The organism is Mesorhizobium sp. M0601, from assembly GCF_040320845.1.
GTDB lineage: Bacteria > Pseudomonadota > Alphaproteobacteria > Rhizobiales > Rhizobiaceae > Mesorhizobium.
In genome coordinates this window covers 1-56408 of record NZ_JAMYQK010000041.1, presented here as the reverse complement: position 1 = coordinate 56408, position 56408 = coordinate 1, and the positions used below count along the sequence as shown (strand labels likewise).

55 protein-coding genes and 1 pseudogene are annotated in these 56408 nt (G+C 63.1%); 33 read left to right on the top strand and 23 right to left on the bottom strand.

From position 1 onward, the window contains the following. Nucleotides 1-1305 (top strand): hypothetical protein (locus tag NKI41_RS27160; RefSeq protein WP_352685880.1); only part of this gene is annotated, 1305 nt, incomplete at its 5' end. 287 nt (nucleotides 1306-1592) lie between these two features. On the opposite strand, the gene NKI41_RS27155 is transcribed toward NKI41_RS27160, so the two are convergent. The 7 genes from NKI41_RS27155 to NKI41_RS27125 form a co-directional block, all read right to left on the bottom strand. Next, complete coding sequence (locus NKI41_RS27155) at nucleotides 1593-1823, bottom strand: hypothetical protein (RefSeq protein ID WP_352685879.1); 231 nt, start codon at nucleotides 1821-1823, stop codon at nucleotides 1593-1595. 187 nt (nucleotides 1824-2010) lie between these two features. Next, complete coding sequence (gene gnd / locus NKI41_RS27150) at nucleotides 2011-3435, bottom strand: NADP-dependent phosphogluconate dehydrogenase (protein ID WP_352685877.1); 1425 nt, start codon at nucleotides 3433-3435, stop codon at nucleotides 2011-2013. A 140-nt stretch (nucleotides 3436-3575) separates the two neighbouring features. Beyond that, nucleotides 3576-5201 carry a copper resistance CopC/CopD family protein gene (locus tag NKI41_RS27145; protein ID WP_352685875.1) on the bottom strand — a complete coding sequence of 542 codons (1626 nt, stop codon included), beginning with the start codon at nucleotides 5199-5201 and terminating at the stop codon, nucleotides 3576-3578. A gap of 56 nt (nucleotides 5202-5257) precedes the next feature. Next, on the bottom strand, nucleotides 5258-5776 hold the full coding sequence (locus NKI41_RS27140) for a YcnI family copper-binding membrane protein (RefSeq protein WP_352685873.1): 519 nt from the start codon (nucleotides 5774-5776) through the stop codon (nucleotides 5258-5260). Between the two features lie 25 nt (nucleotides 5777-5801). Next, the gene (locus NKI41_RS27135; protein WP_352539441.1) at nucleotides 5802-6338 is read right to left on the bottom strand and encodes a copper chaperone PCu(A)C; all 537 of its coding nucleotides are present in this window, start codon (nucleotides 6336-6338) and stop codon (nucleotides 5802-5804) included. A gap of 99 nt (nucleotides 6339-6437) precedes the next feature. Continuing rightward, on the bottom strand, nucleotides 6438-6794 hold the full coding sequence (locus NKI41_RS27130; protein ID WP_352685872.1) for a DUF2946 family protein: 357 nt from the start codon (nucleotides 6792-6794) through the stop codon (nucleotides 6438-6440). 119 nt (nucleotides 6795-6913) lie between these two features. Next, nucleotides 6914-7816, bottom strand: a complete 903-nt coding sequence (locus NKI41_RS27125; RefSeq protein WP_352685870.1) for a GntR family transcriptional regulator — start codon at nucleotides 7814-7816, stop codon at nucleotides 6914-6916. 256 nt (nucleotides 7817-8072) lie between these two features. Here NKI41_RS27125 and NKI41_RS27120 point away from each other — a divergent pair, with 256 nt between their 5' ends. The 5 genes from NKI41_RS27120 to NKI41_RS27100 all read left to right on the top strand — a co-directional run bounded on the left by NKI41_RS27120 (nucleotide 8073) and on the right by NKI41_RS27100 (nucleotide 14596). Beyond that, nucleotides 8073-9578, top strand: coding sequence for a UxaA family hydrolase (locus NKI41_RS27120; protein WP_352685868.1), 1506 nt, complete (start codon nucleotides 8073-8075; stop codon nucleotides 9576-9578). Nucleotides 9579-9893: 315 nt separating this feature from the next. Next, nucleotides 9894-10889 (top strand): ABC transporter substrate-binding protein, encoded by a 996-nt coding sequence (locus NKI41_RS27115; protein WP_023675208.1) that lies wholly within the window; start codon nucleotides 9894-9896, stop codon nucleotides 10887-10889. 104 nt (nucleotides 10890-10993) lie between these two features. Next, nucleotides 10994-12547 (top strand): sugar ABC transporter ATP-binding protein, encoded by a 1554-nt coding sequence (locus NKI41_RS27110; protein WP_352456805.1) that lies wholly within the window; start codon nucleotides 10994-10996, stop codon nucleotides 12545-12547. Further along, on the top strand, nucleotides 12544-13509 hold the full coding sequence (locus tag NKI41_RS27105) for an ABC transporter permease (RefSeq protein WP_352448376.1): 966 nt from the start codon (nucleotides 12544-12546) through the stop codon (nucleotides 13507-13509). The genes NKI41_RS27110 and NKI41_RS27105 overlap by 4 nt, the downstream gene beginning before the upstream one ends. A 70-nt stretch (nucleotides 13510-13579) precedes the next feature. After that, the gene (locus NKI41_RS27100) at nucleotides 13580-14596 is read left to right on the top strand and encodes a zinc-binding alcohol dehydrogenase family protein (protein WP_352685866.1); all 1017 of its coding nucleotides are present in this window, start codon (nucleotides 13580-13582) and stop codon (nucleotides 14594-14596) included. Nucleotides 14597-14614: 18 nt separating this feature from the next. Here NKI41_RS27100 and phnF read toward each other — a convergent pair whose 3' ends face one another. Then, complete coding sequence (gene phnF / locus NKI41_RS27095) at nucleotides 14615-15358, bottom strand: phosphonate metabolism transcriptional regulator PhnF (RefSeq protein WP_352685865.1); 744 nt, start codon at nucleotides 15356-15358, stop codon at nucleotides 14615-14617. A gap of 134 nt (nucleotides 15359-15492) precedes the next feature. On the opposite strand from phnF, the gene phnG reads away from it, so the two are divergent. From phnG to phnE (NKI41_RS27040), 11 genes are all read left to right on the top strand, one after another. After that, complete coding sequence (phnG, locus tag NKI41_RS27090) at nucleotides 15493-15954, top strand: phosphonate C-P lyase system protein PhnG (RefSeq protein WP_352685863.1); 462 nt, start codon at nucleotides 15493-15495, stop codon at nucleotides 15952-15954. Next, nucleotides 15954-16565 (top strand): phosphonate C-P lyase system protein PhnH, encoded by a 612-nt coding sequence (phnH, locus tag NKI41_RS27085; RefSeq protein WP_352685862.1) that lies wholly within the window; start codon nucleotides 15954-15956, stop codon nucleotides 16563-16565. The genes phnG and phnH overlap by 1 nt, the downstream gene beginning before the upstream one ends. Nucleotide 16566: 1 nt before the next feature. After that, entirely contained in the window at nucleotides 16567-17679 is a 1113-nt protein-coding gene (locus tag NKI41_RS27080; RefSeq protein ID WP_352685860.1) for a carbon-phosphorus lyase complex subunit, read from the top strand. Further along, entirely contained in the window at nucleotides 17676-18647 is a 972-nt protein-coding gene (locus tag NKI41_RS27075) for an alpha-D-ribose 1-methylphosphonate 5-phosphate C-P-lyase PhnJ (RefSeq protein ID WP_352685859.1), read from the top strand. Before NKI41_RS27080 ends, NKI41_RS27075 begins: the two co-directional genes overlap by 4 nt. Beyond that, a complete protein-coding gene (gene phnK, locus NKI41_RS27070; RefSeq protein WP_352685857.1) occupies nucleotides 18644-19420 on the top strand; it encodes a phosphonate C-P lyase system protein PhnK in 777 nt (258 codons plus the stop codon). Before NKI41_RS27075 ends, phnK begins: the two co-directional genes overlap by 4 nt. Before the next feature lie 169 nt (nucleotides 19421-19589). After that, nucleotides 19590-20297: a phosphonate C-P lyase system protein PhnL gene (gene phnL, locus NKI41_RS27065; RefSeq protein WP_352685856.1), complete on the top strand. Its 708-nt coding sequence runs from the start codon at nucleotides 19590-19592 to the stop codon at nucleotides 20295-20297. Next, nucleotides 20294-20911, top strand: a complete 618-nt coding sequence (locus NKI41_RS27060) for a DapH/DapD/GlmU-related protein (RefSeq protein ID WP_352474087.1) — start codon at nucleotides 20294-20296, stop codon at nucleotides 20909-20911. Before phnL ends, NKI41_RS27060 begins: the two co-directional genes overlap by 4 nt. A gap of 234 nt (nucleotides 20912-21145) precedes the next feature. Then, complete coding sequence (gene phnC, locus NKI41_RS27055; RefSeq protein ID WP_352474086.1) at nucleotides 21146-21994, top strand: phosphonate ABC transporter ATP-binding protein; 849 nt, start codon at nucleotides 21146-21148, stop codon at nucleotides 21992-21994. Nucleotides 21995-22084: 90 nt separating this feature from the next. Beyond that, nucleotides 22085-22993 (top strand): phosphonate ABC transporter substrate-binding protein, encoded by a 909-nt coding sequence (gene phnD, locus NKI41_RS27050; protein ID WP_352474085.1) that lies wholly within the window; start codon nucleotides 22085-22087, stop codon nucleotides 22991-22993. A gap of 159 nt (nucleotides 22994-23152) precedes the next feature. Next, nucleotides 23153-24109 carry a phosphonate ABC transporter, permease protein PhnE gene (gene phnE / locus NKI41_RS27045; protein WP_352685854.1) on the top strand — a complete coding sequence of 319 codons (957 nt, stop codon included), beginning with the start codon at nucleotides 23153-23155 and terminating at the stop codon, nucleotides 24107-24109. A 67-nt stretch (nucleotides 24110-24176) separates the two neighbouring features. Next, entirely contained in the window at nucleotides 24177-25544 is a 1368-nt protein-coding gene (phnE, locus tag NKI41_RS27040; RefSeq protein WP_352685852.1) for a phosphonate ABC transporter, permease protein PhnE, read from the top strand. A 24-nt stretch (nucleotides 25545-25568) separates the two neighbouring features. On the opposite strand, the gene NKI41_RS27035 is transcribed toward phnE (NKI41_RS27040), so the two are convergent. The 3 genes from NKI41_RS27035 to NKI41_RS27025 form a co-directional block, all read right to left on the bottom strand. Further along, nucleotides 25569-26420 (bottom strand): sugar phosphate isomerase/epimerase family protein, encoded by an 852-nt coding sequence (locus tag NKI41_RS27035; RefSeq protein ID WP_352474079.1) that lies wholly within the window; start codon nucleotides 26418-26420, stop codon nucleotides 25569-25571. 227 nt (nucleotides 26421-26647) lie between these two features. After that, nucleotides 26648-27835 carry a Gfo/Idh/MocA family protein gene (locus tag NKI41_RS27030; protein WP_352685850.1) on the bottom strand — a complete coding sequence of 396 codons (1188 nt, stop codon included), beginning with the start codon at nucleotides 27833-27835 and terminating at the stop codon, nucleotides 26648-26650. Nucleotides 27836-27991: 156 nt separating this feature from the next. Then, nucleotides 27992-29047: a sugar phosphate isomerase/epimerase family protein gene (locus tag NKI41_RS27025; protein WP_292661180.1), complete on the bottom strand. Its 1056-nt coding sequence runs from the start codon at nucleotides 29045-29047 to the stop codon at nucleotides 27992-27994. Between the two features lie 392 nt (nucleotides 29048-29439). On the opposite strand from NKI41_RS27025, the gene NKI41_RS27020 reads away from it, so the two are divergent. The 5 genes from NKI41_RS27020 to NKI41_RS27000 are packed head-to-tail and all read left to right on the top strand — an operon-like array spanning nucleotide 29440 to nucleotide 33677. Further along, nucleotides 29440-30327, top strand: coding sequence for a sugar phosphate isomerase/epimerase family protein (locus NKI41_RS27020; RefSeq protein WP_023675190.1), 888 nt, complete (start codon nucleotides 29440-29442; stop codon nucleotides 30325-30327). Nucleotides 30328-30381: 54 nt separating this feature from the next. Further along, nucleotides 30382-31551, top strand: coding sequence for a mandelate racemase/muconate lactonizing enzyme family protein (locus tag NKI41_RS27015; protein WP_023675189.1), 1170 nt, complete (start codon nucleotides 30382-30384; stop codon nucleotides 31549-31551). A 1-nt stretch (nucleotide 31552) separates the two neighbouring features. Continuing rightward, complete coding sequence (locus tag NKI41_RS27010) at nucleotides 31553-32269, top strand: FadR/GntR family transcriptional regulator (RefSeq protein WP_352685848.1); 717 nt, start codon at nucleotides 31553-31555, stop codon at nucleotides 32267-32269. Between the two features lies 1 nt (nucleotide 32270). Then, on the top strand, nucleotides 32271-33251 hold the full coding sequence (locus NKI41_RS27005) for a hydroxyacid dehydrogenase (RefSeq protein ID WP_352677652.1): 981 nt from the start codon (nucleotides 32271-32273) through the stop codon (nucleotides 33249-33251). A 42-nt stretch (nucleotides 33252-33293) separates the two neighbouring features. Beyond that, complete coding sequence (locus NKI41_RS27000) at nucleotides 33294-33677, top strand: DUF6748 domain-containing protein (protein WP_023675186.1); 384 nt, start codon at nucleotides 33294-33296, stop codon at nucleotides 33675-33677. A gap of 19 nt (nucleotides 33678-33696) precedes the next feature. Here NKI41_RS27000 and NKI41_RS26995 read toward each other — a convergent pair. Beyond that, nucleotides 33697-34993: pseudogene (locus NKI41_RS26995) on the bottom strand (amidase). 120 nt (nucleotides 34994-35113) lie between these two features. Here NKI41_RS26995 and NKI41_RS26990 point away from each other — a divergent pair. Further along, on the top strand, nucleotides 35114-35461 hold the full coding sequence (locus NKI41_RS26990) for a GFA family protein (RefSeq protein WP_023675184.1): 348 nt from the start codon (nucleotides 35114-35116) through the stop codon (nucleotides 35459-35461). Here the strand turns inward: NKI41_RS26990 and NKI41_RS26985 are convergent. Further along, nucleotides 35458-36681, bottom strand: coding sequence for an MFS transporter (locus NKI41_RS26985; protein WP_352685846.1), 1224 nt, complete (start codon nucleotides 36679-36681; stop codon nucleotides 35458-35460). The two genes, NKI41_RS26990 and NKI41_RS26985, sit on opposite strands and share 4 nt — an antisense overlap. A 91-nt stretch (nucleotides 36682-36772) precedes the next feature. Here NKI41_RS26985 and NKI41_RS26980 point away from each other — a divergent pair, with 91 nt between their 5' ends. After that, complete coding sequence (locus tag NKI41_RS26980) at nucleotides 36773-37753, top strand: AraC family transcriptional regulator (protein ID WP_352448399.1); 981 nt, start codon at nucleotides 36773-36775, stop codon at nucleotides 37751-37753. Nucleotides 37754-37765: 12 nt separating this feature from the next. Here NKI41_RS26980 and NKI41_RS26975 read toward each other — a convergent pair whose 3' ends face one another. The 8 genes from NKI41_RS26975 to NKI41_RS26940 all read right to left on the bottom strand — a co-directional run bounded on the left by NKI41_RS26975 (nucleotide 37766) and on the right by NKI41_RS26940 (nucleotide 45043). Next, nucleotides 37766-38047 carry a hypothetical protein gene (locus NKI41_RS26975; protein ID WP_352448400.1) on the bottom strand — a complete coding sequence of 94 codons (282 nt, stop codon included), beginning with the start codon at nucleotides 38045-38047 and terminating at the stop codon, nucleotides 37766-37768. A 246-nt stretch (nucleotides 38048-38293) separates the two neighbouring features. Next, nucleotides 38294-39415: an ABC transporter ATP-binding protein gene (locus tag NKI41_RS26970; protein WP_352448401.1), complete on the bottom strand. Its 1122-nt coding sequence runs from the start codon at nucleotides 39413-39415 to the stop codon at nucleotides 38294-38296. After that, entirely contained in the window at nucleotides 39415-40518 is a 1104-nt protein-coding gene (locus NKI41_RS26965; RefSeq protein ID WP_352448402.1) for an ABC transporter ATP-binding protein, read from the bottom strand. Before NKI41_RS26965 ends, NKI41_RS26970 begins: the two co-directional genes overlap by 1 nt. Continuing rightward, a complete protein-coding gene (locus tag NKI41_RS26960; protein WP_023675179.1) occupies nucleotides 40515-40736 on the bottom strand; it encodes a hypothetical protein in 222 nt (73 codons plus the stop codon). Before NKI41_RS26960 ends, NKI41_RS26965 begins: the two co-directional genes overlap by 4 nt. Then, nucleotides 40733-41692 (bottom strand): carbohydrate ABC transporter permease, encoded by a 960-nt coding sequence (locus NKI41_RS26955; RefSeq protein ID WP_352448403.1) that lies wholly within the window; start codon nucleotides 41690-41692, stop codon nucleotides 40733-40735. The genes NKI41_RS26960 and NKI41_RS26955 overlap by 4 nt, the downstream gene beginning before the upstream one ends. 1 nt (nucleotide 41693) lies before the next feature. Continuing rightward, the gene (locus NKI41_RS26950; protein WP_254816733.1) at nucleotides 41694-42599 is read right to left on the bottom strand and encodes a carbohydrate ABC transporter permease; all 906 of its coding nucleotides are present in this window, start codon (nucleotides 42597-42599) and stop codon (nucleotides 41694-41696) included. Between the two features lie 74 nt (nucleotides 42600-42673). Further along, nucleotides 42674-43990, bottom strand: a complete 1317-nt coding sequence (locus tag NKI41_RS26945; protein ID WP_352448404.1) for an ABC transporter substrate-binding protein — start codon at nucleotides 43988-43990, stop codon at nucleotides 42674-42676. 357 nt (nucleotides 43991-44347) lie between these two features. Continuing rightward, on the bottom strand, nucleotides 44348-45043 hold the full coding sequence (locus NKI41_RS26940; protein ID WP_502894974.1) for a TetR/AcrR family transcriptional regulator: 696 nt from the start codon (nucleotides 45041-45043) through the stop codon (nucleotides 44348-44350). A 109-nt stretch (nucleotides 45044-45152) separates the two neighbouring features. On the opposite strand from NKI41_RS26940, the gene NKI41_RS26935 reads away from it, so the two are divergent. Genes NKI41_RS26935 through NKI41_RS26925 form a run of 3 tightly spaced genes read left to right on the top strand, consistent with a single transcriptional unit; the run spans nucleotide 45153 to nucleotide 47643 of the window. After that, nucleotides 45153-46349 carry a Tm-1-like ATP-binding domain-containing protein gene (locus NKI41_RS26935; RefSeq protein WP_352685844.1) on the top strand — a complete coding sequence of 399 codons (1197 nt, stop codon included), beginning with the start codon at nucleotides 45153-45155 and terminating at the stop codon, nucleotides 46347-46349. An 11-nt stretch (nucleotides 46350-46360) separates the two neighbouring features. Further along, the gene (locus NKI41_RS26930) at nucleotides 46361-47200 is read left to right on the top strand and encodes a phosphoenolpyruvate hydrolase family protein (RefSeq protein WP_352685842.1); all 840 of its coding nucleotides are present in this window, start codon (nucleotides 46361-46363) and stop codon (nucleotides 47198-47200) included. Between the two features lie 26 nt (nucleotides 47201-47226). Continuing rightward, entirely contained in the window at nucleotides 47227-47643 is a 417-nt protein-coding gene (locus NKI41_RS26925) for a cupin domain-containing protein (RefSeq protein ID WP_352685841.1), read from the top strand. A gap of 253 nt (nucleotides 47644-47896) precedes the next feature. Here the strand turns inward: NKI41_RS26925 and NKI41_RS26920 are convergent, their stop codons facing one another. Next, nucleotides 47897-48247, bottom strand: a complete 351-nt coding sequence (locus NKI41_RS26920; protein ID WP_352539468.1) for a hypothetical protein — start codon at nucleotides 48245-48247, stop codon at nucleotides 47897-47899. A 62-nt stretch (nucleotides 48248-48309) separates the two neighbouring features. Then, complete coding sequence (locus NKI41_RS26915) at nucleotides 48310-49515, bottom strand: M24 family metallopeptidase (protein ID WP_352539469.1); 1206 nt, start codon at nucleotides 49513-49515, stop codon at nucleotides 48310-48312. Nucleotides 49516-49881: 366 nt separating this feature from the next. On the opposite strand from NKI41_RS26915, the gene NKI41_RS26910 reads away from it, so the two are divergent. From NKI41_RS26910 to NKI41_RS26885, 6 genes are all read left to right on the top strand, one after another. Continuing rightward, nucleotides 49882-51492, top strand: a complete 1611-nt coding sequence (locus NKI41_RS26910; protein ID WP_352474860.1) for an ABC transporter substrate-binding protein — start codon at nucleotides 49882-49884, stop codon at nucleotides 51490-51492. 273 nt (nucleotides 51493-51765) lie between these two features. Continuing rightward, nucleotides 51766-52752: an ABC transporter permease gene (locus NKI41_RS26905; protein WP_352685838.1), complete on the top strand. Its 987-nt coding sequence runs from the start codon at nucleotides 51766-51768 to the stop codon at nucleotides 52750-52752. Further along, nucleotides 52749-53579 (top strand): ABC transporter permease, encoded by an 831-nt coding sequence (locus tag NKI41_RS26900; RefSeq protein WP_352685837.1) that lies wholly within the window; start codon nucleotides 52749-52751, stop codon nucleotides 53577-53579. The genes NKI41_RS26905 and NKI41_RS26900 overlap by 4 nt, the downstream gene beginning before the upstream one ends. Then, entirely contained in the window at nucleotides 53576-54403 is an 828-nt protein-coding gene (locus tag NKI41_RS26895) for an ABC transporter ATP-binding protein (RefSeq protein ID WP_352539471.1), read from the top strand. Before NKI41_RS26900 ends, NKI41_RS26895 begins: the two co-directional genes overlap by 4 nt. Further along, on the top strand, nucleotides 54400-55191 hold the full coding sequence (locus NKI41_RS26890) for an ATP-binding cassette domain-containing protein (protein WP_352685835.1): 792 nt from the start codon (nucleotides 54400-54402) through the stop codon (nucleotides 55189-55191). Before NKI41_RS26895 ends, NKI41_RS26890 begins: the two co-directional genes overlap by 4 nt. Next, nucleotides 55188-55694 carry an L-2-amino-thiazoline-4-carboxylic acid hydrolase gene (locus NKI41_RS26885; protein ID WP_352474855.1) on the top strand — a complete coding sequence of 169 codons (507 nt, stop codon included), beginning with the start codon at nucleotides 55188-55190 and terminating at the stop codon, nucleotides 55692-55694. The genes NKI41_RS26890 and NKI41_RS26885 overlap by 4 nt, the downstream gene beginning before the upstream one ends. Nucleotides 55695-56408: the final 714 nt, after the last annotated feature.

The window sequence follows — 56408 nt, the reverse complement described above, 5'->3', positions numbered from 1 at the left end:
CGAGGAGGTCGCGTCGACCTTAATCAAGACGCTTCGGTGCGAGTGGATCCACGGCTTCATCGCCGACTTCTTCAACACTATCGACCCGAAGAGGGCTGGGTGGAGGTGATAAGGCTTACGCGCAACGCTGAAGGTAAGCCCGCAAAGTTCGAGATACGAAGTGAATTCCTTTCCGACTATCTCGCTGCCCGCGACATGCATCTGTTTTGTTCAAGTTACCGACAGCACGTCGTCGTTTCTGCAACCAAGCCGACATTCAGCTGGCCGACCGAAGGCCTTAATCAAGTCGTCGGTCGCGATACGCTCGAAGCCTATACCACGGAAGCGGGATATCCTGATCCCGTTGGCGCGTTCCGAACCCTTGGGGCGATATGGCGAACCGAATGGATCGAAGCCGGCAGTCGCAGTGTCCGAATCCGAGGCGATAAGGAACAGCACGAGTCCTCGTTCGCGTTGAAGACCGATGGGAGCCGCGTGTCTGGCGGCAAACTCGGAGGAGCGATCTCCTGGCTGTATTTTAGGCCGACGATCGTTTCCGAACTTCTTCGACACCGTGGGGGCCATCTTGGATGGTACACGCGGGAAACTGGTGCCATTGGAGCTACAGGCGGCACGAGTGTACATTTCGGTTTGAATGACCTAGGGCTGATCACGGTGTTTGCCAAGGATATCGGTGCACTCCCCCTGTGGTCGCAGAGGCTTTGGAGCGCACACAACGTAACGCCAGAGGGCGGCGTATCTGACGAGTTGTTTGCTGCTCAGATGCATGTCATGCCAGCTTCCACAAAGGCGCCTGAGGCTCAACTGGCTTCAGCATTGGAGGCGGTCGATGCGGCCTTTTCCAAACGCTTCGGTATCAAGATGCTGCGCGACCACCCTTCGGCGTCGGACCTGGCTTTACGCTCGCAGCGGTTCAAAGCCGTTGAGGCGGATGGGCTGCTCGAACTCTCCAAGGAACTTTCGCGGATGTTCGCGGAGCGTATCGATGCGAAGGTCGTAACTGCTCAGCTACCCGAACCCACGAACGAAAATCTCGGTTCGCTGAAAGTTGTCGAGCGACTGCTAGGGACCATCATCGCGCCTGAAAACGCAAGGCAACTCATGGCGCCGCTCTTCGGCATTCAAGACTTGCGGAATGCTAGCTCTCATCTGGGTTCCAGCAAGATCGCGAGCGGTATGGAACGAGCGCGAGTGGAGAGCCAGTCGCCAGCGGCGATGCAGGGAAGACAACTTTTACAGAGCTTCGTTGACACGGTTCGCCACATCTCTGAAATCCTGGATTTGATGACAAAGACAAATAGCTAAAGTTCTGCGTAGCTCCCTCGATAGCGACCAAGACCAGCGTCGCTAGGGGCGCTCCGGATTATCAGATCGCTACAGGGCGAGGCGAGCCAGCTCGGAAACAAGCTGTTTCTCTCCGAATACCTCGATGTGGTCGGGTTAGCCTGCAGTCATATAGAAATGTCTGCTTCCGGGCCTCGAGGACTTTCGCGGCAACGTCCGAGAATAAGGCGCAGTCCCGACGTCCAGATGGCGAACCGCCGGACCGGCCCGAGAAACGGCGCGCTTGAGATCACCCGCGCGCGGCTCTACTAGTCCGAAAACCTCACGCTCACGCCGCGCTGGCGAAAATAGGCCTGCATCAACTTGCGCCCCGAGCGGTTGTTCTGCGCCAACTTGGTCGGATCGAACACCGCCTGTTTTATCCCTTCTCGTGTCAGCGCCGCTTTAAGCGTCGCGATATGTGCGTCGATGTCGGCATTATCCGCCCGCAGCGAGGCATAGATACCTTCGGTCGCCTGGGCCACGGTCGGTTCGCTCACAGGTGTCGTCCTTTGGTTGGTTGAGCGGCGGCTTACCACAGATTCGCGGCTCCGCCGATACCGATGAGACCGTCAATCGTCTCTACCGGCATAGCAGGTTCCTGGCGCGAACCGACACCCAGTTGATGGCTGGAGATATCTGCCTTCTGACAACCGCAAAATTGGACTCTAGGTCCAAGTCGCGGCGCTAACCCGCCGCCCCACTCCCCCATGGCCCATGGAAAGCGCCCTGCCCGTCGATGCGCTCAAAACCGTGCGCGCCGAAGAAATCGCGCTGCGCCTGGATCAGGTTCGACGTGCCGCGGCCCTGCCGGTAACTATCGAAATAGGCAAGTGCAGATGACAGGGCCGGCACCGGCGAGCCGGCTTCGGCCGCCCTTGCCACGACACGGCGAAGCGACGGATGTGCCTCCTGCATCAATGAGACGAAAGCCGGCGCCATCAACAGGTTGGTGGCTGCGCCGCCGGCGCCGAAGGCCTCCGCCATCGTATCCAGCAATTGCGAGCGGATGATGCAGCCGGCCCGCCAGATCTTGGCGATGACCGGCATCGGCAGGTTCCAGTTGAATTCCTTCGACGCGCCGCTCATCACCGCGAATCCTTGCGCGTAGGCGGCGATCTTGCCGGCAAACAGCGCCAGCTCGAGATCGGCGAGCAGGGCGTCCCTGTCTCCGGAAATCTTGCTCACGCCGCCGCCATAGACCTTTTCGGCGGCAAGCCGCTCGTCCTTGATCGACGACAGCACGCGCGCCGCCACAGCCGCTTCGATTGCGGTGGCCGGGATGCCTAGCTGCTGCGCCTCGATCACCGACCATTTGCCGGTGCCTTTCTGGCCGGCGCGGTCGAGGATGATGTCGACCACCGGTTTGCCGGTCTTGGGATCGTCGGCGGCCAGCACCTTGGCGGTGATCTCGATCAGGTACGAATTGAGCCTGCCCGTGTTCCACTGAGAAAACACCTCAGCGATCTCTTTCGGCCCCATGCCGAGCCCGTCGCGCAATATGCCGTAGATCTCGGCGATCATCTGCATGTCGGCATATTCGATGCCGTTGTGGATGGTCTTGACGAAATGGCCGGCGCCGTCGGTGCCAAGCCACGCCGCGCAAGGCTCGCCCTTGAACTTGGCCGAGATCGCGGTCAGCACCTTTTCGACGCGCTTCCAGGACTCTTCGGTGCCGCCGACCATTATAGAGGGACCGTGGCGTGCTCCCTCCTCGCCGCCGGACACGCCCATGCCGATGAAGGTCAGGCCCGAATCGGTAAGCTCGGAGAAGCGCCGCATCGTATCGCGGAAATTGGCATTGCCGGCGTCGATGACGATGTCGTTGGCCGACAGCACGCCGCGCAATGCCGCGATCTGCTCGTCGACCGGCTTGCCGGCCAGCACCATGATGATGATCGGCCGCGGCGGCCGGATCGCGGCGGCCAGTTCTTCGAGGCTGTAGCAGGGCACCACCCTATCCCGAAGCGCGCCGGCATTTTCGACAAAGGCATCGGTGCGCGCCGCGGTGCGATTGAAGACGGCGATGCGGTGCCCCTTCTCGGCGATATTGAGCGCCAGGTTGGAGCCCATCGTGCCAAGGCCGATCAGGCCTATTTCGGCTTTTTCCATCGTTTCTTCCCTGCTTTCGGATCTTGTTGGTTTGAGCCCGCGATTGGGTTGGACGCCCATTCTTGATGGCGATGATTGACGGGGGTTCGCGGCCGCGTCAACCGCCTCGCCGAATTGTCTTGCGTGGACCAGCGCTCTCGTCACGGCCTGATGTCGATCGGCGCCCCTATCTTCACCATCTCGAAATCCGAGACCAGGATATCGAGCCGCGCCGTCCACCGGCCGGCGACCGGAATGACGAGATCGTCGACGCGCCAGGTGCCGTCGCCGGGATTCGTCGCCGGGCGTTTGATGGGCTCGATGCCGGAATCGGGCTTTGACAGGACCAGCGTTACCTGCTTGGCGTCGAGCGGGCCGAAATCGCCGGTCATGATGAAGATCGAAGCGGCAATAGGTCCGGTGTGCCCGGGCGCAATACTGAGATCGGCCATCGCTTGGAGCGTGTGGATATGCACCGATGCCGGCTGTGCCGCGGCGATCGCCAGCGCGCGCGGCGGCGGCGTGAAGCGCCAACCGGCGGCGATGCCGAAGATCGCGACCACGATCAGCACCTCGATGCCGATCGAGCGGGCCAGTCGCCGCTGGACTTCCGTCTTTCCCGCCTCGGCGGGGACCGTAAGCTTGAAGCGGTTGACGGCAGCGAGCGTGAACAGAAAGACGAGCAGCACCAGCTTGATCAGCAGCAGCCGGCCATAGGCAGTGTGGACCAGCGCCGACGGCGTTTGCACCTGGATGACGGCGAGCACGATGCCGGCTGCCGCAAGCACCGCCACGACGAACAGGATCGCTCGTGAAAACCGGCGCAGCAACGGCCCGGCTTTGTCCGGCTGCCGTTTCAAGGCAAGACCGAGCGGCGCCAGCGCCCCGGACCAAATCGCGATACCAGTGGCGTGCAGAAACACCATCGGCCGGGTCAGCCATTGCGGCTCGGCGGCACTGGCATGCCCGCTGGCGGCAAGTGCTGCGCCAACGCCAACCAGTCCGGCCAAGGCCAGCGGCTTTGCGTCGGCGGGCGGCACGACCAGCGATAATAGGCTCAGGCCGAGCGCCATCAGCGCGATCAGCACCGTCCAGCCGAAGCTGGTGCCAAGCCCGGTCTGCCAGATGACCGGCTGCGCCAGCCGGGCAAGCGGCGCGCCGAGTGCATCCAGCCCCTGGAAACCGAGCGACAAAAGTGCGGCGGCCAGCCCGCACAGGATCGCGGCGACGATCATGTTCTGGCCGGATCGGCCGCCTTGCGCCAGCCAGCCTAGCGCAAAGGCACCGCCGACACCGAAAAACAGGCCGATGTATAGAAAAACCTTGCCGATCCAGATCGCCGTTCGAAGCGCCCGGTCGACAGCTTCGGAAGGGGCCGGCGCAGCACTCGGTGCACCGACCGAGAACAGCACCGAGCCGCCGACCGGATGCCCGTCGGCGGAAATCACCCGCCAGCTCAGCACATGCGTGCCCGACGTCAGCGCCTGCGGATTGTCGATCTCGACGGTCTGGCCGCTGAGCCGGAAGGAGCTCAGCGGGATCGACGTGCCGTCGGGCCGCACCAGCGTCAGCACCAGCGGCGAAACCGGCTCGCTGAAGGTCAGCGACATCTGCGACGGGCTCTGCGCCAGCACCGCACCGTCAGCCGGCTCGGCCTTGATCAGCGCCGCATGGGCGAAGGCTGCGTTTGGCGCGGCAATGGTGGCAAGCAGCACAATCGCGGCCAGCAGGCCGATGGCAAGCCGGCCGGTTGTGCAGGCCGTTCGCACGATGGATGCCGCACTCATGTCACCGCCACAAAGACAGCGGCGCGCTCTTTCGGATAGAGCGCGCCGCGTAAGGATCACTTCTTCGGCAGCAGCTTGAGGCCGGGCGCCGGAAATTCCAGCGCGTCCTCGGCCTGCCCGGCCGTCGGAACCTCGATCCAGCGATCTGCAATGCCGTCACATTCCTGCACCACCGGGAAATGCAGCATCTGGCCTGCCGGCAGATCCGCCGCCAGCGTCGCGCGAAAGACGAATTCGTCGTAGAACTCGTCCGGCAGGCTGCCGGCGCTCCAGTCGATCTCCTTGACGCCGCTGGTCACTGCCTGGCCGTAGAGCTGGTAGGACTTTTCGTATTTGCCGTTCTTGACCTGCAGTGTCCAACCCGGCTTCGGCATCGGTTTGACCGAGAGCACCCCTTCCGGGATCTGCACGCGCAGCGCGGTCGTCGCCTTGCCCTCGCAGCCATGCGGCACCCGAAGAACCGCCTTGTAGGTCGAGCCCACCGCCGCCTCCGGCGTTTCGAGCGTGATGTGGGCAAAGGCCGCGCTGGTCCCGAGGACAAGAAGCACGCAGCCGGGCAAAAGAGATTTCTTCATGAGGCTACCTCTCGAAGCGGCCAAGTCAGTCGTCGTCCTGGGGCGCCGCGCTGCCGATGCCTTGCACGGCGAATTCAATCTGCACGGGCCCGGCTTCCTCGAAGGTCAGCGTGGCGGAGAACGTTTCGCCCTCCTTGGGCTGCCGCTTCAAATCCATGAACATCAAATGATAGCCGTTAGGCGCCAGCGCGACCTTGCCGCCAGCCGGGATTTCGAGGCCGCCGATGACCGGCCGCATGGTCATGACGCCATTGCTGACGCCCATCTCGTGCAGTTCGGCCTTGGCCGAAATGTCGGAGGTGATCGACAGCAGGCGATCCGCCGCACTGCCTGTGTTGGTGATGGTGAAGTAGCCGCCGGCCACCTTGGCGCCGGCTGGCGTGGCGCGCGACCAGGGGTGCCCGATCTCGAGATCGCCAAGCTTGAACTCGTGTGCCAACACCGTCTGGGCGCTGGCGAACAGGAGGGCAAGAACGCAAAGGGCGACGCCGAGACGCTGCTCGAAACGACCCAGTGAGAAGCGCCTGCGGCTGGATGCGGCAGCGCGAAAAGAGTGAGACATGATTGCTCCGTGGACTTTAGGGGATCGCGCCGATGGCCGGTCGCGAACGATGTCGATAAACGCGCCGGCAAAGCGTTGCGCGGCGCGAACCAGAACGGATCAGGCCGTCGCCGGTGGTGCGCGCGGATTGGACGGAGTGCGGGCGCGGGCGAAATCGCGATGCCGGAAGGCCGGCAGGAAAAAGGCGATGGTTTCGACGGAAAGGCTGCGAGCCAGGCTCCCCGCGGCATCGGGTGGCGCGTAGACCGCCGAAACGAGGTTGCAGCCAAGCATGCAGCAACCCGGCATGTGCTGCTGATGCGGATCGCCGGCGGGGAGTTGCGTCGCACCGTCATGGGTGCAGATCGTGTTGCCGAAAGCATCGAATTGCGAGGCGTTCGGCGCGCCGCCGGAAGCAAACGCGCCGAACATCGACTGGAACATGAAAAGCCACGCCGCGGCGAACGCGACCGGCATGCTCCATCGTCTCCGGCGTATGGTCAAGAACCAGCCTCTTCACGCAGCAACGTCAGCTCTCTAGCACGGAGCCGGCGGCCGGAAAATCGCCAAAACGCTGCTGCGGCAACGCAACACAATCACGCGCGTTGCGGCTGCCTGCCCTCGGGAATGGACGTCAGCAGCGTGTGGCGGGCCGATTTCAGGTGCTTGCGGCAGGCGGCGTCGACCTTGGCGAGATCGCGCGATTTGAGCGCGGCGATATAGGCGAGATGCTCCTGGACCGCGACTTCGTTGCGCTCGCGCTCCTGCGCCTTGTTCCACTGGTAGTGGTAGTGGAAGATCATGGCGATGACGTCGTAGAAATCGACGATGAAGCGGTTGTGCGACGCCCGATGGATCAGCCGGTGAAAGCGCTCGTCAAGCTCGGAGAATTCGTTGAAGCGCACGGCGATCTCGCGCTCCAGCCGGTGATGCTCGTCTTCCAGGTGGTCGAGGTCGGCCCACACCGGGCTGTCCTCGGGCAGAGCGGCAAAGGCTGCGGCCGAGCGCAGTTCGAACATCTCGCGGATTTCGGTCAACTCCAGCGCGAAGGCGCGGGTAAAGCCTTTCAGCACCCAGTGACTGTTGCGGCGCTTCTCGATCAGCCCAAAGCGCGAGAAGCGGATCAGGAATTCGCGCACGCTGGTGGTGCCGACGCCGATCTCACGCGCCAGTTCGAGCTCGTTGATCTGCATGCCGGCTTCGGCACCGCTGGCAAGCAGCCGCCGCATGAAGGAGCGCTCGATGATCTCGGCCAGCGTGTCGGTTTCTTCCTCGGGGAAGAAATCGTCCGGTCGCGGTTCGCGCAGGACCGTCTTGCTGCGCTTGTTCCAATCGATCAGCCCGGTTTCTTCCATGCGCGCAAGGATAGTGCGGACCGTCGTGCGGCTGACGCCGAGCAGCGTACCCAGCTCCGGCTCCGAAGGCAGGCTCCTGGTTTCGTCGAGCAGCCTCAGACCGCGATTATAGGCGTCCTTGTAAACGTTGTTGCTCTTCGACATCCCCTGCCCCGTGGCGCATCGGCGTTTGCGGCCAGTGTGAAGCGTTTCTCGCGCATGAAACCGGTACCTTTTCGGAAAACATCATGCGCAACGCTAGTTTTGGTTGTAGAGCCTACTTCTCGCATCCAAAAGACGCGTCGCGCTCTGGCGAAAAAACAATTGACGCAAAAATGTTTTTTCACGATAAAAGACATTATATGTTAAGAGCCGCGTGTCAATCCGCTCGCGCACCCAGGAACACACCCAGGAAGCTCCCGTGAACGCCGCAAACAGCATTCTTCTGTCTCCCGCCGACAATGTCGCGGTCGCCAATGGCCGCATCGAGATCGGCACCGTGCTGCCGGGCGGCGCCGTCGCCGCCGCAGTGATCGAGCCGGGCCACAAAGTGGCGATCAAGCCGATTGCGGCCGGCGAGGCCGTGGTCAAATACGCCCAGGCGATCGGCCGCGCCACGCAAAACATCGCGCCCGGCGAGCATGTCCATTCGCACAATCTGGTCTTCGAAAGCGGGCGTTTGCCGGTAGTGCCGCCGAACGAGGCAGTGCATGCGACCGAGGCCGACCGCGCCCGCACCTTCATGGGCTACCGCCGCGCCGACGGCCGCGCCGGCACGCGCAACTTCATCGGCATTCTTGCCAGCGTCAATTGCTCGGCCACCGTCTGCCACGCCATCGCTGACGCGGCGAACCGCACGCTTCTGCCGCAATATCCTGGCATCGACGGCTTCGTCCCGATCGTCCACGGCCAGGGCTGCGGCATGAGCGCCACCGGCGACGGCATGATGGTGCTACACCGCACGCTGGCCGGCTATGCCCGTCATCCGAATTTTGGTGGTGTGCTGATGGTCGGGCTCGGCTGCGAGGTCAACCAGCTCACCCTCTACGGCCAGAAGGGCGTTGCCGCGGGAAAACGCCATTTCAACATCCAGGAAGCCGGCGGCTCGCGCAAATCGGTCGAGAAGGCGCTGGTCGTGCTGGCCGAGATCGCCGAAGAGGTCGGCAAGCTTCAGCGTGAGCCGATCCCGGTCAGCGAGATCGTCGTCGGCCTGCAATGCGGCGGCTCCGACGGCATGTCCGGCATCACCGCCAATCCGGCGCTGGGTGCCGCGGTCGACATTTTGGCCGGCGTCGGCGGTGTCGGCATCCTCTCCGAGACGACGGAGATCTACGGCGCCGAGCACCTGCTCGCTTATCGCGCCGCAACCCCCGAGATCGCCGCCAAGCTCGACGGTTATGTGAAATGGTGGGAAGACCACGTCGCCAAGCATGGCGCATCGATCGACAACAATCCCTCACCGGGTAACAAGCGCGGCGGCCTGACCACCATCCTGGAAAAGTCGCTCGGCGCGGTCGCCAAGGGCGGCCAGACGCCGCTCAACGGCGTCTTCGGCTATGCCGAAAAGGTCACCGGGCACGGGCTGGTGTTCATGGACACGCCCGGCTACGACCCGGTCTCGGCCACCGGCCAGGTGGCGGGCGGCGCCAACGTCATCGTCTTCACCACAGGCCGCGGCTCCTGCTTCGGCTGCCGGCCGACGCCGTCGATCAAGGTCGCCAGCAACTCGACCATGTATCACACGATGGAGGAGGACATGGACGTGAATTGCGGCGTCATCGCCTCGGGCGAAAAGACCATCGCCGGCATGGGCCGCGAGATCTTCGAACTGATCGTCGAGACGGCTTCGGGCCGCAAGACCAAGAGCGAAGAGTTCGGCTACGGCGACAACGAGTTCGTGCCGTGGCACCTCGGAGCGACGCTCTAAGCCGGTCGCAAACACCTGACGTGATTGCCAGGTGTCACAGTTCGTACACCCCGAAAAAGAATGAACATTCCATATTGACTGTATGATGGAATTAATATTCCATACGACATATTGGAGGAGATTGGCAGCGGAGTTCCGAGGGAGCAAGCTTTCCCGCCCAGCCATTCGAGCGGCCATCAAACATCGCTTGCGCCGACCGAGGTGATGCACTATCAAAATGCGGTAAATGTTTTTTATTGATAAAGTTCCGTTTGGGCCGCGCCATCCGAATGGAGCTTCCGTAACATTCACCGGGCGACTTAGGGAGGACTCCTAATGAAATTCGTGACCAGCATTCTCAATCGCCGCGCCTTCGTGGCACTCGCAGCCGCCTCGATGCTTGCCGGCGTGATGCACTCGGCCCCGGCATCCGCGGCCGACGCGACCATTCCGATCATCGTCAAGGACACCACGTCCTTCTACTGGCAGATCGTTCTGGCGGGAGCCCGCAAGGCCGGCAAGGACCTCGGCGTCAACGTGCCGGAGCTCGGCGCCCAGGCCGAGACCGACGTCAACGGCCAGATCTCGATCCTTGAAAATGCCGTCGCCGGCAACCCGGCGGCCGTCGTCATTGCGCCGACCGAAGCCAAGGCGCTCGGCAAGCCGATCGACGAGGCCGCCACCAAGGTCAAGATCATCGGCATCGACTCTGGCGCCGACTCCAAGGCCTTCACCTCGTTCCTGACCACCGACAACATCCAGGGCGGCCGCGTTGCCGCTGACGGCCTTGCCGCAGCCATCGGCGAAGCCAATGGCGGCAAGGTCGAGGGCGACGTCGCCCTGATCACCGCTCTTCCGGGCGCCGGCTCGCTCGAACAGCGCGCCCAGGGTTTTAAGGAACAGCTCGCTGCCAAATATCCGGGCCTCAAGCTGGTCGCCGACAAATACGCCGACGGCCAGGCCACCACCGGCCTCAACATCGCCACCGACCTGATCACCGCCAACCCCAACCTCAAGGGCATCTTCGCCTCCAACCTGATCATGGCGCAGGGCGTCGGCCAGGCGATCGCCGAGAACAGTCTTGCCGGCAAGGTCGGGCTGGTCGGTTTCGACAGCGACGAGAAGCTGATCAAGTTCCTCAACGACGGCGTCATTTCGGCTCTCGTCGTCCAGGATCCGTACCGGATGGGCTATGACGGCATCAAGACGGCGCTCGCCGCCTCGAAGGGCGAGAAGGTCGAGGCCAATGTCGACACGGGCGCCAATTTGGTCACCAAGGCCAACATGAAGGATCCGAAGATCGACGCGCTGCTCAACCCGAAGCTCGACTGAGCATAGCCTCAGGTGAACTGTTTCCGGGGCCTTTTCGCCCCGGAAACATCCCACTCGTGCCAATCGCGAGGCCAATCTTTGGGGGCCAATCTGGGAGGATTGTCATGATGTCGACGGCGCAGGAACTCCATCCGGCCCCAACGCTGGAACCGGGCAGGACCATCCTCGAACTCCGCGGGCTGGAAAAGCGCTATCCCGGCACCCATGCGCTGAAGCCGGTCGATCTCGCCTTCAAGGCCGGCGAGATCCACGCCATCGTCGGCGAGAACGGCGCCGGCAAATCCACCCTGATCAAGCTTCTGACCGGCGTCATGCCGCGCACCTCCGGCGACGTCATCTGGGAGGGCAAGCCTGCCGCATTGGCAACGCCGCATGAGGCGATGGCGCTCGGCATCAATGCCGTGCATCAGGAAGTCGTCCTGTGCCGCCATCTCACCGTCGCCGCCAACATGTTCCTCGGCGAGGAGGATTCCCGCTTCGGCATCCTGCAGCAGCGGGCGATGGTCAGGCAGGCGCAGAAGATCATCGACGATCTCGGCTTCGACCTGCCGGCGCATGTCATGCTGGGTGACCTGACCATCGGCCAGCAGCAGTTGATCGCCGCCGCCCGCGCCACAGTGCGCGGCACTAAATTCCTGATCTTCGACGAGCCGACCGCCTATCTTACCCGCAAGGAGGCCGACCAGCTGTTCACGCTGATCCGCCGGCTGAAGGGCGAAGGCGTCACCATCATCTACATCAGCCATCGCATGGAAGAAGTGTTCGAGCTCGCCGACCGCGTCTCGGTGCTGCGCGACGGCACGCTGGTCGGCACCAGGAACATTGCCGAGACCAATGACGCCGAGCTGGTCAAGATGATGATCAACCGCTCGATCGAGCAGGTCTACCACAAGGAGCATTTCACCCCCGGCGCGACCATCGTCGAAACCAGGAACCTGTCCGGCAAGGGTTTCGAAAATGTCTCGATGTCCGTCCGCGCCGGCGAGATCGTCGGCCTCTACGGCCTGATCGGCGCCGGGCGCAGCGAGTTCGTCACCACGCTCTATGGCCGGCACCGCAAATCGGCCGGCCAGATCCTCTGGGAGGGCAAAGAGGTCAAGGTCAATTCCGAACATGACGCGATCAGGCTCGGCATGGCGCTGGCCCCGGAAAGCCGCCGCGACCAGGGCCTCTGCCTCAACCTGCCGGTCGGACTCAACCTCAATCTGCCGATCTACAAGCGCATCTCCAGCAATCTGCTGATCTCCCGCGCGCAGGAAAAGGCGCAAGCCGATCGCCAGATCGCCGACCTGCGCATCAAGACGCCGACGCGCGGCGCGCTGGCCTCCAGCCTGTCCGGCGGTAACCAGCAGAAGATCGTCATCGGCAAATGGCTCGCCCATGGCGCCAAGCTATTCATCTTCGACGAGCCGACTGTCGGCGTCGACGTCGGCACCAAGGCCGAGATCTACCGCCTGTTCGGCGCGCTGTTGTCCAAGGGAGCCGGCATCATCCTGATCTCGTCCTACCTGCCCGAGGTTTATGAACTCGCCGACACGCTGCACGTGTTCCGGCGCGGCAAGCTGGTGGCCACGCACGGCTTTCGTACCGCTGACCACGAGGAGATCCTCACCCAGGCGCTGGCCGAGAAACAAGAAAAACCGGGAGGACGGATATGAGCACCGAGGCGATCGCTGCCGAAAGGCCGAAACGCAACTACAACGCCCTGTTCGGGCTGACACTGCTGGCGCTGCTGGTTCTTTTATGGATCATCCTGTCGGTGGCGACGCCAAGCTTCGCCTCCGCCAACAACATCTCCAACCTGTTGCGGCAAGGGTCGATGATCGCCATCCTGGCGGTCGGCCAGACCTTCGTCATCATCACCGGCGGCATCGACCTTTCCGTCGGCGCCGTGGTCGGCTTCGCCACCGTCATCGTCGCGATGCTGATCAACGCCGGCACACCGGTTTTCCTCGCCATCCTGATCACCTTGCTGGTCGGCGTCGCCATCGGCATGTTCCATGGGTTCGGCATCGTCAAGATGGGCCTGCCGCCCTTCATCATCACCCTGGCAACGCTGACCTCGCTGCGCGGCATCGGTCTGTTGATGACCAATGGCAACTCGATCTCGATCAACAACGACGCCTTCCAGACGTTCTCGCGCAGTTCCTTCGCCGGCGTCCCCAATCTGTTCTGGATGGTGATCCTGGTCGGCATCCCAGCCTACATCTTCCTGCACCACAGCCGCTGGGGCCGCTATCTGTTCTCGGTCGGCTCCAACGCCGAGGCGTCGCGCCTGTCAGGCGTCAACGTCCAGCGCACCATCTACATGGCCTACACGCTATCCGGGCTGTGTGCGGCCTTCGTCGGCGTGCTGCTTGCCTCGCGCATCGGCATCGGCAATCCGACGCAGGCCGAGGGCTGGGAATTGCAGGCGATCGCCTCCTCGGTGATCGGCGGCACCTCGCTGTTCGGCGCTGTCGGCTCCGTGCACGGACCGCTGCTCGGCGCCTTCATCCTTGCCACCATCAACAACGGCGCCAATCTGCTCAACGTCAACGCCTTCTGGCAGCGCATCATCACCGGCGTGCTGATCATCGTCATCGTCTATTTCGACGGGCTGCGCCGCCGCGGCAAATAGACCGCCTCCCAACAATCGCCGGCCTCGCCACAGCAGGGCCGGCAGTGCCATGAACCGACTGGATTGAAGCATGAAAGCCGTCGTCTGCCGCTCGCCCGGCGAACTTGTCCTCGAAGATCGTCCGGCGCCTGGCGCGCCCCCCGCCGGCTGGGCGCTGGTCGCCGTCAGCCATGTCGGCATCTGCGGCACCGACTATCACATCTTCGAAGGCAAGCACCCGTTCCTCGCCTATCCCCGCATTATGGGCCACGAGGTTTCCGGCACCGTGATCGAGGTTGGCGTGGACGTCGATCTCGCCGTCGGCGAAGCGGTGATCGTCAATCCCTATCTCGCCTGCGGCAAATGCATCGCCTGCCGGCAAGGCAAGCCGAATTGCTGCGTCAGGATCGAGGTGCTCGGCGTCCACCGCGACGGCGCCATGTGCGAGCAGATCCTGGTGCCGGCGCAAAATCTTTATCCGGCAAACGGCTTGTCGCTGGCCGATGCTGCCGCCGTCGAATTCCTGGCGATCGGCGCCCATGCCGTGCGGCGCTCGCTGGCTGATCCAGGTGCGCGCACGCTGGTCATCGGCGCCGGCCCGATCGGGCTCGGCACGGCGCTGTTCGCCCGCATCGCCGGGCTCGATGTGACGCTGCTCGACATGAGCGCTGAACGGCTTGGCTTTGCCGAAAGCGAACTCGGCTTCGCGACGCTCGACGGCTCGCGGGGCGCTGCTGCCGACCTGGTGCGCGAAGCAACCGGCGGCGACGGCTTCGACGTGGTTTTCGATGCCACCGGCAACACCCGGTCTGTGCAGTCGGCCTTCGCTCATGTCGCGCACGGCGGGGCGCTGGTCCTGGTCAGCGTCGTCAAGGACGACATCGCCTTTTCCGATCCCGAATTCCACAAGCGCGAGATGATGCTGATCGGCAGCCGCAACGCCCTGCGTGCCGATTTCGATCATGTCGCCGCCTCGATCCGCAACGGCGCGCTGCCGCTGGCAAAGCTTGTGACGCACCGCACCACGCTTGGCGAGACGCCGCACGACCTCGCCCGCTGGGCGCATGAGAAGTCTGGCCTGATCAAGGCTGTCATTCAGGTCGGATGATGCCAGGGCTGCCGTATCTCAGAGCGCCGACAATTTGAGCTCGATCCGCTCGGCCGGGAAGCGCGACTCCGAAAACTGTATCGGCTGACCGTCGGGCGTGACGTTGACGGCGACCGTCACCAGCACGATGGCGCCGGGCTGCAGCTCGAGGTCCGCAAGGTCGACGGCATCGGCATGGCGCGCCGACAGCACGGTCGATTGCCTGAGATAGTCGTCGATGCCGAAACGTGCCAGCGATGCGGTGATCGAACCGGTTTCCGCCATGGCGGCATCGATGCCGGCAAAGCGCTTGGCATCGAACCAGCCGGCAGCGCGGGACACCGGCATTCCATCGGCTTCGCCGCGCGTTTCCAGGCGTATCACATCGGCGCCCGTCGCAAGGCCTAAGCCCTCTGCGACACGACGGTTGGCCGGCTCGACCGATGACGCGAGCAAGGTGATATGCCGCTCGGACGCCTGTCCTTGCAATCCCTCGGAAAAGCGGGTGCGAGCGCCGATCGGATAAGACAGCCGCTTGCGCGACAGCACGAAGGTGCCGCGCCCCTGCTCCGCCCTGAGCACGCCCTCCTGCACCAGCGCTGCGATAGCGCTACGCACCGTATGGCGGTTGACGCCATAGCGTCCGGCCAACGCGATCTCCGGCGGCAGCGCGGCATTCTCGGGAAAATCGCCGACGGCGATCGAATGCAGTATCTGGTCGGCGATCTGTCGCCACAGCGCGACACCGCTGCGCCGCTCGATGCGGTTGGCTTGTCCGATCATCTCCCGCCCCAATTCTTTGCGCCGATCTTTTGGCCCGTGTCACGTGCCCGTCATGGACACGCGCTAGATAACGAGTATAATTTGTATAGTTGTCTATATCAATAGACAAATTCACGCAAACGAGGAGTACGGCCATGCGAGGACGGGAAGCGCGAGAGCAGGCCGAGCGCAAGGCCGTGATGGCGACGCTGGCGCAATCGGCCGGCGACGACATCGTCCGCCTGTGGGACGAAACCGGCCTGCCCTGCGAAGCGGAACTTCTGCGTGGCCCCGAAACCGGCCTGGTTACGGTACGCGGCCGCATCGGCGGCGGTGGTGCCCCTTTCAATGTCGGCGAAGCGACGGTCACCCGTGCCACGGTGCGGCTTGCGTCCGGCCATGTCGGCCACTGCTACGCACTTGGTCGCGACAAGCAGAAGGCAAGGCTGGCGGCGATCGCCGATGCGCTGTGGCAGGACCCGGCCCACCGCAATGAGGTCGAGATCAGGATCGTTGCGCCATTGCAGGCGGCACTGGCCAAGGCGCGTGAACAGCGCCGCGCCGAGACGGCGGCGACCAAGGTCGATTTCTTCACCATGGTGCGCGGAGAAGACTGATGGATATCGCCACTCAATCCATTGAAGGCGGCTTCGCCGATCCGGTATTCAATGCCCAGACCGTATTCCGTGCCGTGATGGACGCGATGGCGCGGCCAGGTAGTGTGCAGCCGCTGCCGGCCCTCGCCCACCCCCCGGTGCCGCTGTCGGCCACCGCCGGGGCCGTTGCGCTGGCGCTGTGCGATAACGACACGCCGCTCTGGCTCGACCACGCCTTGCACGCTTCAGCGACGGTGAAATCCTGGCTTGGCTTTCATACCGGCGCGCCGCTGGCCAACACCCCGGCCGACGCGCATTTCGCGCTGATCGCCACGCCGGCCGAGATGATGGCGCTCGACGGGTTTTCGCAAGGCACCCAGGATTATCCCGATCGCTCCACGACGCTGATCCTCGAGGTCAGCGATCTTGTCTCCGGCGCTCCGCTGCTGCTCGAAGGCCCGGGCATCGAGAAGACGGCGACGATCGCGCCGGCGCAAATGCCGCGCCATTTCGTCGAGCAATGGAAGCAGAACAACCAGCGTTTTCCGCGTGGCGTCGACATCATCCTCGCCACGTCCGAAGCAATTGCCTGCCTGCCGCGCACGACGCGCATCAAGACGATGGAGGCATAGGATGTATGTCGCGGTAAAGGGTGGCGAAGCGGCCATTCGCGACGCCCACAAACTGCTCGCCGACCGCCGGCGCGGCGACCGCTCGGTGCCCGCACTTCGCCTCGACCAGATCGTCGAGCAGCTGGCGCTCGGCGTCGACCGGGTGATGAGCGAAGGTTCGCTCTACGACCGGGAATTGGCGGCACTCGCCATCGTCCAGGCGCGCGGCGACATGATCGAGGCGATCTTCCTGGTTCGCGCCTATCGCACGACGCTGCCGCGTTTCGGCTACACAAGGGCGATCGACACCGGCACGATGCTGGTCGAGCGACGGGTGTCGGCGACCTACAAGGACCTGCCCGGCGGCCAGCTGCTCGGCCCGACTTTCGACTACACCCACCGCCTGCTCGATCCCGAGCTCGCCGCCGGCGGCGATGTCGCCGAACCGGAGCAGCGCGCAGGCGAGGCGGAAGCCATGCCGCGCGTGTCGGCGATCCTCGCCCGCGAAGGCCTGATCGAGCCCGACGGCGACATGCCTGGGGATCATGTCCCCGGCGACATCACCCGCGAGCCGCTGGAATTCCCGATGGCGCGGGACATCCGCCTGCAGGCGCTGTCGCGCGGCGACGAGGGGTTTCTGCTGGCGCTTGGCTATTCAACCCAGCGCGGCTACGCGCGCAACCACCCGTTTGTCGGCGAGGTTCGCATCGGCGAGGTCGAACTGGAGCTCGAGGTGCCGGAGCTGCCCTTTGCCGTGCCGCTCGGCAGCATCCGCGTCACCGAGTGCCAGATGGTCAACCAGTTCAAGGGCTCGGCAAAGGCGCCGCCGCAATTCACCCGCGGCTATGGCCTCGTCTTCGGCCAGAGCGAGCGCAAGGCCATGGCCATGGCGCTATGCGACCGCGCGCTGCGCGCCTCGGAGTTGGGTGAGGATGTCATCGCCGCAGCGCAGGACGAGGAGTTCGTCATCTCGCATTCCGACAATGTCCAGGCGACCGGCTTCGTCGAGCATCTGAAGCTGCCGCATTATGTCGACTTCCAGGCCGAGCTCGACCTCGTGCGCCGCATGCGCGCCGAGCATGATGCCCGCGAAAATGCCGGCAAGGCCGAAGAAAAGAGGGAGGCAGCGGAATGAGTGCACAACCAGCGGACATCGCCACCTACAACTTCGCCTATCTTGACGAGCAGACCAAGCGGATGATCCGCCGCGCCATCCTCAAGGGCATTGCCATCCCCGGCTACCAGGTGCCGTTTGCCTCGCGCGAAATGCCGATGCCCTATGGCTGGGGCACCGGCGGCGTGCAGGTCACCGCTTCGATCATTGGCCCGGACGATGTGCTCAAGGTCATCGACCAGGGCGCCGACGACACCACCAATGCGGTTTCGATCCGCGCCTTCTTCAAGAAGGTCGCCAATGTCGCCGTCACCACCGAGACGGCCAAGGCGACCATCATCCAGACGCGCCACCGCATTCCCGAATATCCGCTGCGTGCCGGCCAGGTGCTGGTCTATCAGGTGCCCATCCCCGAACCGCTGCGCTTCCTCGAACCACGCGAGACGGAGACGCGCAAGATGCATGCGCTGGAGGAATACGGTCTGATGCATGTAAAACTCTACGAAGACATCGCCAGGCATGGCCGCATCGCCACCACCTACGCCTACCCGGTCAAGGTTGAGGGCCGCTATGTGATGGATCCCTCGCCGACGCCGAAATTCGACAATCCGAAGATGCACCGTTCGCCGGCTTTGCAATTGTTCGGCGCCGGCCGCGAAAAGCGCATCTACGCGCTGCCGCCCTTCACCGATGTGGTCAGCCTCGATTTCGAGGACCATCCGTTCGAGGTGCAGACCTTCGACCAGCCCTGCGCGCTGTGCGCGGCCGAGAACGTCTATCTCGACGAGGTCATCCTCGACGACCATGGCGGCCACATGTTCGTCTGCTCCGATACCGATCATTGCGAGAGGCGGCGCAACGCCCCTACCTCCCCCTTGTGGGGAGGTCGCGCCGAAGGCGCGGGTGGGGGTACTGCCACCGCCTCACCCCCCACCCCGGCGCTACGCGCCGACCCTCCCCACGAGGGGGAGGGTAAGGAGAAGCAATGACAGACGAACCGCTGCTGCGCGTTTCGGCGCTGTCCAAATTCTACGGCTCGCGCGTCGGCTGCGAGAACGTCACTTTCGACCTCTGGTCGGGCGAAGTGCTGGCGGTGGTCGGCGAATCCGGTTCCGGCAAGACGACTTTGCTCAACTGCCTGTCAACTCGACTGCTGCCCAGCTCCGGCACCGCCAGCTACCGGATGCGCGACGGCCAGTTTCGCGAACTTTACCGCATGAGCGAGGCCGAGCGCCGCTTCCTGATGCGCACCGATTGGGGTTTTGTCCATCAGAACCCGGCCGACGGGCTGCGCATGACGGTGTCGGCCGGCGCCAATGTCGGCGAGCGGCTGATGGCGGTCGGCGACCGCCACTATGGAAAAATCCGCGCCACCGCGGTCGACTGGTTGTCGCGTGTCGAGATCGACGAAGACCGCATCGACGACGAGCCGCGCGCCTTTTCCGGAGGCATGCGCCAGCGCCTGCAGATCGCCCGCAACCTCGTCACCGGGCCGCGGCTGGTGTTCATGGACGAGCCAACCGGCGGCCTCGACGTCTCGGTGCAGGCGCGCCTGCTCGATCTGTTGCGCGGCCTAGTCACCGATCTCGGCCTGGCGGCCATCGTCGTCACCCACGATCTCGCCGTAGCACGTCTGCTGTCGCAGCGCATAATGGTGATGAAGGACGGCCGCGTCGTCGAAAGCGGCCTCACCGACCGCGTCCTCGACGATCCGCGCGCGCCCTACACCCAGTTGCTTGTGTCCTCGATCCTGCAGGTGTGACCATGGGACGCATTTGCCTGGCACCTACCCCCACCCCGCTGCTTCGCAGCGACCCTCCCCACAAGGGGGAGGGTAAAACGCCGGCGCCCTACCTCCCCATTGTGGGGAGGTCGGACCGAAGGTGGGGGTACTCCGGCCCGCAGACAAATGACGATTGGAGAACCCTCTGATGGCAACCCCGCTCGTTGTCTCCGATGTCGCGAAGAGCTTCACCATGCATCTGCGCGACGGCATCAAACTGCCGGTGGTCGCCGGTGTCTCGTTCGCGATCAGGGCCGGCGAATGCGCCGTGCTCGGCGGCCCGTCCGGCGCCGGCAAGAGCTCGATCCTGAAGATGCTCTACGGCAATTATGCCGCCGACGAAGGCCAGATCATCGTCCAGCACGAGGGCGGGCTGATCGATCTCGCAACCGCCAGCCCGCGCACCGTGCTTGCCGTGCGCCGGCTTACCATCGGCTATGTCAGCCAGTTCCTGCGCACCGTGCCGCGTGTCTCTGCGCTCGATGTCGTGGCCGAACCGCTGGTCGAGCGCGGCGAGGAGCGCGAGGTCGCGCACGGCAAGGCACGCGCCTTGCTGGCGCAGCTCAACCTGCCGGAGAAGCTCTGGGCGCTGCCGCCGGCGACGTTCTCCGGCGGTGAACAGCAGCGCGTCAACATCGCGCGCGGCTTCATCACCGAGCACCCGATCCTGCTGCTCGACGAGCCGACCGCTTCGCTCGACGCCAGGAACCGCGACGTGGTGATTTCCCTGATCGCCACCAAGAAGGCGGCGGGCGTCGCTTTGCTCGGCATCTTCCACGATCACGACGTGCGTGAGGCGGTGGCCGACCGTATCATCGACGTGACCGCCTTCGCCGCCGGAAAAATTGCCGCATGACCAGGAAACTGTCGGAGGCGCCGCTGATCCACGAGACGGCGGAAGTCGAGAACTCGACGCTTGGCCGCTGGACCGAGATCGCCGAGCGCTGCCGGGTTTCCGAAAGCACGCTCGGCGACTATTCCTACATGATGCAGGACTGCGGCGTCTGGTGCGCAACGATCGGCAAATTCGCCAACATCGCCGCAAGCGTGCGCATCAACGCTACCAACCATCCGACCTGGCGGCCGACGCTGCACCATTTCACCTATCGCGCCTCGGATTATTGGGACGACGCCGAGCACGAGAGCGAATTCTTCGCCAAGCGCCGCGCCAAACGCGTCACCATCGGCCACGACACCTGGCTCGGCCACGGCTCGACCATCCTGCCCGGCGTCACCGTCGGCGATGGCGCTGCGGTCGGTGCCGGCGCGGTGGTGTCGAAGGACGTCGCGCCCTACACCGTCGTCGCCGGCGTGCCGGCCAAGCCGATCCGCGAACGCTTCGACCGCCGCACCGCGGAGCGCTACCAGGCGCTCGCCTGGTGGGACTGGGACCATGCAAGGCTGCGCGCCGCGCTCGACGATTTTCGGGAATTGTCGGCGGAGGCGTTTCTGGAGAAATATGGCGGCTGAGGGTCGTGAATGGTGAATGGTGAATGTGAATGGGGGCAGCGGACAGGTTTCGAGGCTCAGGGAAGCCGTTCTTATCACCATTCACCATTCGAGCTTCTCGCGCCGAGTTGATCCCGCCCCGCTCCAGGCTGTGGGCAGTAACAAAACTGACATCGTTCCGACACCGCAGGTTCATGCGGCTGCGCTAGCCAGGGTAAACAGACCTTCAATTGCGATTGGACTGGAGCCTGCACCATGTCAGCTACGCTCGAAATCCGCGGCGTCACCCGCCGGTTCGGCAAGAACACCGCCGTCAGCAATGTTCACATCGCGATTCCGCAAGGCCAGATGGTCGGCATCATTGGCCGCTCCGGCGCCGGCAAATCGACGCTGCTGCGCATGATTAACCGCCTCATCGATCCCAGCCAGGGCTCCATCCTGTTCAACGGCGTCGAGGTCTCCGGGTTGCGCGGCTCACCGCTCCGGCGATGGCAGCGCGACTGCGCCATGATCTTCCAGCAGTTCAACCTGGTGCCGCGCCTCGATGTGCTGACCAATGTGCTGCTCGGCCGGCTCAATCACCGTTCGACCGTGTCCAACCTATTTGGCATGTTCTCCCGCGGTGAATGCGCCGAGGCGGTTGCAGCCCTCGAGCGCCTCGACATCGCCCGCACCGCCCTGCAGCCGGCCGGCACGCTTTCCGGCGGCCAGCAGCAGCGCGTTGCGATTGCGCGCGCCATGATGCAGCAGCCGAAGGTGTTGCTGGCGGATGAGCCGATTGCCTCGCTCGATCCGCTCAACGCCAAGGTGGTGATGGATTCGCTGCAGGATATCAATTTGCGCGAGGGCATCACCGTCATCACAAATCTGCATACGCTGGATACGGCCCGCACCTACTGCAACCGCATCATCGGCATGGCCGCCGGCAAGGTCGTCTTCGACGGCCCGCCTGAAGCCCTCAACCGCGAGGCCGTGCGCATGGTCTACGGCGCCGACAGCAATGGCGGCGAAATCTCCGAGGCCATCACCTCCACCAGTGTCGCCATCAAACAGAAAATCGCTGCATCCGCCGGACCGCTCGAGCCCGCATTCCCGGGATATTGAGAACGGCCTGATCGCCCGCCCGCGTCAAAGGCACCTGTCAAAAAATTCGAACGCTACCGGCGCGAGGCCGGGACCAACAGGAGAGAGATAATGTTCAGGAAGATGGTTTTTGGCGCCGTTTCATTGCTCGCCATCGCGGCAAGCGCCGCTCACGCCCAGGATATCAAGGAATTCCGCATCGGCATCCTTGGCGGTGAAAACGAAGCGGACCGGCTGCGCAACTTTCAGTGCCTCGCCGATCACCTGAAGTCCGAATTCGGCTTCGAGAAGGTCTCGCTGTTCCCGGCCGCCGACTATGACGGCGTTATCCAGGGCCTGCTCGGCGGCACGCTCGATTTCGCAGAGCTTGGCGCGTCGGGCTATGCCAGCGTCTACCTCAAGGATCCGAACGCCGTGACCCCGATCCTCACCACCCAGCAGACCGACGGCGCGACCGGCTATTATTCGATCGGCCTTGCGCTGAAGTCGTCCGGCATCACCGACATCAAGTCGGCCAAGGGCAAGAAGCTCGGCTATGCCGACCCGGATTCGACCTCCGGCTACCTGATCCCGCTGACCCAGATCCCGAAGGACACCGGCGCTTCGAACGAAACCTTCTTCGCCTCGACCCAGTTCAATGGCGGCCACGAGAACAACCTTCTCGCGGTTCGCGACGGCAAGGTCGATGTTGCGGTTGACGACTCCTCGGGCATCGGCGACTTCAAGAACGGCTACACCTCCGGCACCTTCCACAAGGAAGTCGCCAAGGGCGCCGTGGACCCCAACGATTTCGTTGAAGTCTGGCGCTCCGGCTTGATCCCGAACGGCCCGCTGGTCGTGCGCACCGCACTCGGCGGCGACATGAGCGCCAAGCTCGCCAACTTCTTCACCGGCCTGCCGGCCAAGGACAAGCCTTGCTTCGAGGCCATCGAAGGCGGCGATTTCACCGGCTATGTTCCGGTGAAGCCGGACTTCTACAGCGTCATCGTCGAAGCCCGCAAAGCCGCGATCGGCGGCTGACGACAATTTCGAAAAGGACGGCGTCCATTAGAGCGACGTGCGTCCACTTGGACGCACAAAGTACGCTCTAACACTTAGATGCCGCATCGTGCTTTCCGAAAGTCGACTTTCGGGCCGATGCGGTCGCCGCCCTTTTTGTGTGTCCGCTCGTGACCCCGTATGACCTTCGCCGCTACAATTCGTTCAGACGCGGTCCGGCAGGCAGCAGACGCCTGGCGACGCCAGACGTCCTTGCGACGGTTCTACACGGCGCTCGGCATCGGCTCACTGCTTGTCGCCATGTGCACAGCCATGTGGTTCGCCGACGAGGCCAATGCCGGACATTTCTTCGATCGGCTGCCGCACATACTGGATTTCCTTAGTTGGCTTGTTCCCAAGGACTGGAACGACGTCTGGCGGGCGCTGTTCGACATCACATCGCCGCACGACAAGGGCAGCCAAGAGTTCAACTTCCCGCTTGGCCGCGTCTATCTCTGGGGCGGCTTTTATCTACCCGAATATTTCGAGCTGATGCTCACCACGCTTAACGTGGCGCTGGTTTCCACTTTCATCGGCTTTGTCTTTGCGGTGCCCTTTTCCTTCATCGCCGCGCGCAACTTGACGCCGAGTCCGGTGCTCAGGCTCGTCGTCAAGCGCTTCATGGAACTGCTTCGCGCCTTCCCCGAGATCGTCATTGCCGGCCTGTTCGCAGCCATCCTCTCGACCGGCCCGGTCGCAGCCGTTATCGCCATCGGCCTGCATTCCATCGGCGCCCTCGGCAAGCTCTTCTACGAGATCAACGAAAACATCGACATGCGCGCCGAAGAAGGCCTGCGCGCGGTCGGCGCCAACTGGTTCGAGCGCGTGCGCTTTGCCGGCCTGCCGCAAGTGCTGCCCAATTTCATGTCCTACACGCTGCTCAGGATCGAGATCAATGTGCGTATCTCGACCATTATCGGCGCGGTCGGCGGTGGCGGCATCGGCGAGGAACTGAAGCTCTCCATCTCGCGCGGCTTCGGCGCCAAGACGCTGGCATTGGTGCTGCTGCTGTTCACGACGATCTTCCTCGTCGACCAGTTTTCCGCCTGGCTACGCCGCAAGCTCGTCGGCGAGCAGGCATTCATGATGGGTGCCTGACCATGATCCCAAAAAGTGGATTCCGGTTTTTGGAAAAGATCATGGCAAATCAACAAGAAGACGGCCCATGGCCGCAATGACCGCCGATGAGATGCGGTCGATCGAGGAGCGCTTTCCCCAAGTGTTCCGGCGGCCCTTGTACAAACGCTTCGGCCCGCTGGTCCTGTTCACCGGCATCCTGCTCTATCTCCTCTACGCCTTGTGGTTCTTCAGCCTGCCGCAAGTGCTGAGGGAATCGCACTGGGAGCGCCTGCCGCTCTTCCTGACGCAATGGATCAGCTACGATCTGCAGCCGGAATTCCGTCTCGACCAGCCTCAGATCACACCCAGATACCCGCGTTTTTCGGCGCTCGGCGAAGACCCGCATCCCGATTGGGTCATCACCAACGCCAACGGCTCCTACACCGTCCTGATCGACGGCCGGGCCAAATCGGTCACCTTCGACAAGGCCGAAGCGACGCTTGTCGCCAATGGCCAGGCGGTGCCGATGTCGTTGACCAGCGGCAAACCCGTAATATCCGGCCCGGTGCCGGAGTGGATCACCGCGCATGACGATGAGATCGTCGCCAGGATGGGCTTTGCCGGCGAGGTCCGCATAACCGTCGATCGCGTCAAGATCCGCAAACGCTTCCTCGGCTGGGCGAATTTCGTCTTCGACACACGCTCGCCCTTCTTCGGCAAGTCGCCCGGCGAGGTGGTCTCGTTGCTGATGTCCGGACCCCAGCTCAAGCCGGGCACATCAAACATTGCGCTGGCCGCCGACAATATCTGGAACAACGCCCAATGGCAGCATGGCGACGTCTGGACGAAGCTGTTCCAGACCATCGTCATGGCGTTTCTCGGCACCTTGCTCGGCGGCATCGTTGCCTTCCCGCTCGCCTTCTTCGCCGCCCGCAACATCACCCCGAGCGGCCTGCTTAGCCAGGTGCTAAAGCGGTTCTTCGATTTCATGCGTTCGGTCGACATGCTGATCTGGGCGCTGTTCTTCACCCGCGCCTTCGGCCCGGGCCCGCTTGCCGGCAGCGCCGCGATTTTCTTCACCGAGATCGGCACGCTCGGCAAAGTCTATTCGGAGGGCCTCGAGAACATCGACGACAAGCCACGCGAGGGCATCCAGTCGACCGGCGCCAACGGCTTGCTGGTGCAGCGCTATGGCGTGCTGCCGGAAGTGATCCCGGTCTTCATCAGCCAGACACTCTATCAGTGGGAATCCAACACCAGGGGCGCGACGATCATCGGCGCCGTCGGTGCCGGTGGTATCGGCCTGAAGCTCTGGGAGGCGATGCGCACCAATTCCAACTGGGCCAATGTCTTCTACATGGTGCTCTTGGTCCTGCTCGTCGTTTTCATCTTCGACAACATTTCCAATTTCCTGCGCCGCCGCTTGAGCAGGACGATCCACGACTACAACCGGATCCAGGCCGGCCAGGGCTGACAGAGGCGTTGCGCAGGCGTGCGGTTAGGGCGCCTTCCTCCATCCATTCCTGATATGCCTGTAGCCGTCGCGGTAGACGGCTTCCGGGCCTTCGGAAAAGTCGCGCCACACCTTGGTGGCCGCGGCCAGATCCTTCAGCGAGCGGCCGAACGCCTCGATCGTCAGCCAATCGTCATAACCGCTCTTGCGGATGGCAGAGAACGTCTCTTTCCAAGGGACGTGGCCGCGGCCCGGCACGCCGCGATCGTTCTCCGAAATGTGGATATGGACGATGTTCTTGCGGTTGCGCGTATAGGCCCCGATCGGGTCAGCCTCTTCGATGTTGGCATGGAACGTGTCGTACATCGCCTTGATGTGCGGCCGGTCGATCGTGTCGATATGCGCCGACAAATCGTCCATCGTGTTGAGCAGATAGCATTCGAAGCGGTTGAGCGCCTCCAGCCCGATGGTGACACCCTTGTTGCCGGCATGGTCACCGATGACGCGCTGCGAAGCGACCGAACGTTTTTTCTCGGCCGCCGTCGGCCCGCTGCCGGAGAAGACCCCGAGTGTCGAATGGAGCGGGCCGCTCAACGTGTTCGCGCCAAGCGCCTGAGCGCAGTCGATCGCCGATTTCATGTAGTCGATACCGGCCTTGCGCGTCGAGGCATCCGGCGAGATCAAATTCATCGCCGGATCGCCCATCGCCGAGACGGCGGTGCGTTGCAGCCCGATACGGTCGAGCAGCTCGCCGAGTTTCCTGTAGTTGTCCGGCGTGCCGGAGAAGACCGGTATCTCGACGCCGTCGAAGCCGGTCGCCTTGATGTCCCTCAACAACGGCTCGTGTTTTTTCGAGACACTGGTCGTCCACAACAACATGCACATGCCGATTTTCATCGACGCCCCTCCCCTTTTTACGGCCGGGCTTGCTCCTCCGGCGACTTCGCCACAAGCCCCCTCATCCGGCCGCTTCGTGGCCACCTTCTCCCCGCCGGGGAAAAGAGGTGAACGCCAGCGCCAACGATCTCCTCTCCCCACGAGGAAAGGTCGGATTGCCCCGAATTGCCTTGCAATTCGGCTGGCAATCCGGGTGACGGGGACTTCCCATTAACCGGGCGCAGCGATTAAAGCTTCGTCCACGCTCCGTTCTTCTTCGACGACTTCACGCAGGCCTCGATGAAGGCCATGCCCTCGACGCCGTCCTGCACGGTTGGGAAGACGACATCCTTAGCCGGCTTGCCGCCCTTCCGGCGCGCTGCACGAATAGCCCGCGCGGCTTCCTGATAGATGTTGGCGAAACCTTCGAGATAGCCTTCCGGATGCCCTGGCGGAACGCGGCTGACGCGCCCGGCGACGGGGAGCGCGCCGGCGCCATTACGGGTAATCAACTGCTTCGGCTGGCCGAACGGCGTGTACCAGAGATAGTTCGGGTCGGCCTGCACCCATTCGAGGCCGCCCTTCGAGCCGTAGATGCGCAATTTCAACCCGTTCTCGTGGCCGGGCGCCACCTGGCTTGCCCAGATCATTCCCTTGGCCGGGTGCGACCCGCCGACCGGCTTGAAGCGCAGCAGCACATTGATGTTGTCGTCGAGCAGCCTCCCCGGCACGAAGGCATCGAGATCGGCCGACAACGAATCGAGCTCCAGCCCGGAGACGAAACGGGCAAGGTTGTAGGCATGCGTGCCGATATCGCCCAGCGCACCGCCGGCACCCGCCTGCTTCGGGTCAGAGCGCCACGCAGCCTGCTTCTGGCCGGTGGCGGCCAGGTCTTCGGTCAGCCAGTCCTGCGGATATTCCGACTGCACGATGCGGATGTCGCCGAGCTGTCCCTTGGCCACCATCTCGCGTGCCTGCCGCACCATCGGATAGGCGGTGTAGTTATGCGTCAGCACGAACACCTTGCCGGTCTTTTCGACCAGCGCGGCCAACCTCTTCGCCTCGGCCAGCGACGTCGCCAGCGGCTTGTCGCAGATGACATGGATGCCGGCCTCGAGAAAAGCCTTGGCTGCCGGCACGTGCACATTGTTCGGCGTGACGATGGCCACCGCCTCGATGCCGTCCGGCCGCTCGGCCTCGGCCTTGGCCATCTCGGCATAGGAGCCGTAGCTGCGCGCCGGATCGAGCCCAAGCTCGGCCGCCGAGGCCTTGGCGCGCTCCGGATTCGACGACAAGGCGCCGGCAACCAGCACGAACTCGTTATCAATGCGCGCCGCGATGCGATGCACCGCGCCGATAAAGGCGCCTTGTCCGCCGCCAACCATGCCGTAACGGATCGGACCGCCTCCCGTTTCCGTCTTCGATGCGCCAACCATGATTTTCTCCCTCGTCACTGAAATACCCCTCCGCTTGAGGGGAAGGTGGCCCGCAGGGCCGGGTGGGGTTGGTTCATGCCGAGCTCTACGCCCAGCGACCCCACCCCGATCCGCTGCGTGGATCGACCCTCCCCTCGAGGGGGAGGGATATCTGTGCTAGATCCCCATCATGCCGCGCAGCACCTTTTTATCGGTCGTGCCGCCGGCGAAGTCGTCGAATGCTTTTTCCGTCACCCTGATGATGTGGTGCTGGATGAAGGGAGCGCCTTCGGCAGCACCATCCTCCGGGTGCTTGAGGCAGCATTCCCATTCCAGCACCGCCCATGAATCGTAATTGTATTGGGTGAGCTTGGAGAAGATGCCGCCGAAATCCACCTGCCCGTCACCGAGCGAGCGAAAACGCCCGGCACGGTTGGTCCAGCTCTGGTAACCGGAATAGACACCTTGCCGCCCGGTCGGATTGAACTCGGCATCCTTGACGTGGAACGCCTTGATCCGCTCGTGGTAGATGTCGATGAATTCGAGATAATCGAGCTGCTGCAGCAGGAAGTGCGACGGGTCGTAGTTGATGTTGCAGCGCTTATGGCCGCCGACCGCATCGAGGAACATCTCGAATGTCGCGCCGTCGAACACGTCCTCGCCCGGATGGATTTCGTAGCCGACATCGACGCCGTTCTCGTCATAAACGTCGAGGATCGGCTTCCAGCGCTTGCCGAGTTCGGCAAACGCTTCCTCGATCAATCCCGCCGGCCGCTGCGGCCAGGGGTAGAGGTATGGGAAGGCCAACGCTCCGCAAAACGACACCGACGCCTTGAGCCCGAGATTCTTCGACGCCTTGGCGGCGAACTTCATCTGTTCGACCGCCCATTGCTGCCTGGCTTTTGGATTGTTGTGCACCGCAGCCGGCGCAAAGCCGTCGAACTGCGCGTCATAGGCGGGATGCACCGCCACCAGTTGCCCCTGCAGATGCGTCGACAGTTCGGTGATTTCGACGCCGGCATCGGCGCAGATGCCCTTCACCTCGTCGCAATAGGCCTTGGAGGAGGCTGCCTTCTCGAGATCGAACAATCGGGCGTCCCATGTTGGGATCTGCACGCCCTTGTAGCCCAGACCAGCCGCCCATTTGGTGATCGAGGCCAGCGAATTGAACGGCGCGGCATCGCCCGCAAACTGCGCCAGGAACAGACCAGGCCCCTTCATCGTCGTCGGCATCGGCATCTCCCTATGTTTCACGACCAAGCATAGCGCCGATTGAAAACAGGGCCAGCGTCTTTGGTCTCTTTGCACAGCGCGCTCAGCGCTGCTATTCTGGTATTACCAAATGCCGAAATCTGGTCAAGCCATTTGACGCGCTGCGACGGTCCTGCAACCATGCCGAGTTAGGCCACATGTTTAAGCATAATCAATGGTCTAGCTAGGAACCAACGCTTGATGACAGCAGTTCTTGCCGTCCAGATAAAATTACTGTAGACCTCCCATCAGGCCCAATTGGTCGAACCAGTTTGCCAAAAATGCTGGGACGCCTTGGGGAGGAATCATGCGACACGCTTCGGCAGAGTGCGCCGCAGGCGAACTGGTACAGACGATTCTGGGAAGGATAGACCATGCATCTTTCGACGCACAATTGGATGCGGGCGGAGCCGCTGGAAACGACGCTCAAGCGCATCAAGAAATTCGGCTACGAGTCGATCGAGATCTCCGGCGAACCCGAACAGTACAAGCCTAAGGAGACGCGCGCACTGTTGAACGAGTACGGCATTCGCTGCTGGGGAGCGGTGACGCTGATGCTGGGCGAGCGCAATCTCGCCGCCAAGGACCAGGGCCAACGCGAGCGCTCGGTGCAGTATGTCAAGGACGTGCTGACCATGGTCAGCGAACTTGATGGCGAGATCATCACGCTGGTTCCGGCCACCGTCGGCAAGGTGGTGCCGGACGGCACCGAGGAAGAGGAGTGGAAATGGGTGGTCGACGCCACCCGGGAATGCTTCACCCACGCCAAGAAGGTCGGCGTCAAGATCGCGGTCGAGCCGCTCAACCGCTTCGAGACCTATCTGTTCAACCGCGGCGCCCAGGCACTGGCGCTGGCCGATGCGGTCAGTCCCGAATGCGGCGTCTGCCTCGACGCCTACCACATCCACATGGAAGAATTTAACGTCTACGACGCCATCCGGCAGGTCGGCAAGCGCCTGTACGACTTCCATGTCGCCGACAACAACCGCTTCGCCGCCGGCCTCGGGCAGATCGACTGGCCGAAGATCGTCGGCACGCTGAAGGAGATCGGCTATGACGGCGCGCTGACCAATGAGTTCGTCGCCCCCGTCGACCGCACGCCGGCTGCCCCCTATCCCGACATGGTCGAACGCAACCCCGTCGACATCTCGCCGGAGCAGCTGAAATTCATTCAGGACCATGGCTCCAGCGTGCTCACGGAGAAATTCTACACCGACCAGATGCGCATCAACGCGGAAACGCTGCTGCCGCTGATCAAGTAGCCGAGCCGTTTGGAAAAGCCCTTCCGCCTCACCGCGGCCGGGCCGAGGATGAACATGCGCATCAAGACGGTCCAAGCCTGGTGGGTCCGCATACCGATCGAAGCCGCGAAGCAGCACCGCAGCGACTTCGGTCAGGTGGCGACGTTCGACGCCGCCATCCTGCGCATCGAGACCGACGACGGGCTGGTCGGCTGGGGCGAGGGCAAGAATGCCGCCGGCAGCGCCGGCAGCTACGGCGCCCTTGTCCATTTGCTGAATTACGAGGTCGGCCCGCAGTTGGTCGGCCGCGACCCGGCTGACATCGGCGTCATATGGGAGATGCTCTATAATGGCACGCGCCACGACAGCGCCGCTCGCGCCGGCCACGCCATGCCGCAATTGGCGCGACGCGGCATGAGCATCGCCGCTATCAGCGCCGTCGACATCGCATTGTGGGACATTCTTGGCAAATCGCTCGGCGTTCCGGTCTGGCGGCTGCTCGGCGGCCGCAAGCTGGACCGCATGCCGGCCTATGCTTCCGGCGGTTGGGCTACTGCGGAAGCCATCGGCGACCAGCTGCAGTCCTACATCACCAAGGGCGGTTTCAAGGCGCTGAAGATGCGCGTCGGCGCCATGGACGGCGCCCCACATATCTCGGCCGCTCGCGTCCGTGCCGCCAGACAGGCGCTCGGTCCCGATATCGACCTGATGGTCGACGCGCACGGCACCTACACGGTGGCCGAAGCCAAGCGCTTTATCCATCTCGCCGGCGACCTCGATCTCGCCTGGTTCGAGGAGCCGGTGATCGCCGACGACAAGCCCGGCATGGCCGAGGTGCGCGCCTGCGGTTCGATCCCGATCGCCACCGGCGAAAGTGAGGCGACGCGCTATGCCTTCCGCGACCTCGCCGTGCTCAAATCCGCCGATATATTCCAGCCGGATCCGGCCTTTTGCGGTGGCATCAGCGAGGCGATGAAGATCGGCACCATCGCCAGCGCCTTCAATCTGCGCTTTGCGCCGCATCTTTGGGCCGGCGCGCCCTGCTTCTTTGCCGGGCTGCATGTCTGCGCTGCTTCACCGGCGAGCTTCACCGTCGAATATTCGCTCGGCGCCAACCCGATGATCCACGATCTGATCGAAGAGACTGTCGAAGCAAAGGACGGTATGGTAGCGATCCCTGATAGACCCGGGCTGGGATTCACCATTTCGGAGCGGTTCCTGGAGGCGCACGCGCAACACGGCTGACATGAAAGAAAAGAACCTTCTCGCGGAACTCGCCGCCTATCTGTTCTCCCATTCGGACAAGGAGACGGGCCGCACGCCGTCGGAGCGCGAACTGGCAGAGCATTTCAGCGTCAGCCGCGGCCAGATCCGCGAGGCGCTGGCCATTCTCGAGGCCATGCGCATCGTCGAGCGACGGGCGAAATCCGGCATCTACATCGATACGAAGCAGGCGAGCGTCGAGGCGATGGCGCTGTTCGCCCGCGCCGGCCTGCCGCTCGATCCCGTCCAGATCTACGAGACGGTCGAGTTGCGCAAGATCCACGAGATCAAGGCCGCCGAACTTGCCTGTTCACGCGCCACCGAGGAGAATTTCGAGCGGCTGCGCGAGATCCTGAAGGCCTCCGAGGATCGCATCGCCGCCGGTGAAGGGCTTGCCCGGGAAGACCGCGAGTTCCACCTCGAGATCGTGCGGGCGACCAAGAACAGCGTCTTCCACAATATCTGCAGCGTCTACTACATGATGGGTGAGCTGCGCCTGCCGATCTATTTCAACGATCCCGAACGCAGCGTGCGCTCCCATGCCGAGCATATCCAGATCTACGAGGCGCTGCTGCGCCGCGACGGCAATCTCGCCCAGGCGCTGATGAGCGCCCACCTGCAAGGCGCGGAAAGCTACTGGAAGGGGCTGATCGAGGGGCGTGGGGCGGAACCGGAAAGCCCTGCGCTCGAAAGGGCCTGAAATGCCCAAGATCCTGTCAACACACAGACTGCACCCTCGTGCCGCTTCCATGCTGACCGGGGCCGGCGAACTCGTCGTTGCTTCCGCCCTCGATGCGGCCACGCTGGCCGCCGAGGCGAGGAACGCCGATGTCATCATCGTTCGCGCTCCCTTGCCTGCGGCGCTTTTCGAAGGCGCGAAGAAGCTCAGGGCCGCGATCCGCCACGGCGCCGGGCTGGACATGGTACCGATGGAAGCGGCCAATGCGGCCGGCGTGCTGGTGGCGAACGTGCCGGGGGTGAACGCGCGATCTGTCGCCGAATATGTGATGTTCGCGGCGCTGGCGCTACTTAGGCGCTTCCGTGTGTTGGACCGCGACTTGCGTGCGAAGGGCTGGCTGGCGGGCCGCGAACACACGGTGGTGGCCAGCGAGCTAGCGGGCAAGACGATCGGCATTGTCGGCCTCGGCGCGATCGGTCAGGCGGTTGGCCACATCGCCGCCCATGGGTTCGATCTGAATGTGGTGGCGACGACGCGCAGCATGCGGCCGGCGCCGGACAGGGTCGGCTTCCTGTCGATCGATGCACTCATCGAGCAGAGCGACATCATCGTTCTGTGCTGCCCGCTGACGCCCGAAACACGGGGGCTGATCAGCCGCGAGCGCATTGAGCGGATGAAGCCGGATGCGCTGCTGATCAATGTTTCGCGCGGGCCGGTGATCGATGACAACGCGCTGATCGAGGCCTTGCAGAAGGGCCGCATCGGCGGCGCTGCGCTCGATGTTTTTGCTACACAACCGCTACCGCCCAACCATCCTTATTTCGGCTTCGACAACGTCATCGTCACCCCGCACATGGCTGGGATTACCGAGCAGTCGATGATGCGCATGGGCGTCGGCGCGGCTGGCGAAGCCTTGCTGGTGCTGGCCAACAGATTGCCGGTCAATCTGCGCAACGCCGAAGTGGTCGAGCACTACCGGCGGCGGTTCCCTGCCGATTTCTGAAAGCGCCCCAATTTTCCCGAATTCGCCGGCGATGGTGCCGGCATGGCAAGCGTCACAAAATTCCTGCTGACCGCCGGCTTCTGCGTGGCGACGGCGCAAGCCTTCGCCAACGGACAGGGTAGCTACGTGTTCTGCGACAACGGCATACGCTGCGTGGCGGCACCCTGTCCATCGAACAGCGCACTCGACCTCGCTGCTGGGAAGCTCATCAAAGGCGTTTCAATCGACATCGATCGCCTGCCGCAGCAAGACAAGGCGCTCGATCTTTCAGACAAGCTCTATGCCGGCAAGGTCGTTGTTGTCGGCTCGATCGAGAACCGCACCCGGACCTTCAACGGCAAGCGGTACACCCTGCCTTGGCTGGTAGCCACCAGCATCGAACGCGCCGCCAAGGACAGCGAACGCGGCCACTGCTCGTCGCGCTGACACGCGCTGCGCTATCCGATCAATTTGCAAGCAGCCCCTCCACGCCCGCTGCGATGCGCAGCAGGTGGTGGTCATGGCCATTGCGCGCCACCAGCATCAGCCCGGCCGGACGCGTCATTCCCGGCATCGGCAGCGAGATGGCTGATAGATCGAACTGGTTGGCGACCTGCGTGTTGCGCAGCAGAAGGCCTTCCGTCCTGTTGCACAGAGCCTCGTCGCTGGTCATCGACACGATCGTCGGCGCCGTCACCGGTGTGGTCGGCAGGGCCAGCACGTCGACCGACGCCAGCCGGTCATCCATCGCGGCGGCCAGCGCCGTGCGGCGGCGCATTGCCCTGATATAAACCGTGGCCGGAATGGCGGCGGCGCGCGACAATGGCCCGCTTACCCGCGGGTCGACCGGCCTCGTCGCTCCCGTCGCCAGCCAGTCGGCATGGATCTCCGCCCCTTCCATCGCCGCGATCGACGCGCGTTGGGTTGCCACGCGCAGATCGGCAAGCAGGTCGTCGATCGACAGCTCCACAAGCCGTGCGCCGCTAAGCTCTATCTTGCGCAGACACCGGTCGAACGTCGTCGCGACCTCTTCCTGCGTATCATCGAACAGCACGCCGCGCGCAATACCGATGCGCAGGCCGTCCAGCGGCAGCGGCAACAGTGCCGCCAGGTTTTCGCCCGACATCACTGCATCGGCCGCCGCACATTCGGCGACGGTGCGGGCCAGCGGACCGATCGAGTCCAGCGTGGCTGACAGCGGAAACGCACCCGCAAGCGGCACGCGCCGCGCAGTCGGCTTGAAACCGACGACGCCATTCAGCGATGCCGGAATGCGCACCGAACCACCGGTATCGGAACCGATGGAGATTTCGCTGGTGCCTTCGCCCACCGAAACGCCGGCGCCTGAGGAGGAGCCGCCCGGAATACGGCTGGCATCGCTAGCATTGCCGGGCGTGCCATAATGTGGGATTGACGCCGATCGCAGTAAAGGCGAACTCGGTCATGTTGGTCTTGCCGAGGATGATTGCGCCGGCCTGGCGCAACTGTTGCACGACAATGGCATCCCGCAGCGCCGGCGCTGCGTTGGCGAGCAGCAGAGAGCCCGCCGTGGTCGGCTCGCCGGCGACATCGAACAGATCCTTGATCGAGACGATCGCCCCATCGAGCGGCCCGAGCGTGACGCCGGCTTTTCGCCGCGCATCGGTGGCGTCCGCCGCCGCCCGTGCGGCTTCCGGGTAGAGCTTTACGAAAACCCTCTCATCGTCGACGCGAGCGGCAAGAGGCGAAAGAATTGCTTCGAGGTGATCGCGGGCTGATTGCATTTTTCGGTGTCGGACTCCGCGCGCTTGCAACGTCTTAAGGTAGTAGCCAGAAACTGGCCGCAGGAGACATAGCCCGGCACGGTCGGATTTGCACCTGTCGAACCGAAGGAGGAAGGCCCGATGCTCTACCAAGGCAGCTGCCACTGCGGCAAGGTCGCGTTCGAGGTCGAAGGCGAGCTGACCGGAGCCGTTCGGTGCAATTGCTCGATCTGCTCGCGCAAGGGTGCACTGCTATGGGCAGTTCCGCATGAGAGCATGCGGGTGCTTGCCTGGGGCGATGATCTCGGCCGCTACAGCTTCGGCAACCATGTCATCGCCCACCGCTTCTGCCGCAGCTGCGGCATTCACCCCTTCGCCGAGGATGTCGGCGAAGGGAGCGGGCGAAGTGCCTATATCAATATCAATTGCATCGAGGCGTTGGACGTCGCCGCCGTGCCGGTCTTCGACTTCGACGGCCGTTCCGTTTAGGCCTTGGGGTCGTCGATCGGCTTGGGGCCAAGGAAGAACGCCGCCAGTGCCGCAAGCAACGTCGCCGCCGCGCAATAGGCGAAGGCGGTGGCAACGCCGATATTGTCGACCAGCAGGCCGCCGAAGACGGCGCCCAACGCGATGGCGACCTGGAACGTCATAACCATGAGCCCACCGGCGCTTTCCGCCTGATCGGGGGCGGCCCGCACCAGCCAGGTCTGCAGCCCGACTGGGACGGCGCCGAAGGCAAAGCCCCAGCTGGCCACTGCTATTGCAGCCACGACGGGTGAACCTCCGACCACCAGCAGCAGGAGCGCCGAAAACGCGATCAGCAGGGGCGCCAGGCTGACGGCTGCCTTGAGGCTGCGTTCGGCAATGAAGCCGCCGGCAAAATTGCCGAAGAAGCCACCAATGCCGTAGGCGAGCAGCACAAGCGAGATCGTCTCGATGTCCAGCGCGGGCACCTTCTCGAGAAACGGGCGGACATAGGTGAAGCCGGCAAAATGTCCCGAGGCGACCAGCAGCACCACCAGCAGCGCCACCCTGATCATCGGCCGCTTCATCACCTCCAGCAGCGTACGAAAACCTGCCGTACCTGCAGGCGGCAGCTTCGGGATGGTAGCCACCTGCACCAGCAGCGCCAGCGCACCAACCACGGCGGCGATCATGAACGCCGTCCGCCAGCCCCAGATGTCGCCGACATAGGCGCCGACCGGAGCCGCGCAGACTGTCGCCACCGAAACGCCGGTGAGAATGATCGACATGGCACGCGGCATCAGCCGCATCGGAACGAGCCGCATCGCCATGGCTGCCGACATCGACCAGAAGCCGCCAAGACTGATCCCGAGCATGATGCGGGCAATCAGAAGAACGGGAAGCGAGGACGCAAACGCGGCCACCAGGTTTGACAGCACAAGCAGCACCGTCAGCGCCCACATGACCAGCCTGCGGTCCAGCCGCTTGGTGACAATAGCCATGGTCGGCGCCGCAATCGCGCCAATGACGGCGGTGGCCGTTACCGCCTGCCCGGCGGCGCCTTCGGTGATGCCGAGATCCTGTGCAAGCGGCGTCAGCAGGCTGGCAGGCAGAAATTCCGCGGTCACCAGGCCAAAGACTCCGAGCGCCAGGGAGACCACCGCCCCCCATGCGGGCTCGGATCGTTCGCCGGTTTCCGATGGGTCGAGAACGGCGTCCATGACGCCTGTCGCGGGTTCGGTCATGAGGGATCTCCGATCTGGTTGCAGCGCAGCATTTGGCTGCAATGCAACATAGGGAGTGACTGTCTGGAGTTTCCATGCTAGAAACACCATTATGCTTGACCGTTCGTCCAAAATTCCAATCACCGGCGATCCGCTGACAGACATATTGCGCGGATTGCGTCTCGAAGGCGTCGATTACGGCCGTTGCGAGATGAAGGAACCCTGGGGCATCCATTTTCCGGCTCAGGCGGCGGCACGGTTTCATTTCATCGGCCGCCAAGGCTGCTGGTTGCTGCAGCCGTCCGGTGAATGGGTCGAGCTCAAGGCGGGCGACGCTGCCTTGTTGCCGCGCGGCTCAGCCCACACGCTGGCGAGCGAGCCGGGTATCGAGGCGGCGCCGATCCACGGCTATGATGTCGAGGAAATCTGCAAGGGTGTCTATTGCATGTCGAATGACGGCATGCCCGGCTGCCGCCCGGGGACCTTGCTGTTTTTCGGCAGCATGTATTTCAATCTCGATGGCTTGCACCCCTTGCTCGGCATGATGCCGGACGTGATGCGCGCACATGAGTTGGAGGCCTATGAGCCAGGTATCCCGCATTTGCTGGAAGCGATGGCCCGCGAGGTGACGATGGAGCGCGTCGGCTCTGGCGGCATCCTGGCGCGGCTGGCCGATGTGCTCGCCGCGACCGTCATCCGCTCATGGGTCGAGCGCGGCTGCGGCGACTCTTCCGGTTGGATTGCGGCGGTCAGGGACCGCGAGATCGGCCGGGTGCTGGCCGCGATCCATCTGGAACCGAACCGCGACTGGACGGTGGAGGCTCTGGCGAAGATGATGGGTGCCTCGCGATCAGGTTTCGCCGAGCGCTTCGCAACCATTGTCGGCGAAACACCGGCAAAGTACGTCACGCAGGTGCGGATGCACCAGGCGAGGCAATGGCTGGTCCGCGACCGGCTCAAGATTTCCGTCGTCGCGGCGCGCCTCGGCTACGAATCCGACGCCTCCTTCAGCCGCGCCTTCAAACGGGTCATCGGATCGCCGCCCAGCCATTTCCGGGCCGAGGAACAGGCGGAGATCCGCCAGGCCGGCTAAACGTTGGCCGGCTTATTGCTCGGTGATGCAGGCCGAGCCGGCGCTGCTCTTGCAATATTTGCCGGAGGCCCCGCACCTGCCATCCGAGACTTCCACGACGGTGCCGCTCAACAACAGCTTGCAGTCGCTGGTGGACAGATTGACCGTGCCGTTGAGGTCCTTGATCTTCTTGGCGTCGACCTTCGCGCCGGCGACAACTTTCTTGGCTGCCTGCGCCTCGCCCAGATGCGCCGCCGACAATCCCATACCGGCGACGAGCAGGATCGTCGCAAAACTGCGGAACAGATTTCCCATAGCCAACCCTCCATTTTGGGCCTCCAAATTGGGCTTGCAAAGCCCGTTTGGGACCAAAGGATCAGCCTATTCGACAAATCGGAGCATCCGCATCCCCCGTACGGGGGATGACGGGAAGACTCGAGCATTTCGCAGCCAAGCGGAATCACGTGGCGTCGCACAAATGCGGCTAAAACACATGGATAGAGCGGCATGCACGGTTCACTTTGAACGTATCCCGCTCTAGCGCAGTAAAGACGCTTGTACTTAGCCGGCGTGACGCAGGCTTATTCCGCTGCCCTTGTCGAACAGCACCACCTTGTCCGGGTTCCAGGCAAAGCGCACCGGCTGCTCTATCTGGACGTCGGTCCTCGCAGGCACGGTGGCGCGCAGCATGGCGTCGCCGACCCGCAGCGTCAGGATCTTCTCGACGCCATGGTTCTCGACGTCATGGACCCGCGCCTCGACCGGCGCGCCGGTCTCGAGATAGACGTCCTCGGGACGAATACCGAAGACGAGCGGGCGACCGTCGGTCGCCGCGCCCGTCTTTAGCCCCCACGAAGTCTTGGCACCCCCCGAAGTCTTGGCACCCCCCGCAAACGGCAATTCGAAATTGAGCGGCGCCATCACCGCACGTCCGTTGACGAGCTTGCCGTCGATGAGGTTCATCGGCGGCGAGCCGACGAAGCTTGCCACGTAGGTGTCGCGCGGATTGTTATAGATCTCGTACGGCGTGCCGGTCTGGACGATGCGGCCATGGTTGAGCACGCCGACCTTGTCACCCATCGACATCGCCTCGATCTGATCATGCGTCACGAACAGGAAGGTGGCGCCAAGCTGCATCTGCAGGTTCTTCAATTCGGTGCGCAGCGCCTCGCGCAATTTGGCGTCGAGCGCCGACAACGGCTCGTCCATCAGGAATACCCGCGGCTTGCGCACGATGGCGCGACCGATCGAGACGCGCTGCATCTCGCCGCCTGAAAGCCTGTCGGTCTTGCGGTCGAGCAGATGCTCGATCCTCAGCGTCCTGGCCGCGCGGTCGACACGATCCTTGATCTCGGCATCGGGCAGCCGGCGGATCTTCGGCTTCAGCGGAAATTCGAGGTTCTGGCGCACCGTATAGCGCGGGTACAGCGAATATTGCTGCAGCACCAGCGCCACGTCCCGCTCGGCCGCGCCCCAGTCGGCGACATCGACGCCGTCGATGAAGACTTGGCCTTCGCTCGGTTTTTCCAGGCCGGCAATCATGCGCAGCGTCGTCGTCTTGCCGGCGCCGGTCTCGCCAAGCAGGACGAAGAACTCGCCATCGGCGATGTCGAGATCGAGCCCGGTCAAGGCGGTGTGATTGCCGAATTTCTTCGAGATGTTCTTGAGCTGGATGTGGGCCATCAGAGTCTCACTCCCAGCGATTTGCCGCTCGCCGTGTCGAAGAAATGCGCCTGGCTGGGATCGATTCTGACGAAGACTCTTTCGCCGGGGCCGCCGATGAAGCCGCTCTTGGTGCGCGCACGCAGCATCTTGGAGCCGACCTTGAGGTCGACGATGTCGAAGGACCCGAGCGGCTCGACGATCTGCGTCTCCACCGGCAAGAATCCCTCGGCGGCTTCGCGGCGGACGAGGACGCCTTCCGGCCGGATGCCGAGCGCGAGTTGGCTGCCGGCATGGCCGTTGAGCTTCGACAGCAAGGCGCGCGGGAATTCGAAACCGGCGGCCGCATCGCCGACCGTGACCGAGGCCGATGAGGCTTTCTCGGTCACCGAAGCGTCGGCGACGTTCATCACCGGGCTGCCTACAAATTGCGCGACGAAAAGATTCGCCGGATGCGAATAGACCTCGTCCGGCGAGCCGACCTGCTGCAGCACACCTTCATGCATGATGACGATGCGGTCGGCGAGGCTCATCGCCTCGATCTGGTCGTGGGTGACGTAGATGCTGGTCGAGCCCTGCTTGATGTGCAGCCGCTTGATCTCGGCCCGCATCTCCTCGCGCAGCTTGGCATCGAGCGCCCCGATCGGCTCGTCCATCAGCATCGCCTTCGGCCGCCGCACCAAGGCTCGGCCGATCGCCACGCGCTGCATGTCGCCGCCCGACAGCGCCGACGGTTTCTTGGCGAGGAGATCGCTGATCTGCAGCTTCTTGGCGACCGAGCGAACCTCGCTGTCGATCTCGGCCTTGCTCTTGCGCGTCGCCCTGAGCGGAAAGGCGATGTTCTCATAGACGCTCATATGCGGATAGAGCGAGAACGACTGGAAGACCATGGCGATATCGCGATCGGCGGCCTTGAGGTGCTGGACCGGCTTGCCGTCGATGAGGATGTCGCCGCCGTCGATCGTCTCCAGCCCGGCAATCGCCCTGAGCGTCGTCGTCTTCCCGCAGCCCGACTGGCCGAGCAGCACGATGAACTCGTTGTCGTCGATCTTCAGGTTGAGGTCTTTGATGACCTGGACGGCGCCGAAATATTTCTGGACGCCTCGAAGCTCGATCTGGGTCAATGCTGTGCCCCCGGATTTGCCCCTTGCCCGGTGCCGGCCTTCTCCTCCGGCGCGATCTTGGAGGTGATGTTGAAGCCGATCAGGCCGATCAGGATGATGGTCACGCCATAGCTGTGCAGCAGCATGTTCCACGGCTGGCAGAGCGCGATGATACCGAGCACCATCAGCACCTGGCTGCCCGGTTCGAGATATTTCTGGTTGATGTCGCGAAAGCTCATTTGCGGATCGCTCCAAACGACATGCCGCGCAACAGGTGGTTGCGGAGCAGGAAGGTGAAGATCGCGACCGGCAGCAGGAACAGGAAGGTTCCGGCGGCAATCACCGTCCAGTCCGGCAGGCCGGAACCGATCTGGCTGGGGATGAAGGGCGGTGCTGTCTGGGCACGGCGGCTGGTCATGATCAGTGCGAAGGCATATTCGTTCCACGCCGTGATAAAGCAGAACACGGCGGTGGCGGCGATGCCGGTGGCGGCCTCGGGCAGCACGATCTTGAAGAAGGCCTCCATGCGCGTATAGCCGTCGACGAGGGCCGCCTCCTCATACTCCTTGGGGATCTCGTCCATGAAGCCTTTCATCAGCCACACCGAGAAGGACAGGTTGAAGGCGGTGTAAAGGATGATCAGGCCGATATGGGAATCGTTGAGGCCGACCGCCCGGTACATCAGGAACATCGGAATGGCGACGACCACCGGCGGCAGCATGCGTGTCGATAGGATGAAGAACAGTAGGTCCGCCTCGCCTTTTACCTTGAAGCGCGAGAACCCATAGGCGGTGAAGGTGCCCATGCCGACGGCCAGGACGGTCGAGGTTATGGCAACGATCAGTGAGTTCATGAAACGGCTCGGATAGCCCGACCACTGCACCTGGCCCTTGCCGTCGCGCACGATCTTTTCGCCCCCATTGAAGACGACGCGCTCCCACCACGGCGCAGCCGCGTACTCCTCCGGCGACGGCGGGCTGCGCAGCTGCGAACGCTTGGTGAACAACTTGACGAAGGGCGATATCTCCGGCTGGAAAACCACCGTCGGCGGAATGGTGGTGGCGAGGTTGCGCGGCTTGAACGCCGTCGAGGCGATCCAGTAGATCGGCGCCAGGAAGATGATCGTCACCAGCAGGACAGCGACGATGGCGACCCGGTTGAAGGTGATTTCGGAAGAAGTGCGGACTGCGGCCATCTCAGCGCTCCTTCACCTTATTGAGGTATTTGACATAGATGTTGGTGATCGCCAGCACCATGATCAGCACGATGTAGGCGAGCGCGCAGGAACGCCCGGTCTGCCATTCCTGGAACGCCATCTTGTAGAGCCGGATCGAGATCAGCTCGGCCGTCGGCTGGCTGGTCAGGATGTAGGCGAGGTCGAAGGTCTTGAACGCCTCCATGGTGCGGAAGATGACCGCGATCATCAGGATCGGCGCAACCAGCGGCAGCGTTATGCGGAAGAAGGTGTAGAACGGCCCGGCCCTGTCGATCGCGGCTGCCTCGTAGAGATGCTTGGGCACGGCCGACAGGCCGGCCAGCGACAACAGCATGACGAAGGGCGACCACATCCAGATGTCGGTAAGCGCAACCGCATAGAGCGCCATTTTCGGATTCGACAGCCATTCGAAGGTGCCGAGGCCCAGCGCATAATTGATGATGCCGAAGGACGGATCGTAGAGCAGCTTCCAGAACAGGCCGACGACGGCCATCGACAGCATCATCGGCAACAACAGGAGCGTCGTCAGCAGGCCCTTGAGCGGAATGTCGCGATTGAGCAGCATGGCCACGCCGAAGCCGACGAGCAGCTGGCCGGCGACCGAGATGATGACGTATTTTGCGGTGATGGCGAAGTTGGACCAGACATAGGGATCGCTGAGCAGGTCGCGATAGTTTTGCAGCCCGACGAAATTCGCCGCCGCGCTGGTCGAGGCGCGGAAATCGGTGAACGAATAGCCCAGCGAATAGATCAGCGGGAAGATGTTGAAGACGATCAGAAACAGGATCGTCGGGATGATGAAGAGATTGCGGATCGAAATGTCGCTTAGACCGCGAGCGGCGGCCCGCGAGGACCTGTCCAGCGTGGTGATCATCGTGGTCGCCAAGACCCTGCTCCCGGTTCAAGAATCAGAAAAAGAAACGGAGGAGGCACGAACGCCCCCTCCGTGAAACTTCATGCTTATTGGCCGCGGCCGTATTTCTTGAAGGTCGCGTTCCAGTCGGCTGCCAGTGCGTCCAGCGTCTCCTTGGCGGTGCCTTCGCCGCCGATCATGTAAGGATAGATGCGCTGGTTGAGCTGCTGCAGCAGTTCCGCATATTCCGGAACCGCCCAGAAGTCCTTGACCTTGAACATGGTCTCGTAGAACGCCTTGTTGTAGGGCGTGGCGTTCTGGAATTCGGGCGACTTGAGCACGGCGGCACTGCAGGTGTAGCCGCCAAGCGCTGCCCATTTCTTCTGGGTCTCGTCCTTGATGAACCATTCCAGGAACTTCGTCGCCTCTTCCTGCTTCTGCGAGTAGGAAACGATGGAGATGCCCTGACCGCCGAGTGCGGCGAACTGGTCGCCGCCAGGTCCGGCTGGATTGGCGAAGAAGCCGGTGTTCTTGGCGTTCGGGTTCGACGCCTCGTTGATCAACGAGGGGAAGAACGCGAAGTAGTTCATGCTCATCGCGGCCAGGTTTTCAGTGATCGCCTGGTTGTCCTCGACGAAGAACGACTTGGCCCAGCCCGGAGGCGTGAACTTGTAGAGTTCCTTGTAGGCGTCGAGCGCCGCGATCGCCTTGTCGGAGTTGATGAAGCCATCGACCTTGTAGGTCTTATAGTCACCCAGCTCGCCGCCGAAGGAGAACAGCGCGTTTTCGAAGCCCATCGCCATCGCGTCATAGGAATTGTCGGTGTAGATGGCGATGCCGTATTTTTTCTGGTCCGGCCGGTAGAAGAATTCGGCGATGTCGCGTAGCGCCTTGAAATCCTTCGGCACGTCGAGATCGTAGCCATACTTGGCCTTGAAGGCTTCCTTTTCCTTGGGGTCTTCGAACCAGTCCTTGCGATAGGACCAGCCGACGGCGTCGCCTTCGAGCGGAATGGCCCAGTACTTGCTGCTGCCGCCCGGATATTCGGCATAGTATTTCACCGTGGCCGGTGCCATCACTTCACCGACCTTGTGCTTGTTGAAGAAGTCGGTCAGGTCGACATAGTGGCCACCGGTCGAGCCGGCACCGAGCCATTGCGAGTCGCCGACGACCATATCGTAGGCGTCGCCATGGGCGTTGAACTCGGTGAAGGCCTTGGTCTGGAAGTCGGGCCACGGTGTGGTTTCCACCGTGATCTTGACGCCGGTTTCCTTCTCGTACTCGTTGCCGAGTTCCTGCAGGTAATTGGCCGGATCCCATTCCGCCCAGAAGATTGTAAGTTCCTTTTCCTGCGCGTAGACGGACGTTCCGCAGGCGAGCACTAGGCCGATACCAGCAAGCAAGCTGGTCATTGTCTTGCGCATAATGATTTCCTCCCTTGTGCGCATTCTACCGCTCATGAGAACCGGCATCGAGGCCGGCCCTGGTAGTCCTCCCGTGACGGCACCGCTTCGGTCTGTGAGCCTCCTCGCTCGACCGTAACGGATCTCAGCCTTCACCTTTGATCCGCTTTATTTGTCCTGATCTGGTATTACCAATTTAAGAGGAACGTCAAGCCCTTTCTTGGACGATGGCGGACACGCAGACAAGTTGGCTTCTGCGATATCTGCCTGTTTTCCCTGAATTTTCCTACTCCTTGATACATGAATGCCGTACTTGGGTCGCTGCATCGCTAGTAGCATGAATAGCCAGGTTGAAAATCTGGTCGAACCAGATTGGCGTCATCTCACGGCGGTCGTCGGCGCGATCCCATCTCCTTCAATCATCGATTCGGTCATAGCCGCGCGCACAAGAGCGCCGGCCGCCCATTGCGCAACCGACATCATACTGCGGCTATCCAATCCCCATATATCCTTCAATACGATCAGCATCTCAACACCGAAGATCAATGACAGCGCCTGCGCGAGCCGCTTGAATTCGCGCGGCGGCAACCGGCCTTTGAGTGGCGCGATCGCATCTTTCAAAAGATCGACGCGATGGCCGCGCGTGAAGGCAGGTTCGCCGTCAAGCGTGCCTGCCTGTCGCTGCGCCCACTGGTCGAGCGACAGTTTCAGCGCCGCCTTGAACGTCGCTTCGAAGACCTCGATGCGCGGCATGGCGGTCTCGAACAGCTCGGCGACCCGGCGCTCGGGATCGGCAGAGCTCGATTTCCACGTAAGGATCGGCCCAAGCCCCTCATCGACCACCGCCTGCACCAACGCCGCCTGGCTCGGAAAATACCGATAGGCGGTGGCGCGCGAGACCTCCGCTGCCTCCGCCACCTCGCTGACGGAGGGCGTGGCGCCCGCCTGCATCAGCTTTGTCGCCGTCTCCAGCATGAGACGCCTGGTGCGCACGCGGGCCCCGCGCTCTACTTGGGGGTTCGGCCCTTGGCTGGCATCGTCGTCCATTGCCGCTTGTTGACGTGAGACATTCATGTCAATACGATACGCGTGTCTCAAAAAATTGCAATGGCCCTTCGCGCCGTCGAACGGCCGGGCAAAAAGGGGCGGCAGCGCCGAGCACGCCCAAGACCGGGGAAACGCGATGAAGCGCATCTATGTGGTGGGCACCGCCGACACCAAGGGCGAGGAACTCGCATTTCTGGCCGATGCGGTCGCGGCTACCGGCGCTTCGATTGCCCGTGTCGACATCGGAACACGCGGCGCGACCGTGCCGGTTGATGTTTCGGCAGACGAGGTCGCCAGCCACCATTCCGAGGGTCGCAATGCCGTGCTCGGCGTCGACGATCGCGGCACCGCGGTGGCGGCGATGGCTGCCGCCTTTGCCCGGTTTGTCCAGTCGCGCAGCGATATTGCCGGGATTATCGGCATTGGCGGCGGTGGCGGCACCTCGATCATCACCGCAGGCATGCGCACGCTGCCGCTCGGTCTGCCCAAGATCATGGTTTCGACGTTGGCCTCGGGTGACACCGCGCCTTACGTCGACGTCTCCGACATCGTCATGATGCCGTCGGTGACGGACATGGCCGGCCTCAACCGGCTTTCGCGTGTCGTGCTGCACAATGCCGCCCAGGCGATATCAGGCATGGCGACAAAGCCGGCGCCGCCGCCCGAGGGCAAACCGTCGCTCGGCCTCACCATGTTCGGCGTCACCACGCCATGCGTGACCGCGATCGCCGATGAGCTTCGTTCAACTTATGACTGCATGGTCTTTCATGCCACCGGCACCGGCGGCCGCACCATGGAAAAATTGGCTGACAGCGGCCTGTTGTCAGGCGTCATCGACATCACAACGACCGAAGTCTGCGACTTGCTGCTTGGCGGCGTGCTGCCGGCGACCGAAGATCGCTTTGGCGCCATCGCCCGCACCGGGCTGCCTTATGTCGGCTCGGTCGGCGCGCTCGACATGGTCAATTTCTGGGCGCCGCCGACAATTCCGGAACGCTATCGCGGCCGGCTGTTCTATGAGCACAATCCAAACGTCACACTGATGCGCACCACTGCCGACGAAAGCAGAACGATCGGCGAATGGATCGGTACAAGGCTGAGCCTCTGCCAGGGTCCGGTTCGTTTCCTCATTCCGGAGAAAGGCGTGTCGGCGCTCGACATTGAAGGCGGCGCCTTCTTCGACCCTGAAGCCGATGCCGCTTTGTTCGAGGCGATCGAGCGTACCATCAAACCCGCCAAAACGCGGCGCGTGCTGCGCCTGCCGCTTCATATCAACGACCCCGAATTCGCCTGGGCTGCCACAACGGCCTTCCTCGACATCGCCAGACAGTGAGACACCAAGACATGGCCGCCATACCGCGCAAGAAAATCCTGGAGAAATTCCGCAAGATGATCGCGGACGGCGTGCCGATCGTCGGCGGCGGTGCCGGTACCGGCCTGTCGGCCAAGGCAGAGGAAGCCGGCGGCATCGACCTGATCATCATCTACAATTCCGGCCGCTACCGCATGGCCGGGCGCGGCTCGGCCGCCGGCCTGCTCGCCTATGGCAACGCCAACGAGATCGTCAAGGAAATGGCCTACGAAGTGCTGCCGGTAGTGAAGAAGACGCCGGTGCTGGCCGGCGTCAACGGCACCGATCCCTTCGTCATCATGCCGCTGCTTTTGGCCGAGTTGAAGACGATGGGCTTTTCCGGTGTGCAGAACTTTCCGACCATCGGCCTGTTCGACGGCCAGATGCGGCAGAGTTTTGAAGAAACCGGCATGGGCTTCGGGCTCGAGGTCGACATGATCGCCGAGGCTCACAAACTCGACCTGTTGACCACGCCCTATGTCTTCAACCCAGACGAGGCGCGCGCCATGACGACAGCTGGCGCCGACATCGTCGTCGCCCATATGGGGGTGACCACCGGCGGCTCGATTGGCGCGACATCGGCTAAATCGCTGGACGACTGTGTGAGCGAGATCGACGCCATCGCCAAAGCGGCACGCTCAGTGCGCGAGGATATGATCCTGCTTTGCCATGGCGGGCCGATCTCGATGCCGGACGACGCCAGATATGTTCTCGAGCGCTGCAAGGGCCTGCACGGGTTCTATGGCGCCAGTTCGATGGAGCGGCTGCCGGCGGAAGCCTCAATCGCCAGGCAGACGGCGGATTTCAAGGCGGTCACGTTCGGCGCTGCGTAGAGACCAGCAAACAGAAGGGTGGAACGATGACGGAGAACAGCAAGGTATTCGTATATCCAAAAGACGTCAGCGCCTTCGGCTTCGACTGGGGCAGGCTGTCGCTGACGGTCGCTCCCGAAGTGAACGGCGCAAAGCGATTTTCCGGTGGTGTCGTCGACCTACCGTCAGGCAAAGGCCATACGCGTCATAACCATCCGGGTGCGGAGGAGACCATCTTTGTCATCTCAGGCAATGGCGAGCAGATGGTCGAAGACGAGAAAGGCAACCCGGTCGTCGAGAAAGTCGGCCCCGGCTGCACCATCTATGTGCCGGAAAGCCGCTTCCACTCGACGCTCAATACCGGCGATGCGGCCATGCAGCTTTTCGTCGTCTATTCGCCGGCAGGGCCGGAACTGGCATTGCGGGAGTTGCCGGATTTCAGGTTGATCCCGCCGGGCAGATAATGTCACAGGCTGAGGCCAATCTTCATCGCACGAGCGACCCTTGCTAGGTTGTTAGTATCGCTTCCCAGAGCGAGCCTATCCGGCAAAGTGGGGACATCGCGCTCTGATCGGAAAGCATCCGGCGAAGGTAAGCGCGCCACCCAGTAGGACAAACAGTTTTCCGCTGCCTCCGGACCAAGCTGCCAGAGTACAAATCGAACAGCATTTTCAGGGAACATGAAGCCCGGAACTTCAGAACATGCGACCTGTTCGGCTAGTTTGCGCGGAACGTCGAAACGTTCGAAGAGCGGCAGGACAGTCGTTTGGATGTTGGCAACGATGTTCGCGATTTCAGCCTGGCGGGTATGCGGGTTTGCGATGTTCCATGTCCGCCGTCCCACTCCTTTATTGCCTTGCTGTAGACCGACGCATGCACGACGAGTTCGACGTACTCGCCGCCGACGTTCAGATAGTTTGATTGAAAGGAGATTTTGAATGCCCAGTCGCCGGCCCGACGACTCGCATGAGGACCGGTTTTCGCAAAGCGGAACGCAATCGGTTCGAACTCCATGGAGATCTGCTCGCACCCGTCGATAAAGACCTGCTTGGGCAGTTCGCGTTCCATATCGGCAAATGCTCGCTGGTGTGACCAATTGTTTGCTCGAACGAGGTAATCTCAAGAACGGGCTAGGTACCAGCGCCTAAGCCGCCCCCGCCCCTGTTCCAGCCCCGGCCCCGATCGCCGAACATGACGTAGCCGGCATCGGTCACCGCCACCGTATCCTCCAGCTTGATGAAGCCGCGCGTCGGGTGGAGCATGGTCGTCTCGACCGAAAGCACCATGTTCTTCTCCAGCGGCTTTGCGGCATAGGTGCCTTCATATGTCACCGGATGGTTGGTCATCAGGAACGGCGCTTCATGCGTGATCAGCCCCATGCCATGCGCGAAAAAATCAGTATAGGCCGCAACCTTGGATTTCTTCAGAACGCCTTCGGCATGAGAAATCATGTCACCGCCCAGCGTGCCCGCCTTGACCTTGGAGAAGGCCGCCTGCTGCACTGTCTCGATCTCGGCCAGCAGATCCTCGAGTTCGGCGTCAGGGTCGCCCAGCACGCCCATGCGGCAAAGATCGCCGATATAGCCGTGGTAGTTGCCGCCGGAATCGATCGACATCACTTCGCCCCGTTTCCACGCCTGCGGCGAGGCTGCGCGGTTGTGGCTGGAGCCTAGCGTCAACAGGCAATATTCGAAATGCGCGCCGCGATTGGTCTCCTCGCGCCTGAGATGTTCGATGATCTCGCTCTTTGTCGTGCCTTCGCGTGCCCAGCCGATGGTCGCCAGCATGGAATCGGTGATCAGCTCCGAAGCGATGCGCAGCTTTTCCAGCTCCGCCTCGGTTTTGATCGCCCGCATGCGCTCCAGCATATCAGTCGCATCGATCAGCTTGGCATCCGGCAGCGCGTTGCGGATCAGCATATAGGCGTCGGACGGCAGGAAGGCGGGCTCGATGCCGATGCGGGCATTGCCCTTGGTGATCTTTCGCAAATGCTCGACCGCCAGATTGGCGGCATCGAGCGTACCCCAGCAGGCGGCATGCAGTGTCGGCGTCCAGAATGGATGATTCTGGTGCTCGCCGCCTTCCATGCGGTTGCCGATGTAGGCGGCATGCTCCGGCCCACCTTTCTCATAGACGACGAAAGGCAGATAACGGCTGTGGCCGATTGCATCCATGGCGGCGAAGAAGATGAACTTGTAGCCGCCAAGCAGATATTGCGTGTTGTGCTTGGAGGTGGCGAGCAGCACGTCGATGCCGGCCTCCTCCATCAGCCCGTCCACCCTGGCCTGGTCGAACGGCACGCTGCCGACGGCATTCTTGCCTGGGGCAATGTTCATGTCTCTCTCCCTGAAATCCCTTAGCCGGCCGCTCGCCGGCACCGGCTTTTCCGGCTCTGAACCTCGGCTATGCTTAAATCTGCATCATTTTGCCCGATCTGGTCCAGCCAGAACGGGCGAACCAGCCCCAAAAGCTGCTCCACCTGCTGCACTTTACCCCAGCCTGGTCCTGCTAGAACCGCGCGTCGAACCGTTTTCTGTACAACTGGTCCAGCGGACGGAAATTTCAAAGCCACGTAGAGATGCGCCAATTCCGTCTTTGGCGAAACCCCGCACAAGGCCCATAATCAGCTTTGCAGGATGCTTACGAGCGTCCGAGGGGTACGGCGGACCCGGCTGGGTCCGCGGAGAGGACGGAGTTCGATCATGCCAGAGTTCACCATTTCCAGACGTACAATGCTGGCCGGTTCGGCGTTGCTGTTGGCCTCCACCGCCATGCCGACGATCGGCTCGGCGCAGACGCCGAGAAAGGGCGGACGACTGGTTGTCGCCGCCGATTCCGAGCCGCGCAATCTCAATCCGGCGATTGTCGCCTCGAACGGCGTCTTCTTCATCTCGAGCAAGATCGTGGAAACCTTGGCCGAGGCCTCCTTCGGCGGCAAGGACGGGCTCGATCCGCGGCTGGCGCTCAGCTGGGAAGGTGCCGCCGACGGCCTGTCGCTGACGTTCAAACTGCGCGAGGGCGTCAAATGGCATGATGGGAAGCCATTCACCTCAGCCGATGTCGCCTTCTCGGCGCTGCAGGTCTGGAAGCCGCTGCAGAATCTCGGCCGCACCGTGTTCAAGGATCTGGAGGCCGTCGACACGCCGGACGAAACCACCGCCGTGTTCAAATTCGCCAAGCCGACACCGTTCCAGCTGATCCGCAACGCCTTGCCGGCGCTGAGCAGCGTGGTGCCCAAGCACATCTACGAGACCGGAAAGATCGAGGACAACCCGGCCAACAACGCCCCGGTCGGCACCGGACCGTTCAAATTTGCCGAACACAAGCCCGGCGAATATTACCGGCTGGAGAAGAACACCGACTATTGGGGCAAGGACGAGCCCTATCTAGACGAGATCATCTATCAGGTGCTGCCGGACCGCACGTCGGCGGCCAGCGCCCTGGAAGCCGAAGAGATCCAGCTCGCCGCCTTCTCCGCCGTGCCCCTGGCCGATCTCGACCGCATCTCCAAAGTGCCCGGTCTCAAGGTGATCACCAAGGGTTATGAAGGGCTGACCTACCAGCTCGTCGTCGAGATCAATCATCGCCGCAAGGAGTTGGCCGACCTGAAAGTACGCCAGGCGATCGCTCACGCCATCGACAAGGATTTCGTCGTCGAGACGGTATTCCTTGGCTATGCCGCCACCGCCACTGGCCCGGTGCCGAAAAACGACCCGCAATTCTACACCGCCGACGTGCCGACCTACGCTTTCGACGTCGCCAAGGCCAATGCCTTGCTTGACGAGGCCGGCTACAGCCGGGGCGATGACGGCAAGCGCTTTTCATTGAGATTGCTGCCGGCGCCTTACTTCAACGAAACCAAGCAGTTCGGCGACTATCTGCGCCAGGCGCTCGCCGTCATTGGCATCGACGCCCAGCTGGTCAACAACGACTCTGCCGCGCACATCAAGGCGGTTTACACCGACCACGCCTTCGACCTTGCGGTCGGGCCGCCGGTGTTCCGCGGCGATCCGGCGATCTCGACCACCATCCTGGTGCAGAGCGGTATTCCCGACGGCGTGCCCTTCTCCAACCAGGGTGGCTACAAGAATGCCGATCTCGACGCCCTGATCGCCAAGGCATCGGAGACGCTCGACACCGCCGCCCGCACCGAACTCTACAAGGAGTTCCAGAGAAAAGTTGCCGCCGACCTGCCGCTGATCAACGTCGCCGAATGGAGTTTCATCAGCGTCGCCCGCGATACGGTCAACAACATCGCCAACAACCCGCGCTGGGCGGTATCGAACTGGGCGGACACTTGGCTGGAGGCTTAGGCAGGTCGGCTCAAGGCTTGCACATCGCCTATGTGGGTGCTCAGCTTCGGCTATGAGAGTTCCTTCGCGCCCCCCTCTGTCCTGCCGGACATCTCCCCCACGAGGGGGGAGATCGGCTGTCATTGTCGCTTTCGCCAATCTCCAGCGTTGCAAGACGGCCGGCATCGCCGAAACTGCCAATCTCCCTCCTTGTGGGGGAGATGTCCGGCAGGACAGAGGGGGGCGCCGTAAAGCGCGGCACCGAAGACTTGGCTCTCCTATCGGCGTTGCGCCATGACCCGCGCCGTCATCCTCCTTCGCCGCCGTCTCGTCGGCAGCATCTTCGTGCTGCTGATTGTCGTCATCGGCACGTTCCTGTTGCTCGAAGCCGCTCCCGGCGACGCGGTCGATGCCTACATAGTCTCGACCGGAGGCGACGCCGGCATGATCGAGCTGTTGCGTCACCGCTGGGGGCTCGACCAGTCGGAGCTGACACGGCTCGCCAATTACCTTTGGGCGCTGCTGCATCTCGATCTCGGCCAATCGGTCAGCTTTTCGCGGCCGATCCGCGATGTCATCCTCGAGCGCCTGCCCAACACGCTGCTGTTGATGGGGAGCGCCACGGCGCTCTCCTTCGGCCTCGGCTCGGCTCTCGGCATCTATGTCGGCGCCAGTCCCGGCAGCTTCCGCGATCGTTTCCTGTCCATCGGTTCGCTGGCGCTCTATGCCGTGCCGGGCTTCTGGCTCGGGCTTGTGCTGATCATTGTCTTCGCCGTCGACCTGCGCTGGTTTCCGATCGGCGGCATCGAGAGTATCGCCTCGGCCAAGACCGGCCTCGATCGCGCCGCCGACATCGCCCGCCATCTCGTCCTGCCGGTTTCGGCGCTCGGCTTCATTTATCTCGCGCTCTATCTGCGCATGATGCGCGCCGGCATGGCCGAGGTGTGGCGACAGGACTTTGTGCTGGCCGCCCGTGCCAGGGGACTTTCCCGCCGTCGCATCGTGCTCGCTCACGTCGCCCGTAACGCGCTGTTGCCGCTGGTCACCATGTTCGGCCTGCAATCCGCGCAAATGCTGGGCGGCAGCGTTGTCATCGAAAGCGTCTTTTCCGTGCCAGGCCTTGGCCGGCTGGCGCAGGAAGCGGTGGCCGCGCGGGATACCCCACTACTGCTCGGCATCATTCTCGTCAGCGCCGTCCTGGTCGTCATCATCAACCTTCTCGTCGACATCGCCTACGCCTTCCTCGATCCGCGCGTCGGCGCCAGTGAGGCCGGCGCGTGAGCCCGCTTCGCCGCTTTCTCCGGACCCCGGAAGCGATCGCCGGCGCGGTCATCCTGGCGGCGCTGTTTGCCATGGCGCTTGCCGCACCTTTGTTCTTTCCCGGCGATCCGCAGGCGATTGCCGGGCCGGCGTTGCTGCCGCCGTTCCAGGACTGGTCGTTGCCACTCGGCACCGACCGCCTCGGCCGCAACGTGCTTGCCGAGCTTTTCCACGGCGCCCGCACCTCGCTGGCGGTCGGGCTGGCAGCAGCCGCCGCCGCCCTTGCCGTCGGTGCCGTGATCGGCACGTTGGCCGGCTTTGCCGGCGGTCTTGTCGACGAGATGCTGATGCGCATCACCGACGCTTTCCAGACCGTCCCAGCCTTTCTGCTGGCTTTGGCTTTCGTCAGCATCGTCGGGCCGTCGCTCGGCGTCGTCGTCGCTGCGATCGCGCTGGGCGCCTGGACCGGACCGGCACGCGTGGCGCGCGCCGAAGTGCTGTCGATCCGCGAGCGCGATTTTGTTGCCGGCGCCCGCGTCATCGGCATGCATCCGCTGGAGATCGCCTTTCGCGAGGTGCTCCCCAATGCGCTGCCGCCGGTAATGGCTTTGTCGTCGGTGATCGTCGCCGCGGCGACTCTCACCGAAGCGGCATTGTCCTTCCTCGGCCTTGGCGACCCCAACCGCGTAACCTGGGGCGGCATGATCGCCGAAGGCCGCGCCGTGCTGCGCACCGCGCCCTTCCTGTCGATCATTCCGGGCGTAGCGCTCGTGCTGACCGTGCTCGGCGTCTATCTCACCGGCGAAGGCGTCGTCGAGACCACGGCGATGAGGAGGAGCCTGTCGTGACGGCGCTTGCTTCGATTCGCAGTCTGACGGTGACCTATCGCCGCGACGGCGCCGAGGTGGCGGCGCTAAAGAATGTCAGCCTCGACATCCCCGCCGGCGAGCGCTTTGCCATCATCGGCGAGAGCGGTTCCGGCAAGAGCACGCTGGCGCTAGCCATTGCCGGGCTGCTGCCGGCCACTGCCAAGATCGAAGGCCGTATCGATTGGCTCTTGCGCCCGCCACCAATGTTTGGTGCCAAGGCACCTGCCGGTCTTCGCGACCATGCTCCAATCGGTGGCCGTGACATCGGCTTTATTTTCCAGGACCCATCCGCAAGTCTCGATCCGGTGATGCCAATAGGCAAGCAGATCGCGGAAGTCGCCTACACCCATCTCGGCCTCAGTTGGCGAGACGCCTATGCCAAGGCAAAAACCCTGCTCGAACGGGTCCGTCTGCCCGACCCCGATGTCGCTTTGCGTGCCTTTCCACATCAGCTCTCCGGCGGCCAGAAGCAGCGCGTGGCGATCGCCGCAGCGATTGCGGCCGGGCCGAAACTGCTGATCGCCGACGAGGCGACCAGTGCGCTGGACACCATCGTGCAGGCCGAGATTGTCGGGCTGATCCGGCGACTGGTGGCCGAGGACGGTATGACGCTGCTGTTCATCAGCCACGACATTGCGCTGGCCGCTGAGCTTGCAGAGCGCATAGCGGTGTTCCGGCATGGCGAGCTGCTCGAGCTCGATTCGACGGCCCAAATCGTCAATGCGCCGCGTCACGCATACACTCGTGTGCTGCTTGACGCTCATCTCGGCCTCGACGCCGAGCCGCTGTTGCGGCGAACATGACCAGTCCGCTGCTCGCCGTTTCCGGCCTGACCAAACGATACAGTCGCGGCGGCAAGACCATCGCCGCGGTCGACGACGTTTCCTTCCACATCGACCCCGGCGAGACGCTGGCGCTGGCCGGACCTTCCGGCAGCGGCAAGTCGACGATAGCTCGTCTAGTGCTCCGGCTCGTCGAATTCGATACCGGCAGTATCGAATTTGAAGGCAGCGATTTCCTGTCGCTGAACGGCGCTGCCTTGCGCGGCCGGCGCACTCGTCTTCAGATGGTGTTTCAGGATCCGCTCGCCGCCTTGAACCCACGCGCCACAGTCGCGCGTGTGCTCGACGAACCCCTGCGCATCCATCACATTGCCTCCGGCCCCGAGCGCCCGCGCCGAATTGCAGCTCTGCTGGAACGCGTCGGCCTCAGCCCCGGTCTCGCCGGCCGCGCCATTCACGAGATTTCCGGCGGCCAACGCCAGCGCGTTGCAATCGCCCGCGCCATTGCCACGAAACCGTCGCTGATCGTGCTCGACGAGGCCGTGTCGGCGCTCGACGTTTCGGTTCGCGCGCAGATCCTGCAACTGCTGCTCGATCTTCAACGCGAGGAGCGCATCGCCTATCTGTTCATTTCGCACGATCTCGGCGTCGTCCGTGCCATCGCCCACCGCATCGCCATTCTGGACGGCGGGCGGATTGCCGAGCGCGGCGATGCCCGCACCGTCATCGACGCGCCGCAATCCGCGATCGGCAAGGCGCTGGTGGCGGCAGCGCCAAGACTTTCGAGGATCGAACAGGACGCATCATGACCGACGCCGAAGCCAGAGCCGAAAAACTGTCGCGCGAACTCGATTCCGCCTTCCGCAACCGTGCCGATCTCTATCGTCTGTTGCTCGACGAGCTGACCGCGGAAGTTGGCGCGGAAAAGGCTGAGGCGATCATGATCCGCACCATCGAACGGCGAGGCAGGGAGGTTGCGGCGGCGGCCTTCGCCGATTTCGGCCCCAACGACGCACCGGCGATTGGCGAGGCGTTCCTGGCCGTCAGCCCGGATGGCGGCCGCATGTATCCGACCGATGTCGAACGCGGCCCGGACCGCATCGCCTTCAGGGTCAGGCGCTGCCCGCTGAAGGACGCCTGGGTCGAAGCCGGCATCGACGACGAGAAGCTCGCCACGCTCTGCCGCATCGCCGGCGCCTTCGATCGCGGCCTGTTCGAGGCCACCGGAGTGCGCTTCGACAACGTCACCTGGACGGCGGGCCACGGTTCCGGCTGCTGCCACATCGCCTTGACCAACCGCGATGCCGGTTAGAGCTGCAGCTCGAGCCGTATCGGCGAAGAAGTAGAGTTCCGTTCCGTTGGGCAGCACGGAGCCAAACACCCCGGCGCCATAAGGCAAGCGGGAATTTTGATGTGTGCATTGCAAGGAATTCGTGCGGACAGGATCTGCCTCGGTGTCCCGCTGTGTCGGCTTCGTTGCTAAGTGTCCGGGTTGCTAAGTGTCCGGCCGGAGACGTCTTTGTGGGTTCATGGTTGTGGCCTCGAGCCACGGCAATCAAATCAATCCGAGATTCTGTCGGATTGCGGCATCCTTGTTCGTCTTCTGTAGGGGAGTTCCTGGAGGTGAACTATGAGCGAATTGCCGGTGGTCAAAACGCGACGCAAAGGCAAGACCCTTACGCAGAGCATGCTGATCCCAACCGAGAAAATGGTCGCTGACGAACTCCGGGCTGCACGACCTGGCCACTTTTCGGACCTTGCAGAGTTACGACGTAAGCTCGCGGCAAAATACGGAGCAGACGCCTGCTGCCCAGTGACTGTGCGGCGGCACCTGGTGCATATCAGTCAAGACGGCAGCGCGCCCTTTTGGCGCGTCGTAAATCCCGATCGGCCATTCGCCCGACGTATGAGAGGTGGATCGGAGCACATACGCGAAAAATTGATACCCTCCGGCGAAGGCCGCCTTGCGAGAGGACGGCACGGTAGCGAGGCTGCGCTCTTAAGGTCGCCCTTACGAGCGAAGTTA

Bases quoted from the DNA above. Each gene is read 5' to 3' on its own strand.
- NKI41_RS27000 (WP_023675186.1), top strand. From the start codon at position 33,294: ATGGCAAGCGTCACAAAATTCCTGCTGACCGCCGGCTTCTGCGTGGCG.
- NKI41_RS26890 (WP_352685835.1), top strand. From the start codon at position 54,400: ATGACCAGTCCGCTGCTCGCCGTTTCCGGCCTGACCAAACGATACAGT.
- NKI41_RS27080 (WP_352685860.1), top strand. From the start codon at position 16,567: ATGTATGTCGCGGTAAAGGGTGGCGAAGCGGCCATTCGCGACGCCCAC.
- NKI41_RS26975 (WP_352448400.1), bottom strand. From the start codon at position 38,047: ATGGGAAATCTGTTCCGCAGTTTTGCGACGATCCTGCTCGTCGCCGGT.
- NKI41_RS27020 (WP_023675190.1), top strand. From the start codon at position 29,440: ATGCATCTTTCGACGCACAATTGGATGCGGGCGGAGCCGCTGGAAACG.
- NKI41_RS27125 (WP_352685870.1), bottom strand. From the start codon at position 7,816: ATGTCGAAGAGCAACAACGTTTACAAGGACGCCTATAATCGCGGTCTG.
- NKI41_RS27115 (WP_023675208.1), top strand. From the start codon at position 9,894: ATGAAATTCGTGACCAGCATTCTCAATCGCCGCGCCTTCGTGGCACTC.
- gnd (WP_352685877.1), bottom strand. From the start codon at position 3,435: ATGGAAAAAGCCGAAATAGGCCTGATCGGCCTTGGCACGATGGGCTCC.
- phnL (WP_352685856.1), top strand. From the start codon at position 19,590: ATGGCAACCCCGCTCGTTGTCTCCGATGTCGCGAAGAGCTTCACCATG.
- phnK (WP_352685857.1), top strand. From the start codon at position 18,644: ATGACAGACGAACCGCTGCTGCGCGTTTCGGCGCTGTCCAAATTCTAC.
- NKI41_RS26905 (WP_352685838.1), top strand. From the start codon at position 51,766: ATGACCCGCGCCGTCATCCTCCTTCGCCGCCGTCTCGTCGGCAGCATC.
- NKI41_RS27145 (WP_352685875.1), bottom strand. From the start codon at position 5,201: ATGAGTGCGGCATCCATCGTGCGAACGGCCTGCACAACCGGCCGGCTT.
- NKI41_RS26930 (WP_352685842.1), top strand. From the start codon at position 46,361: ATGGCCGCCATACCGCGCAAGAAAATCCTGGAGAAATTCCGCAAGATG.
- NKI41_RS27025 (WP_292661180.1), bottom strand. From the start codon at position 29,047: ATGCCGACGACGATGAAGGGGCCTGGTCTGTTCCTGGCGCAGTTTGCG.
- NKI41_RS26915 (WP_352539469.1), bottom strand. From the start codon at position 49,515: ATGAACATTGCCCCAGGCAAGAATGCCGTCGGCAGCGTGCCGTTCGAC.
- NKI41_RS26940 (WP_502894974.1), bottom strand. From the start codon at position 45,043: ATGAATGTCTCACGTCAACAAGCGGCAATGGACGACGATGCCAGCCAA.
- NKI41_RS26910 (WP_352474860.1), top strand. From the start codon at position 49,882: ATGCCAGAGTTCACCATTTCCAGACGTACAATGCTGGCCGGTTCGGCG.
- NKI41_RS27135 (WP_352539441.1), bottom strand. From the start codon at position 6,338: ATGTCTCACTCTTTTCGCGCTGCCGCATCCAGCCGCAGGCGCTTCTCA.
- phnE (WP_352685854.1), top strand. From the start codon at position 23,153: ATGACCTTCGCCGCTACAATTCGTTCAGACGCGGTCCGGCAGGCAGCA.
- NKI41_RS26925 (WP_352685841.1), top strand. From the start codon at position 47,227: ATGACGGAGAACAGCAAGGTATTCGTATATCCAAAAGACGTCAGCGCC.
- NKI41_RS27110 (WP_352456805.1), top strand. From the start codon at position 10,994: ATGATGTCGACGGCGCAGGAACTCCATCCGGCCCCAACGCTGGAACCG.
- NKI41_RS27100 (WP_352685866.1), top strand. From the start codon at position 13,580: ATGAAAGCCGTCGTCTGCCGCTCGCCCGGCGAACTTGTCCTCGAAGAT.
- NKI41_RS27005 (WP_352677652.1), top strand. From the start codon at position 32,271: ATGCCCAAGATCCTGTCAACACACAGACTGCACCCTCGTGCCGCTTCC.
- NKI41_RS26945 (WP_352448404.1), bottom strand. From the start codon at position 43,990: ATGCGCAAGACAATGACCAGCTTGCTTGCTGGTATCGGCCTAGTGCTC.
- NKI41_RS26980 (WP_352448399.1), top strand. From the start codon at position 36,773: ATGCTTGACCGTTCGTCCAAAATTCCAATCACCGGCGATCCGCTGACA.
- NKI41_RS26990 (WP_023675184.1), top strand. From the start codon at position 35,114: ATGCTCTACCAAGGCAGCTGCCACTGCGGCAAGGTCGCGTTCGAGGTC.
- NKI41_RS27060 (WP_352474087.1), top strand. From the start codon at position 20,294: ATGACCAGGAAACTGTCGGAGGCGCCGCTGATCCACGAGACGGCGGAA.
- phnF (WP_352685865.1), bottom strand. From the start codon at position 15,358: ATGATCGGACAAGCCAACCGCATCGAGCGGCGCAGCGGTGTCGCGCTG.
- NKI41_RS26985 (WP_352685846.1), bottom strand. From the start codon at position 36,681: ATGACCGAACCCGCGACAGGCGTCATGGACGCCGTTCTCGACCCATCG.
- phnC (WP_352474086.1), top strand. From the start codon at position 21,146: ATGTCAGCTACGCTCGAAATCCGCGGCGTCACCCGCCGGTTCGGCAAG.
- NKI41_RS27105 (WP_352448376.1), top strand. From the start codon at position 12,544: ATGAGCACCGAGGCGATCGCTGCCGAAAGGCCGAAACGCAACTACAAC.
- NKI41_RS27030 (WP_352685850.1), bottom strand. From the start codon at position 27,835: ATGGTTGGCGCATCGAAGACGGAAACGGGAGGCGGTCCGATCCGTTAC.
- NKI41_RS26960 (WP_023675179.1), bottom strand. From the start codon at position 40,736: ATGAGCTTTCGCGACATCAACCAGAAATATCTCGAACCGGGCAGCCAG.
- NKI41_RS26970 (WP_352448401.1), bottom strand. From the start codon at position 39,415: ATGGCCCACATCCAGCTCAAGAACATCTCGAAGAAATTCGGCAATCAC.
- NKI41_RS26885 (WP_352474855.1), top strand. From the start codon at position 55,188: ATGACCGACGCCGAAGCCAGAGCCGAAAAACTGTCGCGCGAACTCGAT.
- NKI41_RS27010 (WP_352685848.1), top strand. From the start codon at position 31,553: ATGAAAGAAAAGAACCTTCTCGCGGAACTCGCCGCCTATCTGTTCTCC.
- phnE (WP_352685852.1), top strand. From the start codon at position 24,177: ATGGCCGCAATGACCGCCGATGAGATGCGGTCGATCGAGGAGCGCTTT.
- NKI41_RS27075 (WP_352685859.1), top strand. From the start codon at position 17,676: ATGAGTGCACAACCAGCGGACATCGCCACCTACAACTTCGCCTATCTT.
- NKI41_RS27035 (WP_352474079.1), bottom strand. From the start codon at position 26,420: ATGAAAATCGGCATGTGCATGTTGTTGTGGACGACCAGTGTCTCGAAA.
- phnH (WP_352685862.1), top strand. From the start codon at position 15,954: ATGGATATCGCCACTCAATCCATTGAAGGCGGCTTCGCCGATCCGGTA.
- phnD (WP_352474085.1), top strand. From the start codon at position 22,085: ATGTTCAGGAAGATGGTTTTTGGCGCCGTTTCATTGCTCGCCATCGCG.
- NKI41_RS26955 (WP_352448403.1), bottom strand. From the start codon at position 41,692: ATGGCCGCAGTCCGCACTTCTTCCGAAATCACCTTCAACCGGGTCGCC.
- NKI41_RS27130 (WP_352685872.1), bottom strand. From the start codon at position 6,794: ATGCCGGTCGCGTTCGCCGCGGCGTGGCTTTTCATGTTCCAGTCGATG.
- NKI41_RS27140 (WP_352685873.1), bottom strand. From the start codon at position 5,776: ATGAAGAAATCTCTTTTGCCCGGCTGCGTGCTTCTTGTCCTCGGGACC.
- NKI41_RS26935 (WP_352685844.1), top strand. From the start codon at position 45,153: ATGAAGCGCATCTATGTGGTGGGCACCGCCGACACCAAGGGCGAGGAA.
- phnG (WP_352685863.1), top strand. From the start codon at position 15,493: ATGCGAGGACGGGAAGCGCGAGAGCAGGCCGAGCGCAAGGCCGTGATG.
- NKI41_RS26920 (WP_352539468.1), bottom strand. From the start codon at position 48,247: ATGGAACGCGAACTGCCCAAGCAGGTCTTTATCGACGGGTGCGAGCAG.
- NKI41_RS27015 (WP_023675189.1), top strand. From the start codon at position 30,382: ATGCGCATCAAGACGGTCCAAGCCTGGTGGGTCCGCATACCGATCGAA.